Genomic DNA, 53,111 nt, shown 5'->3' with positions numbered 1-53,111 from the left:
GTGAGCGCGGGGTCGGGAACGCCGAGCTCCCGGACGGCGGCGCGGAACGGTTCGACCTGTTCCAGATGGAGTTCCGTCAGCCGCTGCTGGCAGGCCGGGGGAAGGCCGGCGTGCATGAGGGCGGCGGCGGGCCGGTGTGCGCCTTCGGCGCCGAGGCGGAGGCTTTCCCCGAAGAACGCCTCGACGCGTTCCAGCGGGCCGTTCGCGGTGGCCAGGGCACGGGTGAGGGCCTCGTCGGAGCGCCGGAAGGCCTCCTCCGTGATGGTGGCCAGGAGGGCCGCCGAGGAGTCGAAGTACTGGTAGACGCTGGAGCGGGCCAGGCCGGCGCGGGCGCCGACCGCCGCCGGTGTGACGGCGGTGGCGCCCTGGTTCACCAGGAGGTCGATCGCCGCCTCGATCAGCGCCTCGCGTTGCCGGGCGCGGTGTTCGGCGACGGTGGCGGCGTTGATCTTCGGCATGCGGGGCGGACTCCTGGAGGGGCGGACGGGCCGGGAGCGAGGGCCGGTCCGCGGCCGCCGGTCAGGACAGACGGCCGTCGACCATCTCGTACACCCGGTCGGCAGCGTCCAATATCGCCGTGTCGTGGGTGACCATGACCGTGGCCGTGCCGCGTTCGTGGGTCTGCTCGGCGATCAGCCGTACCGCCTCGGCCGAACGCACACGGTCCAGCGCGGAGGTGGGTTCGTCCACCAGCAGGACGGCGGGGGAGGTCATCAGGGCACGGGCCAGCCCCGCGCGGTGGGTGAGCCCGACGGCTTCGATGAGTTCGTCGGCGCGGGCCGGGGCCGCGGCGTCGAGCCGGCCGCCGATGTGCAGGGGCAGCAGGAGCTGCTCCCTGACGGTGAGGGAGGCCAGCAGGTTCGACTGCTGGAAGACGAAGCCGATGTGGCGGCGGCGGGCGGCGGTGCGCTGCTTGTCCGAGAGGGCGGTCAGCTCGGTGCCGGCGATCCGGACGGTGCCCGAGGTGGGCCGCTGGAGGCCGCCGGCGACGGCGAGCAGACTGGACTTGCCGGATCCGGAGGGGCCGACGACGGCGACGAACTCGCCGGGGGGCGACGCTCAGGCCGACGTGGTCGAGGGCGGTGACGGCGGTGTCGCCGTCCCCCAGGGTGAGGGTGACGCCGTCCAGGCGCAGTCCGCCGGGGCACGCGGCGTCCGGGGCGGCCTGGCGGTCGGTGGCAGGTGTGGTCATCGGGTGGCTCCCAGAGCGGTCAGGGGGTCGACGGCGGTGATGCGGCGGACGTTCCGCCGTCGGTGCGCTGCCCAGCACCTTCCGGTCACCACGTCACGCGGCGGGCTGGGGCTGGCGCAGTTCCGCCTGACCGAAGAGGAGTGCGTAGCCGGCGGGGAGCTGCTGGAGGATCCGGGCGAGGAGGTCAGGGCCGGCGAGGCGGGCGACGACGGTGAGTACGGCGCCGGTGTCCCAGCGGGCGATGGCCGGGGTGGTCTCGGCGCGGGTGGCCATGTCCCTGATGAAGCCCCATCCGGTGAGTCGCTCGGTGGCGGGGATCTGGGCGGTCAGGGTGAGGGCGGCCTCGACGGGAAGGCACTGTGCGAGGTCGACTCGCTCGTCTCCGACGAGCTGCCGGCCGAGAGAGGCCAGGACGGTGTGGACGGCCTCCTCGGCGCGTTCGCGGGTGGGGTGGGCGCCTTCGTGGCGCACGCGGTCCAGCATCTGCTCGAACGTCATGGCGGGCTGGACCCGGTGGGGTCGAGGCTGGTCGAACATGGTGCTGTGGGTGCCTTTCTCTTCGATGGGTCGGTTGACGGCCGGTGGCGGTGGGAGGTCAGGTGTGTCCGGGGCGGCCGAAGAGGAGGTCGTAACCGGGCGGAAGCTGGAGCAGGGCCTCACGGGTGAGGGCGTCTCCCGCGACGGCGGCCACGGTGGACAGGACCGCGCCGATGTCCCACAGGGCTGTCTTCTCGGTGGCTCCCTCGATCCAGGCCGCGGTGGCTCGGACGAAGCGCTCGGGGGAGAGCGGTTCGGCGGCCTGCAGCGGGTTCAGGAGGATCAGCGCGTAGGTCTCGGGGAGGCGGGCGGCGAGTTCCGCCCGTACGCGGCCGACCAGGTGCGCACCCAGCAGGGCGAGGACGACGCGGGCCGAGCGTTCGGCTGCTTCCCGGGTCTGGTATCCGCCGTGCTCCTGGATGCGGTCCAGGAAGGCTTCCGGGCGCATCGACATCTCACGTCACCTCCGGAGGGGGGCGAAGGAACGAGGGATGCGGAGGGCGGGTGCGGGAGGGGGATCGGTGCCCCCGCCCTCCGCGGGTGTGCCGGAACGGTCAGCCGGAGATCTGCTTGCGGTCGGACGTGCCGCCGATGACGATCTTCCGCGGCTTGGCGCGCTCGGCGATCGGGATCCGCAGGGTCAGAACGCCCGCGTCGTAGTCGGCCTCGATGCGCTCGGTGTCGAGGGTGTCGGCCAGCACGATCTGTCGGGAGAAGACACCGAGAGGCCGTTCCGAAAGTTCCATCTGCACGCTGTCGGACTTCTCCGCCGGCCGACGTTCGGCCTTCACGGTCAGCATGTTCCGCTCGACGTCGATGTCGATCGCGTCGGTGCTCACACCGGGGAGGTCGAAGGCGATCACGTACGCGTCGCCCTGGCGGTAGGCGTCCATCGGCATCACGGACGGCTTCGACCACGTGCCCGACGTGCCGGAGAGCTGCTGAACGATCCGGTCCATCTCGCGGAACGGGTCAGTGCGCATCAACATCGCGAAACACCTCCAGTTGGTTCGGGCAGTGACTGCCAATGCGCTTCGACGTACTCCCGTTGTAACATGTCATCGGAACGATGACAAACGTCAGGTCATCGAAAGGATGACAGGGCTGGGAGGTCGACATGGACGAGCCCGCAGAGCCGACCGCGCAGGTCCCCTTTCTCGCCGCAGCGGCGGCCCTGGAGATCATCAACGAGGCCGTCAAGGACGCACAGCAGGTCTTCGACCGGGGAGAACCGACCGGCACAGGGGCACCCATGGCGGACGAGGGCCCGCACTCGGCCCTGGCCGCCCTGCTGATGCTGCGCGAGGTCCGCGAACAGCTCGCCGGCTGGGAGACCGGGCTGATCGAGACCGCCCGTGGGCAGGGAGCCAGCTGGGCCGACCTCGCCGCGCCCCTCGGAGTCGCCAGCCGCCAGGCCGCCGAGCGCCGCTACCTCCGCCTGCGCCCCGGCAGGGCCGGAAGCACCGGAGAGGAACGCGTCCAGGCCACCCGCGACACCCGCGCCGCCGACCGCAACGTGAACGCCTGGGCCCGCGACAACGCGGCATACCTGCGCCGACTCGCCGGGCAGATCACCGCTCTCCCCAGCCTCCCGGCCGGCGCCGAAGCAGCCATCGGCGACCTGAACCTCGCCCTCGCCGACAACGACGCCGCCCGCCTCGTGCGCCCGCTGTCCGACACCCGGGCCCACCTGGGGCCCGAAGACGCCGAGCTCGCCGAACGCATCGACGTCCTGACCCGCCACACCGACCGGCTTCGCCGGGCCACCCACGACCGGCGCAGCAGCTGACCGGCCGCACGGAGGGGCACGTATCCGGGCCTGGACGACGCGAGCACCGGTGGCCACTGCCGGAAGCGCGACGGCGATCCGTCCCCAGGTCCGGGCCCGGTCGCCCGACCACTGCGCGGGTCCCGCTCCCCGGGTCTCCGCTCCGCCGCTGCGCAGGGCGGTCGCCACGACCACAGGGCGCGGACGGGCGCTACGGCCTCGTGGGGGCCGGCGGGTCGGATCCGCTCAGTCCTCGGCGGGAGGCTGTTCCCCGGCCGCCGCGCGACGGTACTCGGCGTTGATGCGTCGGGCTTCTTCGAGCTGGTCCTCGAGGATGATGATGCGGCAGGCGGCCTCGATCGGGGTGCCCTGGTCGACGAGTTCCCGGGCGCGGGCCGCGATGCGCAACTGGTAACGGGAGTAGCGGCGGTGACCGCCCTCGGAACGCAGCGGAGTGATCAGACGGGCCTCCCCCAGAGCGCGGAGGAACCCGGGGGTCGCACCGATCATGTCGGCGGCCCGGCCCATGGTGTAGGCGGGGTAGTCGTCATCGTCGAGACGGCCGAGCGAATCGTCTGCTGTCATTCTCACCTCTGTGGAGAACGGTCGGGGAGGTCCGGGACGGGCACCCGGCGGCCGGCACCAGAAGGGCATGCGAGCGGCTGGAGTTCGGCGCGGTGCCGCGAGCCGGGCCTGCTTCGGCGCGCGTGCTCAGGTTCGAGACCGCGTCGTCGAGCTGCCGGCGGGTGGACGCGCCGGAGGGCCGACACATTCACAGAGGGTAATGCTTCCATCGGTATCGTGGACCCGCTCCCCCGTGCCACGGCGGGACCGGCCCGGCCCAGGACGCGGTTCCTCCGGCCACACAGACCCTGCGCGGGCTTCCTCCCCCCGCGCCCGCCCTCACGCGGGGCGCCTGGGTGAAAGGGACCTTCCCGGAGTCGGACACCGCGTGGCGATCGCGGGCGTCAGTGCCTGGGCGGGGGCGGCTGCAGCCATCCCGCCCACGGACACGTCGGCGGCTCCGGCCCTGGAACGGCAAAGGGACGCGGGAAGGGCCCGACCGATGTGTCCGGCCGGGCCCTTCCCTTCATGGGCGTAACGCGCCCCCGCGCCCGCCGTCGTCAGACCGTCGCGGTCTCGCCGAACAGGGCCGGTGCCTGCCGGCCCGAGCCGACCGTGGACTCGGGGCGGGCGCGGCAGGTGAAGCCGAGCCGCGTCATGGCCCTGACGACCTCACGTGCGCTGAAGTCGCGGCGGTCCTGGCCGGTGAGGACCGCGCCGACCTGCTTGGCGGGGTACTCGCGGCGCCCGATGACCACGGACTCGCCGGTGACGGCCTCGGGCCTGACGCCCTGCATGGTTTCCAGGACACCGTTCTTCGTCAGTTCGAACGGGAAGCGGGCGATGACGCAGCGCATGGGACCTCACAGAAGAAGTTGGGGAACGGGATCGACCGGCACGGAAGGTGGCGTTAGCCGGACCAGGGAGCTCCGGAGCCCGCGTAGGGCCGTTGCCGGTCCTGCCCGGGCGCGACCGGCGGCGCGCGTTCCGCCACGGCCCTCGGGATCAGGAGGGCGAGGGCGCGTCCGCGGGCCGCAGATCGCGCAGCTGCACGCGGTCGGTGTAGGCGGAAGTACCGCGGAAACCGACGAGTTGGTCGCGGGTCACCAGGCCGGTACGCCGGCCGTCGCCGTCCCGGACGACGAGGCGCCCCGTGCGGGCGCCGCTCATGACCGCCAGAGCCACCTCGACGGTCATGTCCGCCCAGACGTGTGGTTCCGCCTCGCCGGGCGGGGACATGGGCAGGCTGCCCGTGACGGGGTGCGCGGGGCGAGGGTGGGACTGAACCGGTGTCATCTGTGACTCCTGCTGGGGGAGGAGGGGCTTCCTGCCCCGGGGCGAAGGTTTCAGGGAGGCGTCCTGCCGATCGGGCCCGGAGCTGCGCGCCCCGCGGGACCGGCGAGACGCCTCTAGGCCGGGGCCGCCGGTCGGCGGTCTCCGCGGGTGACGAGGTCCCCGAGCCGTCCGGGAGCGGCGACGACGATCTCGGCGCCCTGCCGGAGGACGCCCGCCCGCCTGCTGATCGCCGTTCCCCCGACCACTGTGGTCAGCCGCGGCCCGACGGCTCGGGCGTACGGCGTGAGCGCTCCGGTCACCTGGGCGGCCGGCTCGCGGGCGGGCACGGGCACCAGGGCGAGCGGCCGGCGGGGCTCGGCCCGCGCGCCGGCCGTACGGGCGGGCCGCCGAGACCGGGGAAGGTCGCGGCTGCCGGCAAGGTCGGGGTGACCGGCCCGGGCCGCGTGAACCCGCCCGGCTCCGAGTCGCCACCGCTGTCGTGAAGGGCCGTGAATCGATCGGTCCCGTGCCTGCTGTTCATGCAGAACCTTCCTCGATGCGGTGTGCGTCAGGGAAATCACCCGGAAGAATCCGGGTGCCGATGATTTCGAGAAGGCGTCGAATGGGGCATGAAAGGTGTGCGGCAGCCGACAGGGCGGCCGATCGGAAGCGCGGAACAGATGCCGGAAAGAGGGGCGGTGTCAGGCATCCGGATGCCGCTTTCCGCGGGGCGGCGGACGGTGGTGGGACGCGGGAAACGCGCACTCCCGGCGCGCCGTGGGGGAAGCACGCGGCTGGGGCCCGCACCCCAAAGGATGCGGGCCCCAGCCACGTCGTACGCGTCAGAATCAGGCGGGAACGATGTTCTCGGCCGTCGGGCCCTTCTGGCCCTGCGCGATGTCGAAGGTGACCTTCTGGCCTTCCTGCAGCTCGCGGAAGCCCTGGGCGGCGATGTTCGAGTAGTGGGCGAACACGTCGGGGCCGCCACCGTCCTGCTCGATGAATCCGAAGCCCTTTTCCGCGTTGAACCACTTCACGGTGCCACTGCTCATGTCATATCTCCTTGGGGCTCATCGGCATCCGCACCGTGCGGATGCCGTGTCGCCGTGATGATTACCCCGCCGGAGAGACCGGAGACGAAAAAGCACTCCAGGTCGGTCTGAGGACTCGACCGGAGACCTTGAAGTTTTGGGAACCACAACTGCAACTGGAATCGACAGTAGCACGTCGATTTCGTTGTTGCCGATCAAATGGGGGCCGCTATTTCCATGGGGTAAAAAACCTGACCGCTCGACCTCTCACACCCTCACCCCGCCGACGCAGATATGCCGACGCAGATATGCCGACGCGGATGATGGAGGCGCACGAGGGTGTTCCGGAGTCGGCCTCACTGCCGCATGTTCTGAGGCAGGGGGATCGTGCGGGCCCCTCGGACACGAGGAGGGCGGCAGTGTGGAGATCGCCGGGGACCGATGCCGTGGCCATCAGCCGTGCGGCGGAGGCGGGTTCGGCGTCGGGCGGGACCATCAGCAGGTCGCAGCGGCCGGAGGCGTATGGCCACCAGGCGCCGTCCGACTGGCCGGTGGGGGTGGTCATGGACGTCAGCGACAGGCGCGCCGAACGCTGGGGAGCGGTGGTCGTCATGCTGCGGCCCCGTCCCTGGGCCGCCCATGGACGGCCCCGTGTCCTGATCGCCGGAAACGACGTCCGCGTGGGAGCAGGCGCACGAGTTGTTCCCGGTGCCTTCAGCGCACTCCGGCCCGGTGGCCGATACAGCGGCTCCGACCGGGCCATGTCTGGCGGTGTGGGACGGCCGGGCCGCGTATGCGCGCACCACCGCAGGGGCGCGGAGTACCGTGAGACCACGGCGGTGTCTCGTCGGTCATGAGGTGCCGGCACCCCGCGCAGGCAGGTGAATCACTATGGCCGGATCCGACACCCCCACCTCCCCGAAGCTCCTTCCTGACGGGATCCACCGAGCGGTGACGCCCGGCACGGCCCTGCTCCGGCCGCAGACGACACGCTCCCGTGAAGGCGTACTCGACGGCGCCTGGTGGCCTCGCTCCCGGGACGTCGTGACCGAACTGCCCGCCCTGATCCAAGCGCTCACCACACACCTCGGAACGATCACGAGGGTCGGGCTGGACACTGCCGCCTGGGAGGAGGTCCCGACCCGTGTCGTCGTCGACGGCCGCGTCGACGCCTTCCCTGTCGGAGACGACCCCGTTCTGGTCACCCGGGGCGACAAGGACCATTTCGCCCTGATGGTGGTGCCACCGGACACGACACCCGGTGCAGCACGGGACGCCATGGCTCGTGCGGTCCATGCCGGCAACGTGGCCCAGGCCGCCGAAATCCTTCTCGCCACGCTTCCCCACCCACCGGCCGAGCGCGAGGAGTCGGGATGATCCAGATGGCGGACATCCGCGAGTGGCGCACCCACGACGTGGTGGACACGCGGGGCCACAGGATCGGAGAGCTGGAAGCGATCTACGCCGACACCAGCACGGACGAGCCGGCCATGGCCACGATCCGGGTCGGCCTGCCCACGCGCCACCGTCTGGTGTTCGTTCCCCTGGACGGTGCGACGGTGGGACCGGGCTACGTGAAGGTCGCCCACGACAAAGCGCTGGTGAAGCAGTGCCCTTCGATCGGCACCGACGACGTCCTACCCGCCCGGGCAGAAGAAGCGGTCTTCGAGCACTACGGCCTCGTCTACAAGCCCGGGGCGAACGGCGAGCGGCAGCTGGCCCGCCGCTGAGCTCCCCGTCCGACCGAGGAGGCGTCCCTCATGTCGCTTTTCCTGGCCCTGATCATCGTCGCGATCGTGCTGGGCATCATCGGCGCCGTCGTCGACGGACTGCTCTACCTGCTCGTCATCGGAATCGTGCTGTTCGTGGCGGACCTCATCTACGCCGCCTTGCGCATGCGCCGCTCCTTCCACCGCCGCCCGGTCCGGTGACGGATCGGGGTCCGTCGGCGTGCCTCGCGTCGAGCAGGAAGGTTTCGATCTCCCCGAAGTCCGGTGCCTGGCAGGGATTCGTGGTGGTAGGGGGCTTCGGTGCGGGCCCATGAACAGATGCGGTGCGCCGTGACGGGCGGCCCTACAACTTGCTCATCTTGGCGTACGGACTCAGGATCCGCTCTCGCGTCGAGCCGAAATCCACGACCGCCGCGATCCCCTCCTCGATGCCGATGACCCGGCCGAGGCCGTGCACGTCGTGTGTGACCTGGTCGCCTACGGCGAACTGCGTCGGAGGCAGCGTGACCGGGGCCTTGAAGGGACTGGTGGGCAAATAGCGCTTCGGTGCACCTGGCTTTGTCATTGCCGCCAGTATGCGCCCGCGCGTATCCGCCCGCTGCGGCCGTTCACGTCCGCAGCGCGAGGGCCGAGATGGGAATCACCCGGTTTACGCCCTGGATGTGGTTTTCGACCCGCGGAAACGACCGTCAGTGGCCCTGGCCCGAGTGCCGCCGGGGATCAGGAGGGACCCGCGGCCCGCCTCCCATCCGGACGCCCCCGGGCGCTCGCCGAAGGCCGGTGGCCGCCGGAGTGGCGAAAGGCTTGGGGTGCGGGGCCGAGAGGACCGGGTAACGTCCTTGTCATGTTCTTCCAGGCGCCGATTCACGGGTGAGAGCGTGACGGGCCCCCGTCGACGCCCTTCGTCGTCGTGCCCGTCCCCCACCGTGAACCCGTAGATCATTTCACCTCATCACCGGGAGAACCCGTGACCGACAGCAAGAACATCAACAACCCCGTGGGCCAGGGCGGCGGCCAGCGCAAGAGGCTGTCCCGCGCCGAACGGCAGAACAACGGTCCGCACCGCAACCTCGACCGCCAGGGTGCCGCCGACCGGAAGGCGGAGCTGGTGCGCAAGATGCGGGAGAAGGCTCGCGCGGCGGAGGGCGCCGGGCAGACGGACGACGACACCGCACAGAACTGACACACCGCCACCGCAGGACCGCCTCTGGACAACGACGAAGCCCCAGGTCGCTGACCTGGGGCTTCGTTCAAGAACGGATGACGGGAATCGAACCCGCCCCATAAGCTGGGGAATCACCGACGTCTTGGCCGCCAATAGGGCCTCTGACCTGCGGACGAGCCTCTTCGCAGGATGTTCCGAGGGGTTCCGCCCGCACCCCTGGTGACCGCTGTTCACCGCCTTGAAGGGCACGGATGGGGCACGTGACGGGTCCCTGTCGAAGTCCACGGTCATCGAAGTCTCCAGCCGGCAGGACGCCCTGGGAGACGCACCCCACACAGCAGCCGGTCCCACTCGGGGCGCGGGCCCGGCGGTCCCGGAGGACAGCGGTCGCGTCGTAGGTGTCCGTCTGCCTCGTTCGGGTGGAATCTTTCCCCCTTGCCGGGGATCGGTGCTGGTCACATGGGGTGAAAGGGTCGCGTGGCTCGTACCCCGGCCCAGGGCAGGAGGCGTTGATGGGGATGTGAGTACTTCAAGCGCCGCCCCGATACTGTCCGCCGCTCTCGCCACCCCTGCTCCTCCTGTCGTGCACGACTCGGGCGCGGACACCGCGCCCGGCGTCATAGTCGTCGACTCCTGCACGACCCTCGGCACCACCCTGGTCGTCCGCCTTGCCGGAGAGATCGACCACTTCAGCGTTGTCCCGCTGCGGGCACTGCTGGCCTCAGCAGCCGACGACGGCTGCACCGGCCTCGTCCTGGACACCTCGCGGGTCACCTTCTGCGACTCCGGCTTCCTGGCCGTCCTCGACTGGTGGCCCCAGCAGGGACGCCGCCTCAGACTCGCGAACCGCTCCCGGGCCGTTCAGCACCTTCTGGACGCCGCTGCACCAGCACGACGACAACGGGCCCATGCCGGCTCCCTGACGGCGGCAGGTCGGTCATGACGTTCGTACTCCTGACCTGCGTCCCGATGCTCGCAGCGGTTCTCCTCGCGCACGGAGAACCGCGCGAACCAAGGCACCGCCGTCCCACCCCGTCTCCGCGACCCGCACCTCGCAGGACCCTGATCCACTGCCGTCTGGCGCCCCCGCTCCTCTGCGCCGCCGTGCAATAGACGACGGAAGGGGTGGGGGCCCGCGGCAACGCGCGGGCCCCCACGGTGGATCTCCGGGCTGGCGCTGACCAGCGTTGCGAGGGACGACGGGCGCCGACGTGCCGGCCGGTGCCACGTCCGAGACATCGGGTGCGCGGGCCTGGCGGCGGTCGTCACAACGGCCCCGGCGCATTCACTCCGTCGGGGCCGCCCTTCCGGATCGTCACACGTGAGAGTGCTCGATCCGTGTTCAATTGTACGGCTGCCCCGCCGGGCAGGCCGGAAGACGAGAGCGGGCCGTCGGGGCAGTCCGGCTCAGCCGCGTTCTTCCTCTTCGGCCTCCATGCGGAGGATCCCCTGGTGGGTGAGGGTGACCATCGCGGGTGTGTTGCCCGGTTCCCAGTCGACGCTGATCAGGCCCTCGCCGGTGAGGTAGGTGCAGGCGGCGGCCAGGTCTTCCTCCGGGATGCGCAGGTCGTTGCGCAGTTTCCGGCCCGGGACGCCGAGGAGGCGGTTGCCTCCGGTGGCTTCGTAGAGGGCGGTCAGGGCCCGTTCACGATGGAGCTGTCGCTCGCGGAGTGTCGCCATGGCCGTTCCTTTCGTCGTGTGAAGGCCCGACGCCGCTCAGACTTCGTCGACGTGTGCGCGGGCGAGGAGGGGACGATCTGCTGGTGGTGAGCCAGGAGAGGGCGGGCCCTGCGGCGGTTCCGGTGTCGACGGTGAGGTGGAGCCGGGTGCCGCCGTCGCGGCCCTCGGTCGGAGGAGTGGTCTCGGGGGCGGTCAGGGCCAGGTGCCCATGGCCCTGCGGCGGGCGCCTTGCTCCGTCGGCGTGCGGGGGCTGTGACCGGGCGGCCGGAAGATGGCCGGAAAGGGGTCGCTGTAGTGGCGGGCGGCGATGCGTGCGTCGTGCTGGGCGTTGAGCCGGTGGACAAGGAGCGTGCCGAGCGTGATCAGCACGACGACGACCGCGAGCGCGATCAGGGTTTCCATGCCGTCACCACCGCGTGTTCTTCGGCAGCGGAATCATCCGCGCGCCGACGACCGGGTGCCGGAGGGGCGGCAGGGTGGACCCGCCGTCGGTCTCCCAGGCGTCCTCGCTGTTGCGGGCGTCGCGGATGCGGCGGCCGGTCGCGGCTTCGCCGGACATCAGGACACCAGCGGCCAGGATGCTGCCGGGGACCGCGGCGGTCGCCATGAGCCGGGCGGCTGCGGCGGGTTCGGCCTCGGGCGGTATCACCAGCAGGTCGCAGCGGCCGGTGGTGTAGGAGAGCAGGATCATCTTGTCGGGATCCTGTTCGGTGAACCAGCCGACGTGCACGGTGTGCCCGGTGGCAGGAACCTTGTGGGGGACGACGGGCCAGCGGGTGGGGTTCACGGTGACGCGTGTGATGCGTCCGTAGCGCTCCTCCAACGCGTCGACCAGGGGAGGGAGTTCGGCGGCGAGGTCACGCGAGCGAGGCCACCAGGCGCCGTCCAGGAGACCGGTGAGTGGGGTCTTCGGCGTCAGCGAAAGGCGCACCGAACGTGAGGGTGCGAGGGTGGTCATGATCGCGGACCCGTCTCCGGGCCGCCCTGCAGGGCGGCCCAGTGTCTTGATCGCCGGAAACGACGTCCGCGTGGGAGCGGGTGTTCGAGTTACTCCCGGTACCTTCAGCCTACTCCGCGCCGGGGGCGGACGAGCGGTCTCCGTCCAGCCGACTTCCCGGACCGGGAACACCCGCCCGGTCGGCGGTCGCGGGCGTGACCACGGGCACCCGCGTACCGTCAGACCACGGCGGTGTCTCGTCGGCCGTGAGGTGTCGGCGGCCCCGGGCGGACAGGCGGACCACCATGGCCGAATCCGACAGCCCCCCTCTGCCGAAGCTCCTTCCGGACGAGATCCACCGAGCGGTCAGGCCCCGGCACGGACCTGCTCCGGCGGCAGGCCGCGCGGTCCCTCGAAGGCGTTCTCGACGGTGCGTGGTGGCCCGGTTCCCAGGACGTCGCGACCGAACTGTCCGCCCTGGTAGAGGTGCTCACCCCCGCACCTCAGTCCCCTCACGGACGTCGGCCTGGACACGCATGCCCGGCAGGACCCTCATCACCCTTGGCTACGAAGACCACTTCGCCCTCTTGGCAGTGCCTCCGGGCACGCCACCCGACTCGGCACGTGACGCCGTGGCTCGTGCGGTCGACGTCGGTAACCTCACCTCGCGTCACGTCCCTCCGTCACCCGCGCCACTCGACCAGGAGGAGCGTGGAGTCGTCCGAAGTGGCTTCGCCGCGTGCCCGTTTGAGGGTGTGGGACAGGTCCCGCGCCACCGCGTGTACCTCCCGGTCCGCCCTGTCCAGCTGATTCACCCAGTCGATCAGCTGGTCCTCGCCGAACTCCTCCTGCCCGCTCTCGTGTTCCTCGATCAGCCCGTCGGTGAAGCAGAGGATCCGGTCCCCGGGTTCGAGCATCACTTCGCTGACCCGTGGCTGGTCTCCGCCGAAGCCGACGGGGAGGGTGGTGGGGCTGTTCAGGCGGCGTACGACGCGGTGGCCGCGGATCAGCATGGGGGCGGGATGGCCGGCGTTGACCCACTGGAGGCGGCCGGTTCCGGTGTCGAGCCGGAGCATCTGCGCGGTGACGAAGTGGTCGGGGGCGAACTGTTCGGCGATGGCCCGGTCCATGAAGAGGTAGATCTCGGACAGCTCGACGCTGGTGCGGCGGGCGTGCCGGTACGCGCCGATGGCGACGGTCGCCATGGTGGCCGCGTCCAGGCCGTGGCCCATGGCATCGATCATGGCGAGGTGGAGGACGTCGCCGTTCAGGGCGTAGTCGAAGCTGTCGCCGGCCACGTCGTAGGCGGGTTCCAGGACTCCGGCGACCGCCACGCGGGACATCGTCATGGCCAGCGGCGGCAGGAGCGACCACTGGATCTCGGCGGCGACGCTCATCGCTTCGCCACGGCGGGTGCGGAAGAAGAGGTCGGTGTAGCCGTTCTTGGTCTGCAGCGTGGCGGCGGCCAGGGCCGCGAGCCTGCGCAGGACGCGGCGGGCGTCGTCGTCGACCGCGTCCAGGGTGACGGCCAGAACACCGGCCTGGTCGCCGCCGTCCAGCAGCGGGACGTGGACCCGCACCCCGTCGGCCGACGGAACCTCGACCGGACGCGCGGTGAGGAAGCACCGGCCGGCCTCCGAACCGTCGATCGGCACGGGATCGCCGTCCTTCAGTCCCTCCCCGGCGAGGGGGACCAGATTCCGCTGCCCGTAGTCCTGGAGCAGGATCCGCACCTCGCGGCCCCCCATCCGGGCCACCGCGTCGGCGAGGGCGGGCCCCACCCGGTCGGGCGGCAGCCCGTGGGCGTGGTCCAGGAGCCCGCCCAGCAGCATCTCTCCGAAGCTCTCCGAGCGATCGGGTTTCCCGCGCCGTCCGAGGGCCATCCCGTTGCCTCCAACCGAGCGGCGATGACCTCGCCCGGTCCTGCCGTACGGGGCGGGGTGCCGCGACCGCGCGGCGACCGGGTTCCGGAGCGGCCCGCACCAGAGATGTGGCCTCCAGGATGCTCCTCGGCGGCAGGTCACGCCACAGGGACGCCGTGCGGGGACGCAGGTTGCCGGTGACCGGAGGCGGACCGGTTCAGCCGCCCTCTTCCTCCTCCGCTTCCATGACGCGGATGCCCTGGTGGGTGAGCGAGACCATCGCGGGTGTGTTTCCCGGCTCCCAGTCGACGGTGACCAGCCCCTCGCCCGCGAGGTAGGAGCAGGCGGCGGCGAGGTCCTGCTCCGGGATGCGCAGGTCGTGGTTGAGCGCGGCTCCGGCGACGCCGAGCAGGCGGTTGCCTTCGGCGGCCGTGTAGAGGGCCTGGAGGATCTGCCGGCGGTACCGCTGCCGCTCGTGGAGTGTCGCCATGGCCGCGTGGTCCTGTCGTCGTGTGGTGTCGTTCGTGGCCGGTCAGGGCTCCTCGGTGTGGGGGCCGGTGCCGGTGGGAGGTCTGCTGGTGGCGAGCCAGGTGCGGGCGGGTCCGGCGGCGGTCTCGGTGTCGACGGTGAGGTGGAGCCGTGTGCCGCCGCCCGGCACGGGGTAGCTGCGCTGCTCCGCGCCCGCGAAGCACCGGCGGATCACTTCGGCGACCGCACGGGCGGCCGCGGGCGTGGCGGAGACGATACGGATCTCGGCGTGTTCGGCCTGCGGCAGTGGTTCGTTCTCGGTGGGGTGCAAGACGGCGTGCTCCGTTCGGGACAAAAAGCGAGAGGCCGGCGGGTGGGTTGTCCCTGGTGTCGGGTGCCCCACCCGCGGCCTTCGGCCGGAGGAGTGGTCTGGGGTCAGGCAGGTCAGGGCCAGGTGCCCGCGGGCCGGCGATCGGCGATCCGTTCGGGCGGCCCGGGGTGGCTGTGGCCGGGGGGACGACTGAGGGAGGGGTAGGGGTCGTCGAAGTGGTGGGCCGCTATGCGTGCGTCGTGCTGGGCGTTCAGCCGGTGGATCAGGCGTGTGCCGAGCGCGATCAGAAGTGCGGCTGCCAGGAGCGTGATCACGGTCTCCACGTCCTCACCTCCCGGTGTGTCCCGGCAGCGGAATCATCCGCGCGCCGACCACGGGGTGCGGCTGGGGAGTCGGGGCGGCCCCGCCGTCGGTCTCCCAGGCGTCTTCGCTGCTCCGTGCCTCCCGCATACGGCGGCCGGTCGCGGCCTCGCCGGACATCAGCGAGCCCGCGGTGAGGACGCTGCCGGGGACGGCGGCGGCGGTCATCAGCCGGGCCGCGGAGGCGGGTTCGGTCTCGGGCGGAATCACGAGCAGGTCGCAGCGGCCGGTCGTGTAGGACAGCAGGATGATCTTGTCCGGGTCCTGCTCGGTGAACCAGCCCACGTGCAGGACGTGGCCGGTGACGGCGACCTTGTGCGGGACGACGGGCCAGTGGCCGGGGTTCACCAGGACGCGGGTGATGCGGCCCCAGCGTCCTTCGAGGGCGTCGGCAAGCGGCGGCAGCTCGGCTGCCAGGTCGCGCGAACGGGGCCACCAGGCGCCGTCGAGCCGACCGGCGAGCGTGGTCTTAGGGGTGAGCGACAACCGGGCCGGAAGTCCTGGGGTGAGGGCGCGGTTCGCTGTCCTGTCGAGGGTGGTGGTCATGGCGGACCTGCCCCCGGGCTGCCCGTCGGCAGCCCGGTTTTTCGTGTTCCCCGGAAATGTCACCTGCGTGGAAGCTGGTGCTCGAAGTACTTCCGGTACTTCCAGGGTACGTCCGAGCAGGCCGTTTTCGGCCTGATAAGGGGAGATACTTCCGTTTTGTGCGAACGAGTGTGCGGCGCCGGGCGGACACGCGGTAGCCGGGGTTACCGTGAGATGACGGCCCAGTCGCCCTGCCGACGGCCTGTCGCCCCTCCCGGGCGCGGCCGTGGCGGGCCGCGGCACCTCACCCGTAGACGGGCGGATCCACCATGGCCAACTCCGACATCCCGCCCCCGTTGCTCCTGCCGGACGAGATCCACCAGGCGGTACGACCCGGTACGGCGCTGCTCCGGCTGGAGACGACGCCCTCCCGGCAGGGCGTCCTCGACGGGGCCTGGTGGCCGCGCACCCGAGACGTGGAGCAGGAGGTCCCCGCACTGGTGTCCGTCCTGACCGGACACCTCGGGCCCATCACCCGGGTCGGCCTGGACGCCAGCGCGTGGGACGCGATTCCGACCCGACTGGTCATCGACGACCGGGTCGTGCACCTCGACTCCTTCCCCGTCGGCGACGACACCGTCCTGATCACCCGGGGCGACAAGGACCACTTCGCGCTGATGGTGGTGCCGCCGGACACGGAACCCGATGCCGCCCGCACGGCCATGGCCCGCGCGGTCCGCGCCGACAACATCACGCAGGCCACCGAGCTCCTCGTCGCCCCGCTTCCCCCACCGACGACCGAGGACGGAGGAGCGGCGTGATCCAGACGGCGGACATCCGCGAGTGGCGCAACCAGGACGTGGTGGACCCCGGCGGCCACAAGATCGGCGAACTGGAATCCGTCTACGTCGACACCAGCACCGACGAACCGGCCATGGCCACGGTCCGCGTCGGCCTGCCCACCCGGCACCGCCTGGTGTTCGTCCCCCTGGAAGGGGCGACGGTGGGCCCGGGGTACGTGCGCGTCGCCCACGACAGGAGAATGGTGAAACGAAGCCCCTCCATCGGCACGGACGGTGTCCTGCCCTTCGAGGACGAGGAAGCCGTCTTCCGTCACTACGGCCTCGCTTACGAACCCGGTGCGAACGGCGAACGCCAACTCGCCCGACGCTGAGCACCCGACGCCCGGGAGGCGGTCCCCATGACACTCTTCCTCGCCCTGATCATCGTCGCCATCATCCTGGGCCTCATCGGCGCCGTCGCCGACGGACTCCTCTTCCTGCTCTTCATCGGCATCGCGGTACTCGTGGCAGACCTCCTCTACATGGCCCTGCGCACCCGCCGCTCCGCCCGCCACCGCCCGCTCCGGTGACTCGGCGACGGTCTCCGCATCATGCTGCGCATCGTCGACACCCGTACCGGCCGCCCCGTGGAGATTCCCTCCGTACGCCGCCATCTGCTGAGCGTCTGCGTCCACCTGCCGGTCAGCGACGCCGGGATCGGTATGACGGACCTGCGGGTGCTCCTGGTCGGTGACGTACTGGCGCGTACGGCGGAGCTGAACGGCCTGCAGTCCAGCACGTTCCTCACCACGCCGGACCTGCCTCCTGAGCAAGCCCAGGTGCTTGATCGCGCCATGTCCGCTCTTGACGTCCACCCGCCGGCCATCGGCGGTGTTCACCATCCGGACGGAACGCTCCGCGCCGCTGCCGACGTACACGTCCACGCGTACGGAACCGCCGCACAGGACGCGGTCGGCGGGGTCCGCGTCGACGTCCCGTCCGGTGCCGAGTTCGAGAGGTTCGCCTTCCTCGACCGCTTCCTCGTACTGGACCTCGCGCGCGAGGTGGGTCACCAGCACCGGGCGGCGACATGACGTAGGGCGACGCGGGCCTCATGGCGGCGGTCGTCACAACGGCCCCAGCGCATTCACTCCGCCGAGGCCGCCCTTCCGGATCGTCACACGTGAGCGTGCTCGATCCATGTCCCATTGTATGACTGCGGGCCGGACAGGTCGGGAGAGAAGGCGGGCCCTCGGACGGTCCGGTTCAGCCGCGTTCTTCTTCGGCCTCCATACGGCGGATTCCCCGGTGGGTGAGGGAGGCCGAGGAGGCGGTTGCCTTTGACGGCTTCCTACAGGACGTGGAGTACCTGTTCTCGACAGGTCTTGCGTTCGCGGTGTGCGACGGTGTCAGCGCCGACCCGACAGCCCGATCCTGAACCCTCAGCGGCCGAGGTGTCGCTCGATGGCCGCGGCGACGGCCTCGGGGGACTCCTCCGGTGCGTGGTGTCCCGTGTCCGGGAGCACCTCCAGCTGAGCATTCGGATACCACTGGATCCAGGTCGCTCGCATGGCCCCGGGCCCCAGCGCGGGGTCGTTCGCGCCGGCGAGGAGGAGGACGGGGACCGGGTTGTCCTTCACCCGCTCGTGGAAGTCGACACGCGCCCAGGAGTCCGGGTACGCGCGAAAGGCCGTCGCCGAGGAACGTCCCACCGAGCGGCTCACCATCCCGTCCAGCCAGGCGTCATCGCGCAGCCCGCCGGTGGTGTTGTCGATGATCGCCCTGCAGTTGCCGGGATTCTTCGCGGCCCCGGCGAACAGCTCCCGCATCTCCCCTTCGAGCGGGAAGCCGGACGCGGGTACCGGCGAGATGCCGATGATCGAGCGGATGCGCGGCGGGGTCTCCAGCAGCATCAGTCAGGCCGCATCGGCGCCCGTGGAGTGGCCGATGACCGAGAAGGACTCCCAGCCAGATGGTCGGCCACGGCCAAGGCATCCCCGGCGACCTCGTCCATCGTGAACGCGCCGTCGGCGTCGATCGCCTCGCCGTAGCCGCGGCAGTCCAGGAACGCGTAGCTGAACGCGTCCCCGTTCGAGTATTCGCGCATCGGGTCGAAGCTCGACCGGTCGCCGAACCAGTTGTGGAGCAGGAGGGCTTGCTCGGAGCCGGTGCCCATGACGTCGTGCGGAATGACCTGTCGTGTCACAACGTCCCCTGCTCATCAGGTGATCGTGTGCTGCCGGCGGTCACCGGCGACCAAGTCTTGCGATCTCCGTGGACGAGTGCTGCTCTGGTCAAAGCGGCTCGTCGTGAAGGTCCTCTTCGCGCAGCAGGTCGTCCTCGCGGCGCGAGGTCTCCTTCTGGCCCTGCTTCTGTCCCCGTTCGCGGGACTGCTTGCCCGGCTGGGGGTGCGCGGGGTCTCCCGGTCGCTGGTGACCTTGTGCCTCGCGGCCCTTGCCCGGCTCCTGATGCTTGTCCTGCTTACCGCCCATGACGGCGACTCCTCCTGATGCGTGGGTACGGACTCCCTCGGATCACGCTCACACGGACAGCGACCGTCTGCATCAGGTCGACCGCGAAGCGAGGCACACGGGTGACGCCCGTCCCGATGTGGCGGCGTCGGAGGCGGCCATCCCTTCAATGCCGAGGACGGGCGCGATCCCCGTCCTCCCGCCTGCTGTCAGGAGCCCGTCTCATGGAGCGCATGCTGCGCAAGGAACGCACGCTGCGCAAGGAAGAGGTCAGCCACCATTCGATGCACCTACGTCGTCCGCGGGCCCTCCGCGGCGAAGGCGGTTGCCCGGAAGGTGTCGCGGACGGCGGCGAGGGGTTCGCGGGCGGTTGAAGCGGAGCTTGTCGGTGAGGAGGACGGCCCACCGGTCTTGGGTGGGGCTGATCCACGTGCCGTGCCAGTGAGGCCGTAGTGGATCAGAATGTCCTGGGGCGGGGTCGGTGCCGGAGGCCAGAAGAGGCCGTGGGCGGTGCCCCCGAGGTGGGTGCCGGCGGCCGACAGGCGGCGCGTGGCCACGGTCGAGGTCCTCGCGTTTGCCGAAGCCATGGGCATCCGCTGGCTGCTGATGGTCCTGCTGGGGGCTTCGCCTCCATGCCAGAGGAACTGGCCGAACTCCGCCGTGCAGACGTCGACCCCGACACCGGTCCGGTTCCGGAGGGGCTGACCCCGAGCTCAACACGGGCCGTCGGGTGGTCGGTGACCCCGAGTCCCGTGCAGGGACCCTGAGAGATCTGGACAACACAAAGGCCCCGGGTCTCCGACCTGGGGCTTTGCCTTGGAGCGGATGACGGGAATCGAACCCGCGCTATAAGCTTGGGAATCACCGAAGCCGGCACCGATCAGAAGGTTTCTGACCTGCGAAAACGCCCCTTCTCGCGGCTCCTTTCGGTGATCCGGCGATACCCGTGTTGACCGCTGTTCACCGTTCCGAAGGGCACGGACGGGGCACGATGCCACGGGGCCTCGGCTGCAGAGCCGAGGTGCTCTCATGGACGCGCCCGGCCGCGGCGTCGAGTCCCGGGCGGCGGCGGTGGAGCCCGTGAACGTCAATGCCGGGCGGCTCAGACGGGCCATGGCGCGGTAGGGGGTGCCGGCCACAGGACATCGGGGGCGCAGTCGAGTCGTCTACGCGGACACCAGCACCGATGGGCTGCACAACGCCAGGCCGACCCACGACCGGGAACAGCCGGTGTGCCACGCTGGAAGGGCTTGGCGGGGTCGCGCCCTCGAAGCCGATGCTCGCCCCGCCGGGGCACCGGCAGCGGCACCGAGTCAGCGCAGAAGGCCCCGATGCAGAACACGGACACAGACGCCGAGGTTGTGGTCGCGCTGATCATCGTCGGCTCGACGCTCGGCGGTGGGCTGTGACTCCTCTCCACCGGCGTACTGGTGCTCATCTCCGCCGTTCTCCACCTCGGCGTGAACTCCGTGGCACCCCGCCGCTTCGCCCACTGAGCAATTTCAGCGTTGACGCTCCAGGGTGAGGACGGCTGCGGCAATGGCTGTCATGCGGTTGGGGCTGCAGCGGGCTTTGCGGAAGATGCGCCAGGACTTCAGCCTTGCGACGCTGCGTTCGACCGGTGCTCGTGCCGCTGACAGGGCCCGGTTGATCGTCTGCTGGGTCGTGGTGAGGTCCCGGTTCGGGAGCCGTCTGATCGGTGTGGTCACCCAGGGGCCGGCGCCGATGTAGGCGCGGTCGGCGAGGACTGGGACGCCCTGGCGTTCGCAGATCCGGATGATGCGGTGGGTGCGGGCCGCGGTCAGGTCGTGGGTGCGGCCGGGCAGCGCGGGTGAGATCCACAGCAGCCTGCCGGTGGGGTCGGCGATGACCTGCACGTTCACGCCGTGACGGCGGTGCTTCTGGGAGAAGTCGGCCCGGCTGTCGCCGACCCGGTCGCACTCGGCGAGCGTCCCGTCGAGCAGAACGTAATCCGGATCGGCCTCGCGCAGGACCCGCAGGAGGCCCGGCGCCCGGCCGGACAGATGCTGGACGACGGCCTGGACGTAAGCGTGGGCGGTGCCGACGGATATGCCGAAACCGGCGGCGATCTGCGCGAGCGTGTCGTGCCGGCGAAGGTAGACCAGGCCGACGAGGGCGCGCTGGTGGGGCGGCAGCTTGCAGCGTCGGTCACCCTCACGGGTGACGATGAGCATGGATACCCACTCGACCAGAGCATGAGGCAGGTCGAGTGCGGCAGGATAGGGAACCAACAGGGCTCCTGTGCCGATGGGTTGAGACTTCGAACACCTCCCTCAACGGCACGGGAGCCCTGTGCGTTGCGGTCCTCATCCTGACTCGGTCTGGGTCACTCGATCAGTGGCCACTCTGAAAGAGCTCACTGATCCGCCCACCGATCCTGGCCGCCGTTCCCTCCCCGCGGCCCGGCTTGCGCGCCGTAGGGCGCCGTGGGCCCCGGAGCGCTGGTCCGTACGGGTGACGCCGGGCAGATTGAATCGTCACAATTCTTTACCGACGCACGACACCGGCGGCACGGCGCGTGATCAACAACCGGTGCTCCATGCCAATCTGCTCGGGCACGTAGTGGCTTGGAGCCGGAGGTACACCGCCCATGGCGGCGAACAACAACCCCACCGTCACAGGACGACGACTGGGGGCGGAGCTGCGCCGGCTCCGTGAGGACCGCGGTATGACCGGCACGCAGGTCGCGGCGGAACTGCTGATCTCCCAGGCCAAGGTCAGTCACATGGAGACGGGTCGCCGTGCGGTCAGCCCCCGCGACGTACGCGATCTCTGCGTGCTCTACGGCGTCACCGACCAGCATCTCGTCGACCACCTGACAGCACTGGCCAGGGAGTCGAGCCGTCAGGGCTGGTGGCACTCCTACGGTGACATCCCCCATAGCGTCTATCTCGACCTGGAGGCGGTCGCCGCCTCCATCCGAGCCTACGAGGCCATGGTGGTCCCCGGCCTGCTGCAGACCCCCGCCTACGCCGCCGCGGTCATTGAGGAAACGATCCCCCTCGTCACGGTCGACCAGGCCGCCGCGCGACTGAAGGTGCGACTCCGCCGTCAGTACCGGATCTATGACCTCGCCCGCCGGTTGCATCTGTGGGTCGTCCTGGACGAATCGGCCCTGCGGCGTGTCGTCGGCAGCCGGGAGATCATGCGCGAGCAACTGGAGCACCTGCACGCGCTCAGCACCGAGCCGCACATCACCGTCGAGGTACTCCCTCACGGCACGGGCGCTCACCCAGGGCTGACGGGACAGTTCTCCATCCTGGAGTTCCCCGACACCCGTGAGGCGGTGGTGTATCTGGAGAGGTTCACCAGCGGCCTCTGCCTGGAGAAGGCGTCCGACGTACAGCAGTACAGCGTGACGCACGCCCGGCTGCGGGCGCTGGCCCTCGCCCCGGAGCAGAGCCGGCACTTCATCACCGACGCCATCAAGCTCTACGCGTCCTGAACCCCGAGGGCGACGCGCCGGGCTGCGACGATGCCCCGGAACCGCTGCTCCTCCACACGCGGCCGGCACCGGGAAGAACCCGCCGCTGCTGCCGCGCCTCCTTGCGCTTTTCGCCCCCGGGCGCGCCACGCCCATGCCGCAGCGGTCCTGATTCGACCCAGTCGGCGTACATCAGTGTTCACATCGGGGTCGGTTTCAGGACAGGTGTGCGGTGCCGCTTCGTGTGAACCGATCGAATTTCACTCATCCGGCGATGTTCCGAATCGTCGGCGGCCCGGAATTACATATTTTCATCACGCGCCGCGGCGTTGAATCTTTTTATATTCACCACCCCTCCTCGGTTTCGCCCGGTACGGGTGCGCAAATTTTCATGCGTAATATGCGGCCACAGCTAGAAGGCACCCCGGGTGATCCGTAGGCCCGGCGTGTGCCATGGCCCCCCCACAGAAAATGGCCTCTTGATGAAGCTGCACATCCCTCGAACGACTCAGCGCCGCATTCTGTCCGGCGGGCTGGCCTCGGCCCTCGCCACAGCAGTTGCCGCCGCCATGGTCGCCGTCACGTCGACGCAGGCACTTGCCATCGCGACGCCCGTACCTCTGGGCACGACCGCCAGCTACTCCGTCCTGGCAGGGCAGGGAGTCACCAACACCGGCAACTCGGTGCTCGATCACGACCTCGGGACGCACCCGAACCCGGCCATCACCGGCTTCCCGCCCGGCCTGGTACTCGGCGCTGTGCACCCCGCGGACGCCGCGGCCGCCCAGGCCAAGAGCGATCTGATCGTGGCGTACAACAACGCGGCCGGCCAACTCACGGGCCAGGCGCCGGACTTCCCGCTCGCCGCAGGAATCGGCGGGGGTCAGGAGCTGCTTCCCGGCGTCCACAGGGCCACATCCGGTGTCGGCCTCACCGGTGACCTGATCCTGAACGCCGGAGGAAACCCCAACGCGGTCTGGGTGTTCCAGATCCCCGAAGCCCTGACGACGGCATCCAACAGCAGGATCCTCCTCACCAACGGTGCTTCGCCGTGCAATGTCTACTGGCAGATCGGGAGTTCGGCGACCCTCGGCACCACCTCCACCTTCGTGGGCACCATCATGGCCCTGACCTCGATCTTCGTGAACCAGGGGGCGAGCGTCGAGGGCCGGGCACTGGCCCGCAACGGTGAGGTGACGCTCAACAACAACAGGATCTTCCTCGGCGGGTGCGCCACCGGCGGTACGACGACCGGCGCGACGGCGGGGACGACGACCGGTACGACGACCGGTACGACGACCGGCGCGACGGCGGGGACGACGACCGGAGGGACCACCGGGGCGACGACGGGTACGACTCTGGGTCTGATCGGCGGCACCCTCATCGGCGGGCCCAGCGTCAACCTGGTGGGCGGCGGCACCTCGGGGAACATCGCGGGCAACACCTCCGGGAACACCGTGGGCAACACCGCCGGGAACACCACTGGCGGTAACACGTCGGGCAACAGCGCTGGGAACACGACCGGCGGCTCCATCACCGGCGGGAACGTCGCCGGCGGGAACGGCGGCCAGCCGGACCACGGTGGGCCGGACCACGGTGGGCCGGACCACGGAGGCAAGCCCGAGCACGGTGGGCCGGAGCAGGGGCACGACGAGGGGCCCGGCAAGCCGGAGCACGGTGACCACGGTGACCACGGCGACCACGGTGACCACGGCGACCACGGCGACCACGGTGACTACGGCGACCACGGTGAGCAGGCCGACGGGAACTACGGCTACGCCGACAAGCCCGCGGTCCACGAGGGCTGAGCAGCAGGCCGCATCAAGACCGTTCATCGGATGACGGCGCGCGGCGGAATCCTCAGCGGTTCCGTCGTGCGCCGCCGGTGAGAGACGCAGAGACTCAGGCGCGAGCAGCGCATACGCGAAGGACAGGGTGGGCGGTGTCGAGCGGAATCGAAACAGCGGCCGTGCAGGAACTCCAGCAGTGCGGTTCCGATCCGGCCCCCCTGCCACCAGAACACGACAGAGCGACCCCGCCGGACAGACGGCCCATGAGGGTCCGGGCGCTGAGAGCGGGGCTGCGCACGGCCGTGGCCCTGTGTCTGGTGACCACGCTGGTCCATGTCGTCATGGTGTTCCTTCACGTGGCCCCCCCCAACCCCGTATCGAAGCGGTACAGCCCACAGGTCAACGGATGGGTGTACCCCCTTTTCGAGCAGAATTGGCGACTTTTCGCACCGGACCCCGATTCCTTCAACCGGAAGGTCCTGGCAAGAACTGCACAAACGGCCTCCGACGGATCGGTACGAGTGAGCCCCTGGTTCGACCTGGCCGCCGTGGACAATGCCGCAGTCGACCACAACGCATTTCCGAGCCACACGGCTCAGAACCTTTTGCGCCGCGCCTGGAGCTCCTATGTCGAGACGCACGGAGGAAGCGACACGGCACGCTCGGAACGGGCGGTGATGATGCAGAAGTACCTGCGCAATATCGCCGCGGACCGCTTCGCCGCCCGCCACGGTGGTGACACGTTCGACTTCGTTCAGCTTCGGGTCGTCACGACGCCCATCGCCGCTCCCGGCACAGCCGCCGGTAACCGCCCGCCGGTACCCACCGAGAACCGGCTCCTGCCCTGGTGGAAGGTGACCCCCCATGGGAATTGAGCAGCCCTCCCGGCCCTCCTCTGCGGCAGCCGCACCACAACGCCCCCAGAGTCCGGGGACTTCGCTGGTCGGTGTCGCCCGTCAGTGGCTCCTCGGCCGGGTCAGCGCTCTGTGGGCCCTCCTCACCGGCCGCCCGGTGTCCTTGTACGCCGCCTCGGTGCTGCGCATCGGCTACGGGCTGCTCTACCTGGTCTTCCTGCTCCGCGAGTTCCCGCACCGTGGAGAGATCTGGGGACCCGAGTCCCCTTGGACGCCTGCGCTGGCGGCGCAGCTCTTCGAGCAGACGGGCTGGAACAGCGTCCTGGTCCTGTCCGACAGCCCTGCCTATTTCGAGTTCTGCTACGCGATGGCCGTCGTCACGTCCGTACTGTTCATCCTGGGCTGGCGGACCCGCGTCATGTCCGTCCTCTTCGCCGTCGTGGTGATCTCGTTCCACGCGAGGTCGATCTTCATGACGGACGGGGGCGACAACCTGGTCCTGCTGATGGCCATGTACCTCGTCCTGACCGCGTGCGGTCGACGCTGGTCCCTGGACGCACGTCGCGACCGGCTCAAGTCGGCTCGTGCGGGCGACGTGCCGGAGCCGGTGCGGGGCTTGTACGCGCAGGAACTCCGCCACGCCCGCGTCACCTTGACCACCGTGGTGCACAACTGCGGCGTCTTCGTCATCGCCGCACAGGTCTGCTTCCTCTACGGATCGGCAGGCCTGTACAAGGTCCAGGGTTCCACTTGGGGCGGCGGCACCGCTCTGCACTACGCGCTGAACCTCGAACTGTTCCAGCCCTGGCCCGCGCTCTCCCACCTCGTGGACGATTTCCCGATGGTGATCGCGATCACCGGCTACGTCACGGTGCTCGTCCAGGTCGCCTTCCCGTTCGTACTCTTCGGCCGGCTCAAGTATCCCGTTCTTGCCGTGCTGCTCGGGATGCACATCGGCATCGCCGTACTGATGGGGCTGCCGCTCTTCTCCGGCGCGATGATCATCGCGGACGCCGTGTTCCTGCCCGACCGCTTCTACGCCTTCCTGCCCCGACTGTGGCGCCGTGCGGCACGGCGCACCGGAATGCGGCAGGCGGCACCCGGCCGGGCCACAGGATCGGGATCCGTACCCGCCCAGGGAAGACCGGAGCTACCCGCCCCGCAGGACCAGGCCGTTCCGAGTGGAGGGTAAAAGCGGTTCAGTCCACGCGATGGGCCCTGTGGCGGACCTCCCGGAGGCTGACCTCGGACGGGAGACGGTCCAGGCCTGCCGAGTCCCGTGCGCGTGCGAGCGTCTCCCGGCCGAGCCGCCCCAGGGTCTGCCGCGGTTGCGCGTCAGGCTCCAGCCAGAGGCGCACCCGCGCGACGCTATGGCGCCGCGTCGGTGGTGCGGGAGTAGGCCCCAAGAGGTCTAGACAACGGCGAAGCCCCAGGTCTCTGACCTGGGGCTTCGTTCAAGAGCGGATGACGGGAATCGAACCCGCGCCATAAGCTTGGGAATCACCGCTGCTTTGGCCGTTCATATGGCCTCTGACCTGCGGACAAGTCTCTTCACGGGTCCTGCCGGGAGGCTCTGCTCGTACCCGTGGTGACCGCTGTTCACCGCCCTGGAGGGCACGGATGGGGCACGTGCCGGCTCCCGCCCGGCGGTCCGGTGCGGCTGGACGGGTGTAGTTCGGTACCCGACTCCGGCGCCGTTCGCCGGGAGCGCCGCTCGGCCGGATTACATGGGCCTGCGCCTCGGCGCGGGGCGTGCCGGTGATCTTCACGGTCCCGGACCCGACGACTGGAAGAGCACCATGGCAGAGCGCCACCCTCGCAACCGCACCGGCCGCACCCCGCTACGTCGCGGGCTCGCCGCCGCCGTGCTCGCGGTCGGCATGCTGACGGCTTCGACGGCACCCGGATACGGCACCGGCGCGGCCACGCCGGTGCCCGGCCCCCAGTTCACGCCGTTGACGGCGGCGGTGATGACCGAACCGGCGCCGTTCGACGCCACGGACGGCAAGACGCACCTCTCGTACGAACTGCTCACCACGAACGCGCTGCCCAGCAGCGCACGGGTGCGGCTGGACCGTGTCGAGGTCCGGGACGCCCGCACGCACCGGGTGGTGGGCTCGCTGAGCGGGCAGGCGCTGGCCGATGCCGCCAACCCGGTGGGCGACCCCCTGCCGGGTGCGGACGGGTACACGCCGGCGCCCCCGGGGCCGACGCCGACCGTCATCCCGGGCTCCCAGGAGTGGGTCGTCTGGCTCGACCTGGTCCTCGACCGCGGTCAGCGGGTGCCCAAGGTCCTCGAGCACCACCTCTCGGGTGCCGTCCTCACCGCCTCCGGTGCCTCCCCGTTCGAGGAGACGGTCCAGATCACCCCGACCGACCGCACCGCGCCGCTGAACCTGAACGCGCCGGTCCGCCCCGGCACCTGGTACTCCAGCGAGTCGTGCTGCGGCAACACCCACCACCGGCGCGGCCTCGGTCCGATCAACGGCCGCTTCTACGTGCCGCAGCGCTTCGCGATCGACTGGTACCGGGTCGGCGAGCAGGGGCAGACCTGGGAGGGCGACCCCGCGCGGCTCACCAGCTACCTGAGCTACCGGCAGCCCGTCGTGGCGGCGGCCGGCGGCAGGGTGGTGGAGGTCCAGGACGGGATCCCGGACAACACGCCGCCCGTCACCCCGCCGGTCCCGCCGATCGACGAGACCGTCGGCAACCACGTCACCGTGGAGGTCGCGCCGGGCCGCTACCTGCTCTACGCCCACCTGAAGCCCGGCTCGCTCAGGGTCCGGGAGGGCGACCACGTCGAACCCGGCCGGGTCCTGGGCCTGATCGGCAACAGCGGGAACTCGACCACGCCGCACCTGCACTTCCAGGTGATGACCACGCCCGAGTTCTTCCCGACCGACAGCCCGCCGTTCACCTTCCGGAAGTTCCGCGTCGTCGGCCACGTCGAACCCCGGATCTGGGACGACAACCTGGGCCTCCAGCCGACCGGAGTCCTGCCGATCACACCCTCGCCGTACGACGGCCCCCACCGCGCCCGGTACCCGCTCGACCGCGAGGTGCTGGAGTTCTGACCGCTCCCGGCCGACCTCGGCGCGTGACGCCCGGAGAGTCCTGGACGACGACGAAGGCCCTGGTCTCCGACCAGGGCCTTCGTTCACGAGCGGATGACGGGAATCGAACCCGCGCTATAAGCTTGGGAAGCTCATGTTCTACCATTAAACTACATCCGCACAGCGGACGGATGATCCGTTCCGCATCGTTGCACACTGTACCCCATGCGCCACTTGAGGCGAAGCTCCCGCCGTGGCGTGTGCTGGGGGCGCCCCCTTCATCCCCTAATGTGGCTGATCGTCCACCAGACGTGTAGGGGAAGGGACTTGATGGCTTCGATGGAGCGCACCGTCGTCCGTTGTGCCGAAGGGCATGTGTTCAGTACCGCCTCGTTCCCGCTTCAGCAGCTCGGTGCCGGGCGGATCGGGCCCGGGCGGCTCATCCGGTGTCCACGGTGTGCGCGGTTGCGGCATGCGGTGCCGGTGGAGGCAGGGCGGCGCTGAGCCGTGAGGTGCCGGGCGCGGGTGCCTGCCGATCGGGGCAGGTCCGCGCCCTCTGCGTATCGTGCGTATCGTGGGGGGGTGCTTCTCTCAGACAAGGACATCCGGGCCGAGATCGATGCCGGACGGGTGCGCATCGACCCGTACGACGAATCCATGGTGCAGCCCTCGAGCATCGACGTGAGGCTTGACCGCTTCTTCCGGGTGTTCGAGAACCACCGCTACCCGCACATCGACCCCGCCGTCGAGCAGCTCGACCTGACGCGTGAGGTCGAGCCGGAGGGCGACGAGGCGTTCATCCTGCACCCGGGCGAGTTCGTCCTGGCCTCGACGTACGAGGTCATCACCCTGCCGGACGACATCGCCTCGCGGCTGGAGGGGAAGAGCTCCCTCGGGCGGCTCGGGCTGGTCACGCACTCGACCGCCGGGTTCATCGACCCCGGTTTCTCGGGGCACGTGACCCTGGAGCTGTCGAACCTCGCCACCCTGCCGATCAAGCTCTGGCCGGGGATGAAGATCGGCCAGCTGTGCATGTTCCGGCTGAGCTCGCCCGCCGAGTTCCCGTACGGGAGCGAGCGGTACGGCTCGCGGTACCAGGGCCAGCGGGGACCGACGGCCTCCCGCTCCTACATGAACTTCCATCGGACCCAGGTGTGAGGCGGTCGCAGGCATGAGTGAGGTACGCGAGAACCTGACGTACGAGGGCTTCGGCACCGCCGTCCGCGAGCTGGCGCAGACCATCGCCGACGACGGCTACGAGCCCGACATCGTGCTCTCCATCGCCCGCGGCGGCGTCTTCGTCGCCGGCGGTCTGGCGTACGCGCTGGACTGCAAGAACATCCACCTCGTGAACGTCGAGTTCTACACCGGGGTGGGCACCACCCTGGAGATGCCGGTCATGCTGGCGCCCGTCCCGGACGCGATCGACTTCTCCGACAAGAAGGTCCTGATCACGGACGACGTCGCCGACACCGGCAAGACGCTCAAGCTCGTCCACGACTTCTGCGTCGACCACGTCGCCGAGGTCCGCTCCGCGGTCATCTACGAGAAGTCCCACTCCCTCGTGAAGTGCGAGTACGTGTGGAAGAAGACCGACGAGTGGATCAACTTCCCCTGGTCGGTCGAGCCGCCCGTCGTGAAGCGCGAGGGCCAGGTTCTCGACGCCTGAGCCACCCCGTGAGCACGAGAAAGGCCCCCGCCGGGTTCGGCGGGGGCCTTTCTCATGCGTCAAGTGCGTCAGTGCGTCAGTACGGCGTTCACAGCGTGCCCAGCTTGATCAGGCTCAGCAGGGCCACCAGCTGGATCGCCGAGGCGCCCAGGGCCTTCGGCCAGGGGAGGTCGTGGGAGCGGCTCACCATGACGGTGAGGAGCGCGCCTGCCGCCAGCCAGGTCGCCCAGCCGAGGATCTGGACCAGGCCGTTCTCGCCGCCCAGGAAGAGCGCGAAGACCAGGCGCGGCGCGTCCGTGATCGACATGATCAGCATCGAGAGGCCGACGGTGGGCTGCCAGGCCCCGTCGCCGCCGAGCTGGCGCGCCAGGGTGTGCGTGACCGCGCCCAGGATCAGGCCGCCGAGCACGAAGCCGAGGGCGGTCATCAGGACGTACGGGATCGTCGTCGAGATCGTCGCGTTGAGCGCCTCTTCGCGGGCCTGGTCGAAGCCGAAGATCGCGAGGAGTCCGTAGAGGAACGTGACGATCAGCGCCGGGCCCCAGACCGCGTGGTCCCGCATCTGCAGGAACGTGTCCGCCGGGCGGAACACGATGCCGCTCAGGAGCTGCTTCCAGGGCAGCCGGGGGCCCGTGGGGACGGGGGGTGCCTGGTAGCCGCCGGCCTGGGCGTACGGGTCGTCGACGCTGAACATCTGGGTGTGGCCCGGGTTGTTCGCCGCCGCGTGCTGCTGCTGGTGCTGGTGCGGGTCGCCGAAGTACTCCGGCTCTCCGTACGTCGGCTGCTGCCGCCCCTGCGGGGGCTGCTGCCACTGCTGCTGCGGGTACGGCGGCGGGGCCGCGTTGTACCCGTACGGCGCCTGCTGCGGTTGTTGTTGCGGGGGGCGGTTGTCCCGGCCGCGTCCGTTCCTGAATCCAGCCACGCCTTGAACGTACCCGGTTCCGCCGTGTGGTCGCTCCCCAGGCCGGACCTTGCCACTGAGCTGTGACATCCCCTAGGGGTTCCCCATGCGTACGAGAGGGGCCGCCCCGCGCTTCCTCAAGCGCGGGGCGGCCCCTCTCGTCGTGTCCGGGATCAGACCGCCGGCTCCGGCTCCTCGGTCGCCGGCTGCTCCTCCGGCTCGACCGGGGTCTTCACCGAGTCGAGGAGGAGCTGGGCGACGTCGACGACCGTGACCGACTCCTTGGCCTTGCCCTCGTTCTTCTTGCCGTTCACGGAGTCCGTGAGCATGACGAGGCAGAACGGGCAGGCCGTCGAGACGATGTCCGGGTTGAGGGACAGGGCCTCGTCGACGCGCTCGTTGTTGATGCGCTTGCCGATCCGCTCCTCCATCCACATCCGCGCGCCGCCGGCGCCGCAGCAGAAGCCGCGCTCCTTGTGGCGGTGCATCTCCTGCTGGCGCAGGCCCGGGACGGCGGACATGATCTCGCGCGGCGGCGTGTAGACCTTGTTGTGACGGCCCAGGTAGCACGGGTCGTGGTACGTGATGAGGCCCTCGACCGGGGTCACCGGGATCAGCTTGCCCTCGTCGATGAGGTGCTGGAGCAGCTGGGTGTGGTGGATGACCTCGTACTCGCCGCCGAGCTGCGGGTACTCGTTGGCGATGGTGTTGAAGCAGTGCGGGCAGGTCGAGACGATCTTCTTCGCCGACTTCGGCTTCTTCGTCGACTCGTCCTCGTCGTCCTCGCCGAACGCCATGTTCAGCATCGCGACGTTCTCGGCGCCCAGCTGCTGGAACAGCGGCTCGTTGCCCAGACGGCGCGGGGAGTCACCGGTGCACTTCTCCTCGCCGCCCATGATCGCGAACTTGACGCCCGCGATGTGGAGGAGTTCGGCGAAGGCCTTGGTGGTCTTCTTGGCGCGGTCTTCCAGCGCACCCGCGCAGCCGACCCAGTAGAGGTAGTCGACCTCGGTGAGGTCCTCGACGTCCTTGCCGACGATCGGGACCTCGAAGTCGACCTCCTTGGTCCACTCGACGCGCTGCTTCTTCGCCAGGCCCCAGGGGTTGCCCTTCTTCTCCAGGTTCTTGAGCATCGTGCCCGCCTCGGACGGGAACGCGGACTCGATCATCACCTGGTAGCGGCGCATGTCGACGATGTGGTCGATGTGCTCGATGTCGACCGGGCACTGCTCGACGCAGGCGCCGCAGGTGGTGCAGGACCACAGGACGTCGGGGTCGATGACGCCGTTCTCCTCGGCGGTGCCGATGAGGGGGCGCTCGGCCTCGGCCAGGGCGGAGGCGGGGACGTCCTTCAGCTGCTCCTCGGACGCCTTCTCGTTGCCCTCCATGTCCTTGCCGCCGCCCGCGAGCAGGTACGGCGCCTTGGCGTGGGCGTGGTCCCGGAGGGACATGATCAGGAGCTTGGGGGAGAGCGGCTTGCCCGTGTTCCAGGCGGGGCACTGCGACTGGCAGCGGCCGCACTCGGTGCAGGTGGAGAAGTCGAGGATGCCCTTCCAGGAGAACTGCTCGACCTGGGAGACGCCGAAGACGGCGTCCTCGGCCGGGTCCTCCCAGTCGATCTCCTTGCCGGCCGTCGTCATCGGCTGGAGCGCGCCCAGGGCGGTGGAGCCGTCGGCGTTGCGCTTGAACCAGATGTTCGGGAAGCCGAGGAAGCGGTGCCAGGCGACGCCCATGTTGGTGTTGAGCGAGACCGTGATCATCCAGGTGAAGGACGTGACGATCTTGAGGCAGGCGAAGAAGTAGGTGAGGTACTGGATCGTGCTCAGGTCCAGGCCGTCGAGCAGCGCGATCAGCGGGTACGAGGCGAAGAAGCCCGGCTCCCAGCTGGTCACGTGGTGCTGGACGCCCTCCAGGGCGCGGAGCGTCATGATGCAGACGCCGACGATCAGGATGACGGCCTCGACGAAGTACGCCTGGCCGGTCTTGGAGCCGGCGAAGCGGGACTTGCGGCCGGCCTTGGTCGGCTTGCTGAGCTGGCGGATGACGATGAGCGTCACGATGCCGAGGACCGTCATGAGCCCGAGGAACTCGGTGAAGATCTCGTACGGCAGCCAGTCGCCGATGATCGGGATCAGCCAGTCGGCCTGGAAGAGCTGGCCGAAGGCGTTCACGATGGTGAGGAGCAGCGAGAAGAAGCCCACCGCGACGAACCAGTGCGCGAAGCCGACGATGCCCCAGCGGTTCATGCGCGTGTGGCCGAGGAATTCCTTGACCAGCGTGATGGTGCGCTGCTTGGGGTCACCGGTGCGTGTGCCGGCGGGGACCGGCTGACCGAGCCGCACGAAGCGGTAGATCTGCACGGTGGCGCGGCCGAACAGCGCGACGGCCACCACCGTGATGGCGATCGACACGATGATCGCGGCGAGTTGCATGACGGGCTCCTCGGGCGGGCCTACTAAGCGGTAACTTATTGAGTTCCTGCTGAGATTACCCGGTCACGGCGCCGCGCTGTAGCGGCGCTCGCGGTGATATGTGTCGCTCAGGCAAACCTTGCCGCGCGACGCCTGCGTACAGCTGGAAGCGTACGCGCCAGGATCAGCAGATCCATCCCCAGCCAGTGGTGGTCCACATAGTGGAGATCGAGCAGCTCGCGCTCCTCCCACGGAAGGTCCGAGCGGCCGCTGATCTGCCACGGTCCGGTCAGTCCCGGGCGCACGGAGAGCCGGCGGCGGCCCTCGCCCGCGCACTCGCGGTGGGTCGGGGTCAGCGGGCACGGGCCGACGAGCGACATCCGGCCCGCCACGACGTGCAGCAGCAGCGGCAGCGCGGCCAGCGGGCTCTTCGTGCGGAAGGTCAGCATCGTGAAGGGCCGCCCGCCGAGGCCCGCCACCGTCCGGCGGCGCAGCACGGCGCCACCGCCGCCGAGGGTGACGGAGAGGGCGGTGCCGGCGATCAGGGGTGCGAGGGCGAGCAGCAGGAGCGTCCCGCCCGCCACGTCGAACGCGCGCTTCGCCGTCAGCGCGCGCTCTGCCGTCATCACGCGCTTCGCCGTCGACACGCGCTGCGCCGTCATGCGGTCACACCCTCCGGCGGGAATCCTGGCATATGTCCGGACCCTTTCATGTGAACCCGGGCAAACCGGGGAACGACGCGGGGTGACGCGCCCGTTGAGCGTCCTGTCGAGTGAAGAGTTGAGTCGACTCGACTCAGGTCTGTTGACGAAGGCGACCTCCTCGTGCATCCTTGAGTCAGTTCCACTCAAGTCAGTCAGCTGGAGGAATCGAAATGGCACGTGCGGTCGGCATCGACCTGGGCACGACTAACTCCGTCGTCAGCGTTCTGGAAGGCGGCGAGCCCACCGTCATCACCAACGCCGAGGGCGCCAGGACCACGCCGTCCGTCGTCGCCTTCGCGAAGAACGGCGAGGTGCTCGTCGGCGAGGTGGCCAAGCGTCAGGCCGTCACCAACGTCGACAGGACCATCCGGTCGGTCAAGCGCCACATGGGCACCGACTGGAAGATCGACATCGACGGCAAGAGCTTCAACCCGCAGCAGATGAGCGCCTTCATCCTGCAGAAGCTCAAGCGCGACGCCGAGGCGTACCTGGGCGAGAAGGTCGTCGACGCGGTCATCACCGTCCCGGCGTACTTCAACGACTCCGAGCGTCAGGCCACCAAGGAGGCCGGTGAGATCGCGGGCCTCAACGTCCTGCGCATCGTCAACGAGCCGACCGCGGCCGCCCTGGCCTACGGCCTCGACAAGGACGACCAGACGATCCTCGTCTTCGACCTCGGTGGCGGCACCTTCGACGTGTCCCTCCTGGAGATCGGCGACGGCGTCGTCGAGGTGAAGGCCACCAACGGTGACAACCACCTCGGTGGTGACGACTGGGACCAGCGCGTCGTCGACTACCTGGTGACGCAGTTCCAGAACGGCCACGGTGTGGACCTGGCCAAGGACAAGATGGCTCTCCAGCGTCTCCGCGAGGCCGCGGAGAAGGCGAAGATCGAGCTCTCGTCCTCGACCGAGACCACGATCAACCTGCCCTACATCACGGCCTCCGCCGAGGGCCCGCTGCACCTGGACGAGAAGCTCACGCGCGCCCAGTTCCAGCAGCTCACCTCGGACCTGCTCGAGCGCTGCAAGGTGCCGTTCCACAACGTCATCAAGGACGCGGGCATCGCCCTGGGCGAGATCGACCACGTCGTCCTCGTCGGTGGCTCGACCCGTATGCCGGCCGTCGCCGAGCTCGTCAAGGAGCTGACCGGTGGCCGCGAGGCCAACAAGGGCGTCAACCCGGACGAGGTCGTCGCCATCGGCGCCGCGCTCCAGGCCGGTGTCCTCAAGGGTGAGGTCAAGGACGTCCTGCTCCTCGACGTGACCCCGCTGTCCCTCGGCATCGAGACCAAGGGCGGCATCATGACCAAGCTCATCGAGCGCAACACCACGATCCCGACCAAGCGGTCCGAGATCTTCACGACGGCCGAGGACAACCAGCCGTCCGTGCAGATCCAGGTCTACCAGGGCGAGCGCGAGATCGCGGCGTACAACAAGAAGCTCGGCATGTTCGAGCTGACCGGCCTCCCGCCGGCCCCGCGTGGCGTCCCGCAGATCGAGGTCGCCTTCGACATCGACGCCAACGGCATCATGCACGTGACCGCGAAGGACCTGGGCACGGGCAAGGAGCAGAAGATGACCGTCACCGGCGGCTCCTCGCTGCCGAAGGACGAGGTCAACCGGATGCGCGAGGAGGCCGAGCAGTACGCGGAGGAGGACCACCGCCGCCGCGAGGCCGCCGAGTCCCGCAACCAGGGCGAGCAGCTCGTCTACCAGACGGAGAAGTTCCTCGCGGAGAACGCGGACAAGGTCCCGGGTGAGGTCAAGACCGAGGTCGAGACCGCGATCGCCGAGCTGAAGGAGAAGCTCAAGGGCGAGGACACCGCGGAGATCCGCACCGCCACGGAGAAGGTCGCGGCCGTCTCCCAGAAGCTCGGCCAGGCGATGTACGCCGACGCCCAGGCCGCCCAGGCCGCCGGCGGCGATGCCGGTCAGGCCCAGGCGCAGGACGACGACGTCGTCGACGCCGAGATCGTCGACGAGGACAAGCCGAAGGGCGGCCAGGCGTGACCGAGGAGACCCCGGACTTCGAGGAGAAGTCCGACGTCCCCTCCGGCGCCACCGCTGACGACGCCGCCGAGGCCGTCGAGACCTCCGAGGGGGAATCGACGGCCCCGGCCGGGGACGCTACGGACGTAGCCCTCCTGGCGCAGCTGGACCAGGCCCGTACGGCGCTCACCGAGCGCACCGGCGACCTCCAGCGGCTCCAGGCCGAGTACCAGAACTACCGCCGCCGCGTGGAGCGGGACCGGATCACGGTCAAGGAGATCGCCGTCGCGAGCCTCCTGTCCGAGCTCCTTCCCGTGCTCGACGACGTCGGCCGGGCCCGGGACCACGGCGAGCTCGTGGGCGGGTTCAAGTCGGTGGCCGAATCGCTGGAGACCGTCGTCGCCAAGATGGGTCTGCAGCAGTTCGGCAAGGAGGGCGAGCCCTTCGACCCGACGATCCACGAGGCCCTGATGCACTCGTACGCGCCGGACGTCACCGAGACGACCTGCGTGGCGATCCTGCAGCCGGGGTACCGGATCGGCGAGCGGACCATCCGGCCCGCCCGCGTGGCCGTCGCCGAGCCCCAGCCGGGGGCGCAGGCGAAGGCGGAGGAGTCGGGAGACCCCGACGACTCCGAGAAGGACAGCGAGTAACAGCCGTACCCGGAAGCGGGAGGAGGGACGTCGATGAGTACGAAGGACTTCGTCGAGAAGGACTACTACAAGGTTCTCGGCGTCCCCAAGGACGCCACCGAGGCCGAGATCAAGAAGGCGTACCGGAAGCTCGCCCGCGAGAACCATCCGGACGCCAACAAGAATGACGCGAGCGCCGAGGCGCGCTTCAAGGAGATCTCCGAGGCGAACGACGTCCTCGGCGACCCCAAGAAGCGCAAGGAGTACGACGACGCCCGCGCCCTGTTCGGGAACGGCGGTTTCAGAGCCGGCGGGCCGGGCGCCGGCGGTTCGTTCAACTTCGACCTGGGCGACCTCTTCGGAGGCGCCCAGGGCGGGGCGGGCGGCGGCGGCTTCGGCGGCGGTGGCATCGGGGACGTCTTCGGCGGCCTGTTCAACCGCGGCGGGGGTGCCACCCGCACCCAGCCGCGGCGCGGCCAGGACATCGAGTCCGAGGTGACGCTCAGCTTCACCGAGGCCATCGAGGGCGCGACCGTGCCCCTGCGGATGTCCAGCCAGCAGCCGTGCACGGCGTGCTCGGGCACCGGCGACAAGAACGGCACGCCCCGGGTGTGCCCGACCTGCGTCGGCACCGGTCAGGTCTCGCGCGGCAGCGGCGGCGGCTTCTCGCTCACCGACCCCTGCGTGGACTGCAAGGGCCGCGGCCTCATCGCCGAGCACCCCTGCGAGGTCTGCAAGGGCAGCGGGCGGGCCAAGTCCTCCCGCACCATGCAGGTCCGCATCCCGGCGGGCGTGAGCGACAACCAGAAGATCCGGCTGCGCGGCAAGGGCGCGCCGGGCGAGCGCGGCGGGCCGAACGGCGACCTGTACGTCGTCGTGCACGTCGACGCCCACCCGGTCTTCGGCCGCAAGGACGACAACCTCACCGTCACGGTGCCGGTCTCCTTCTCGGAGGCGGCGCTCGGCGGCGAGATCAAGGTCCCGACCCTCGGCGGCCCCGCGGTCACCCTCAAGCTGCCCGCGGGCACCCCGAACGGCCGGACCATGCGCGCCCGGGGCAAGGGCGCGGTCCGCAAGGACGGCACGCGCGGCGACCTCCTCGTGACGGTCGAGGTTGCGGTGCCGAAGGAACTGGACGACAAGGCACGCGAGGCCCTGGAGACCTTCCGCGAGGCGACCGCCTCGGAGGACCCGCGGGCCGAGCTGTTCCAGGCCGCGAAGGGAGCGTGACCCGTGGAAGGACGCAGACGCAATCCATTCGAACTGACCGACGAGTCGCCGGTGTACGTCATCTCGGTGGCGGCCCAGCTCTCCGGTCTGCATCCGCAGACCCTGCGCCAGTACGACCGCCTCGGGCTCGTCTCTCCGGACCGCACGGCCGGACGGGGCCGCCGCTACTCGGCCCGTGACATCGAGCTGCTCCGTCAGGTGCAGGCGCTGTCGCAGGACGAGGGCATCAACCTGGCCGGAATCAAGCGGATCATCGAACTGGAGAACCAGGTCGCGGCGCTCCAGGCCCGGGTGGCCGAGCTGTCGGCGGCGGTCGAGGGCGCGGCGGCGACGATGCGCCAGCGCGAGGCCCAGGTGCACGCCTCGTACCGCCGGGACCTGGTGCCGTACACCGACGTGCAGCAGGCGAGCGCCCTCGTGGTGTGGCGCCCGAAGCGCGGCGAGTAGTCCTTCCTCCCCTGTCACGCCAGAGGCTCCTTCACCACCGGTGAAGGGGCCTCTGCCGTTCAGCTGTCCCGTTCGAGGATGCCGGACTGGGCGATCAGATAGCCGAGCTGCGCGCGGCTCCCGCTGCCGAGGGCGGCGGCGAGCTTGGCGATGTGCGCCCGGCAGGTCCGCACGTTCATCCCGAGCCGGCGGGCGATGGCCTCGTCGACGTGCCCCTCGACGAGGAGCTTGGCGATGGAGCGCTGGACGCCGCCGATGCCGTCCACGGACGGGCTGTACGGGATCTCGTCCTCCCAGGGCACGCCGTGGAGCCAGAACTGGTCGAAGACGCCGACGAGGTACTGGACGAGGCCTTCGTGGCGGAGTTCGAGGGCGACCTGGCGGTCGCTGCGCGCCGGCACGAAAGCGACCTTGCGGTCGACGATGATCAGTCGGTCGATGATCTCTTCGAGGGTGCGCAGTTCGAGCCCGTAGGGGGCGACCCGCTCGACGTAGGCGAGGGTGGCGGGGTGGTGCCGGGCCGTGTGCTGGTAGAGCGTGCGCATCCGGACGCCTCGGTCGAGCAGCGGCTCCATGCGGCGCAAGGCGGCTTCGAGCGTCTCGGGGCGCCGCCCGCTGCCGGGCTGGATGGTGAGGAGTTCTTCGGTGCACTCGTTGATGACGCGGTCCAGCGCGGCATTGATGGCGCTGAGGCCTTCGAGGACCGTGATCGCCTGGGCGCCGGACGGGTCCTGTGTGTGGATGGCCATGAACGGCTCGAAAGCATCGGCCAGGGCGATGGCGTGCTGCCTGCGGACCTGTATCTCCTGCTCGATGGGGTGGACGAGCTGGTTGAGGGCGATCGACGGCGGCACCGGGTGCAGCCACTGGCTGTCGTCCGGGTCTGGGTGCAGGAGGGCCAGTTCCCTCAGACAGGGGGCGGCGTCGGCGTCGGCGCGGGCTATTCGACCGGTGCGAAGCGCACTCGCGTAGAGCTCCTTACCCACGTCGCATAGTTCACCGTGACTGTGCTTATGACCGGATTGATCGCATTCTCGCCTCATTTGCACCCCCCTCAGGGTCATGAATTACAGGAACATGATGCCCGGGTTGGCTGGTGAAAGGGGGCGTGTGTGAGCCATCGTCTTACTCGCGGGGGGGAGGTAGTGATCAAAAGAGGTGGAGATCGGCCATGACCAGGATGGTTCGTGCACTCAGCGCCATAGCCGTTGCGGCGGCTGCTCTCGGCGTAGTCGCCGCGAACGGTGAACCCTCATGGGAGACACCCCCGCCGCACAGCGTGGCGGGACCGGGTGAACCCTCGTGGGAGGGCACTCCTGCGGACGTCGTACTCGCGAATCCGTACGAGCCCTCCTGGGAGATCGCTCCCAAGGGCACGGGCGCGTGAGCGTCCCACCGGACGACCCCAGGTTCCGCCGGGAGATGGCTTCGGCCTACCGCTCCGGCTGGCACTTCGTCGATCTCGCCACGGCAATCCCCCACCGTGGCGACTCGCTGAAGGTCACCCTCTTCGGAGAGCCGATCGTCGTCGCCCGCGAACAGGACGAAGACGTCCGTGCGTACCGCTGTCTGCGCCGTCCCCGAGGCGCTCCGCAGCCCATCCGCTGTGCCATCCGGTACGGCATGATCTTCGTCAACCTCGATCAGCGCGACCACCAGCTGATCGAAGCAGAGGCCATCACCGCCACCCCCCGCAGTGCCTGAGCGATTCCCCCGTCGTTGTAGATCGCTCCGGCACTTCCCCCACACAGCGGCGCCATCGCGGACCTGAAACGCGATGGCGCCGCTGTGCTTTTCGTTTCTCCCGTGCGGGTCAGGCGCGGCCCATCGCCCGGGTGAGGGCGATCTCGATGACGACCCGGTCCGGGTTCGGCGACGGCGTGCGGCCGTAGCGCTCGGCGTAGCGGTCGACGGCGTCCGCGACCGTCTCGGCCTCCGTGCGGATGTGGGCGACGCCCTCCAGGGTGGCCCAGCGCCCCTTGTCGACCTGGCAGACCGCGACCCGCGCGCCGTCCGCGCCCGCCGCCAGGACGTTGGCGACCTTCCGGCTGTTCTTGTTGGTGATCACGCGCGCGTACCCGCCCTCGGGGTCGTACGTGACGCCGACCGCGACGACGTGCGGCGTGCCGTCCGGGCGCGGGGTGGTCAGGGTGCACATGTGGTACTCGCGCCAGAAGCTCAGGTACGAGTCGGAGGGGTTCCTGGGGTCTGTGGCCATGCCCGGAAACTACCCGGGGTCGAGCTCCCTCCGAAACGTTGAGCCGCTTCGACTCAACTTTGTGTACCCTGGAGAAGTCATAGAAGGAGAGGACCCACGAGAACCCAGGAGGAGCACCGCACGTGGACGCCGAACTGACCAACCGGAGCCGGGACGCGATCAATGCGGCGAGCAGCCGCGCCGTGTCCGACGGACACGCGGACCTGACCCCCGCCCATCTGCTGCTCGCGCTGCTGACCGGTCAGGACAACGAGAACATCACCGACCTGCTCGCCGCCGCCGGCGCCGACCAGGCGGTCGTGCGCGCCGGCGCGGAGCGCCTCCTCGCCGGTCTGGCGAGCATCACGGGGTCCACGGTCGCGCCCCCGCAGCCCAACCGCGACTTCCTCGCCGTCCTCGCCGACGCCGACAAGCGCGCCAAGGAGCTCGGCGACGACTTCCTCTCGACCGAGCACCTGCTCATCGGCATCGCGGCCAAGGGCGGCCGGGCCGGTGAGATCCTCGACGACCAGGGCGCGAGCGCGAAGAAGCTGCTCGACGCCTTCGAGACGAGCAGGGGAGGACGCCGGGTGACCACACCCGACCCGGAGGGGCAGTACAAGGCGCTGGAGAAGTTCGGCACGGACTTCACCGCCGCCGCGCGCGAGGGCAAGCTGGACCCGGTCATCGGCCGCGACCACGAGATCCGCCGCGTCGTCCAGGTGCTCTCCCGCCGCACCAAGAACAACCCGGTCCTCATCGGCGAGCCCGGTGTCGGCAAGACCGCCGTCGTCGAGGGCCTCGCCCAGCGGATCGTGAAGGGCGACGTCCCCGAGTCCCTGAAGAACAAGCGGCTCGTCTCGCTCGACCTCGGCGCGATGGTCGCCGGCGCGAAGTACCGCGGCGAGTTCGAGGAGCGCCTGAAGACCGTCCTCTCCGAGATCAAGGAGAGCGACGGCCAGATCATCACCTTCATCGACGAGCTGCACACGGTCGTCGGCGCGGGCGCCGGCGGCGACTCCGCCATGGACGCGGGCAACATGCTCAAGCCGATGCTGGCCCGCGGCGAGCTCCGCATGGTCGGCGCGACCACCCTCGACGAGTACCGCGAGCGGATCGAGAAGGACCCCGCCCTGGAGCGCCGCTTCCAGCAGGTCCTGGTCGCCGAGCCGACCGTCGAGGACACCATCGCGATCCTCCGCGGCCTCAAGGGCCGGTACGAGGCCCACCACAAGGTGCAGATCAACGACTCCGCCCTGGTGGCCGCCGCGACGCTCTCCGACCGGTACATCACCTCCCGCTTCCTCCCCGACAAGGCCATCGACCTCGTCGACGAGGCCGCCTCCCGGCTCCGCATGGAGATCGACTCCTCGCCCGTCGAGATCGACGAGCTCCAGCGCTCCGTGGACCGGCTCCGCATGGAGGAGCTGGCCCTCAAGAACGAGACGGACGCGGCGAGCAAGCAGCGCCTGGAGAAGCTGCGGCGCGACCTCGCCGACCGCGAGGAGGAGCTCCGCGGCCTCACCGCCCGCTGGGAGAAGGAGAAGCAGTCCCTCAACCGGGTCGGCGAGCTGAAGGAACGCCTCGACGAGACCCGTGGCCGCGCCGAGCGCGCCCAGCGCGACGGCGACTTCGACACCGCCTCCAAGCTGCTGTACGGGGAGATCCCGGGCCTGGAGCGCGAGCTGGAGGCCGCCACCGAGGCGGAGGCCCAGCAGGAGGCCGCGAAGGACGCCATGGTCAAGGACGAGGTCGGTCCCGACGACATCGCGGACGTCGTCGGCTCCTGGACCGGCATCCCCGCCGGCCGCCTCCTGGAGGGCGAGACGCAGAAGCTGCTCCGCATGGAGGAGGAGCTCGGCAAGCGGCTGATCGGCCAGTCCGAGGCCGTGCAGGCCGTCTCCGACGCGGTGCGCCGCACCCGCGCCGGGATCGCCGACCCCGACCGGCCCACCGGCTCCTTCCTCTTCCTCGGCCCGACCGGCGTCGGCAAGACCGAGCTGGCGAAGGCGCTCGCGGACTTCCTCTTCGACGACGAGCGGGCCATGATCCGCATCGACATGTCGGAGTACGGCGAGAAGCACTCCGTCGCCCGCCTGGTCGGCGCGCCCCCCGGCTACGTCGGCTACGAGGAGGGCGGCCAGCTCACGGAGGCGGTCCGCCGCCGCCCGTACAGCGTGGTCCTGCTCGACGAGGTGGAGAAGGCGCACCCGGAGGTCTTCGACGTCCTGCTCCAGGTCCTGGACGACGGACGCCTGACCGACGGACAGGGCCGGACGGTGGACTTCCGCAACACCATCCTGATCCTCACCTCCAACCTGGGCAGCCAGTTCCTGGTCGAGCCTCTGACCTCGGAGGACGTGAAGAAGCAGCAGGTCCTGGAGGTCGTGCGGGCGAGCTTCAAGCCCGAGTTCCTCAACCGGCTCGACGACCTGGTCGTCTTCTCGGCGCTCGACCGGACCGAGCTGGGCCGGATCGCGCAGCTCCAGATCGGCCGCCTCGCGCGGCGCCTCGCCGAGCGGCGCCTCACCCTGGACGTCACCCCGGAGGCCCTGGAGTGGCTCGCCGAGGAGGGCAACGACCCCGCGTACGGCGCACGGCCGCTGCGCCGCCTGATCCAGACGGCGATCGGCGACCGGCTCGCCAAGGAGATCCTGGCGGGCGAGGTCGTCGACGGCGACACGGTCCGCGTGGACCGCTTCGAGGACGGGCTGATCGTGGGCGCGGCTACACGTTGAAGGAGCTGAGGTGGACGAGGGCGGTGCCGCCGTCCTCGTACACCACCTTCACGTTCACGTAGAGCGCCTGGTCGTAGTCCGCGTCCAGGCACAGGTCCCCGTCGCAGGACACCGGCCGCCTGCCGGTCGGGTAGGTGGTTCTCAGCCAGTCGGCGACGCCGGCGCGCGGCATCCGGAAGTCCACCGTGACGTACGAGTCCTGCCAGTGCGCCTCGGTGCACCGGGCGTCCTCGGCGCCCGCCGGAAGCCTGCCGTGGGCGAACGTCATCGCCTCGGCGCAGTCCACCGGCTGCGGCTTCCCGGCCTCGCTGAACGAGTAGGCGCCCCAGACCAGCACCGCGACGGGCAGGCCGCAGAGCGCCACGAGCCCCACGGCGAGCCAGATCCACCACCGGGATTTCTTCTTCGTGTCCCCCATGGGCCAGAGATCATGTCAGCTGGCAGCGGATCTTGCCGCTTCCGGCCCGGCGGGGTTGCCACGTACCGCCCGGCATGGGGGAGGATGGCGAGCATCCGTACGAAGGGAAATACACGGTGAGCATCGACCCGTCCTCGATTCCGAATTTCGGGGGCCAGCCCCAGCCTCAGGCCGCAGGACCGGCGGGCCCCGTCGTCCCCGACCAGGACCTCGTCAAGCAGCTCCTCGAGCAGATGGAACTCAAGTACGTCGTCGACGACGAGGGTGACCTCGCGGCGCCGTGGGAGGAGTTCCGCACGTACTTCATGTTCCGCGGCGAGGGCGAGCAGCAGGTCTTCTCGGTGCGGACGTTCTACGACCGCCCGCACTCGGCCGACGACCGCGCGAAGGTTCTCGACGCGATCGACGACTGGAACCGCCGCACCCTGTGGCCCAAGGTGTACACGCACCTGCACGAGGAGGAGGACGGCTCCGCCACCCTCCGCCTCATCGGCGAGGCGCAGATGCTGATCGGCACCGGCGTCGCCCTGGAGCACTTCGTGTCCTCCACGGTCAGCTGGGTCCGCGCCTCCATCGAGTTCGACAAGTGGATCGTCGAGCAGTTCGGCCTGGAGGCCCCCGAGGAGAAGGCCTCCGGCGACGACGACGAGGCCTGAGCCCCTCCGGGATCAGATCGCCATGCGCGCGAGCGTCAGGGCGTAGGCCCCGTAGCAGTACGAGAGCCCGGCCAGGGCCGCGACCACCAGGACCGCGGCCCTCGGCCGGGCTTTCGTCAGCGCCGCCGCGAGCGGCAGCAGCAGCGGGAAGGCCGGCAGCAGGAAACGCGGCTTCGACTCGAAGAAGCCCGAGCCGCCGACGGCGATGAGCACGAGCACCGCCGTGTACACGAGCACGGGCGGCGGCAGCCGCTCCGTCCACACCGCGAGCGCGAAGAGCAGCACGCCCGCGCCGGTGATGAGCAGCGCCATCACGAAGCCGAACTGGGTGGGGCCGCCCAGCATGTCCCGTACGAAGACGAGCGCGCCCTTCCCGAAGTCGAACCGGGACGTCCAGCCGGCCTGCACGGCGAAGTAGCCGCCGAGCGGGTCGCCGCGCCGGACGCCCACCCAGAGCACGTACGAGCCCCAGCCCGCCGGTGCGAGCAGGCCCGCCGCCCACACCCGCGGCCCGGACCGGCCGCGGGTCCGCCACAGCTCGCAGACCGCGGCGGCCACGACGGCGGCGGCGACCGCGACCCCGTTCGGCCGGGTCAGCCCGGCGAGGCCCGCGAGGGCGGCCGCCGAGAGCCAGCGGCGGGTGAGCAGCGCGTACAGCGCGAAGGCGGCGAACGCGGTCATCACCGGTTCGGTGTACGCCATGGTCAGCACGATCGAGTGCGGCAGCAGGCCCCAGAGGAGGACGAGCACGGTGGCGGTCCGGCGGCCGCGCAGCCGCTCCGCGACGAGGTAGACGCCCCAGGCGGCGGCCCCGGCGGCGAGCCAGGAGAGCAGCAGCCCGGCGGTGCCCCCGGCGACGGGCAGCACGGTGGTGACGGCCCGGACGAGCGCCGGGTAGAGCGGGAAGAAGGCCAGGTCGTTCAGGACCATGCCGTGGGCGCCGTGGAGGACGCGCCCGTACCCGTGCGCGGCGATCCCGGCGTACCACCGGGAGTCCCAGGAGCTCGCGAGGAGCGCCCGGGGCGAGCGGCCGGTGTGCAGGGCCCACAGGGCGAGGACGAGCAGACCGGTGAGCCGGGCGGCGGCGAAGAGACCGAGCGCGGGCGCCGCCCGGCGCAGCGGGCCCCGGAACCGCGGGCGGTCACGGGGCCCGCTGCGGACCGCGGCCGGGGGTGCCGTGCGGTCGAGGGTCTCGGCGGACAGGGTGCACCTCCGGGCGCGGGAAACCGATCATTACCCGGTAAATCGGTCTACCCGACGATCGTCCCGGCTCCCGGAGGGCGCGCGCGGGCGGGGGCGCCCACCCCCCACCCGGCCGAACGGCCGCCCGCGTCTCAGGCCAGCCGCTTCAGGCGCGAGACGGCCTCCTCCAGGACCTCGGTCTTCTTGCAGAAGGCGAAGCGGACGAAGGGCGCGCCGGCCTCGCGGTGGTCGTAGAAGACGGCGTTGGGGATGGCGACGACGCCGGCGCGCTCCGGCAGGGAGCGGCAGAAGTCGAAGCCGTCGGTGGCGCCGAGGGGGCGGATGTCGGTGGTGACGAAGTAGGTGCCGGCCGGGCGGTAGACCTCGAAGCCGGCCTGCGCGAGGCCCTCGCTCAGCAGGTCCCGCTTGGCGCTCAGGTCGGCGCGGAGGCCGTCGAAGTAGGCGGCCGGGAGGCGCAGGGCCTCGGCGATCGCGTACTGGAAGGGCCCCGAGGAGACGTACGTGAGGAACTGCTTGGCCGAGCGGACGGCGGAGGTCAGCTCGGGGCTCGCGGTGATCCAGCCGACCTTCCAGCCGGTGAACGAGAACGTCTTCCCGCTCGAACCGATGGTGACCGTGCGCTCCCGCATGCCGGGGAGGCTCGCGATCGGCAGGTGCTCGGCCCCGTCGAAGACCAGGTGCTCGTACACCTCGTCGGTGACGACGAGGAGGTCCCGCTCGGCCGCCAGTTCGGCGACGGCGGTCAGTTCGGCCCGGGTGAGGACCGTGCCGGTGGGGTTGTGCGGGGTGTTGAGCAGGATCAGCCGGGTCCGGTCGGTGACGGCGGCCCGCAGCTCGTCGAGGTCGAGGACGTAGGCGCCCTCGTGGGGGCGGAGGGTGACGGGGACGCGGGTGCCGCCGGCCATCGCGATGCACGCCGCGTACGAGTCGTAGTACGGCTCCAGGGCGATCACCTCGTCGCCCGGCTCGACGAGGGCGAGGAGGGCCGCCGCGATCGCCTCGGTGGCGCCGGCCGTGACGAGGACCTCGGTGTCGGGGTCGTACGCGAGGCCGTAGCGCTCCCGCTGGTGGTCGGCGATCGCCGACCGCAGCTCGGGGACGCCGGGGCCGGGCGGGTACTGGTTGCCGCGGCCGTCCCGCAGCGCGCGGACCGCGGCCTCCCGGATCTCCTCCGGGCCGTCGGTGTCGGGGAAGCCCTGACCGAGGTTGATCGACCCGGTCCTGGCGGCGAGCGCGGACATCTCGGCGAAGATCGTCGTCCCGAACTCGGCGAGGCGGCGATTGAGCAGCGGTCGTGTCATGACGGCCATCCTGGGGCCAAGCTCTGGACTTGCTCAAGTGCGCTTTGACGGGTCGCCGGAGCGGGGATCGCCCTGGCATGGACATCGCATTCTTCATCCTCGGGATCGCGGCCGTGCTCGCGCTCGGGGTGTGGCTCGTCGTGAGCGGGATGAGGGGGACGGGCGGGGCGAAGCACGTGAGCCGTGGTGGTGACAGCTGGTGGGCCGGGTCGTCGTCCCCGTCCTCTTCCTCGTCGTCCTCCTCGTGCTCCTCGTCCCCGTCGTTCTCCTGTTCCGCCTCGTCGTGTTCGAGCTCGTCCTGTTCGAGCTCCTCCTGCTCCTCGTCCTCGTGCTCCGGCTCCTCGTGCAGCTGAAGCTCTGGACTCGCTCAATTCGGCTTTGACGGGGTGTCGGACCGGGCATCCCCCTCGCACAGAAGAACGGGGGCAGTACTCATGGAATTCGTGATCTTCATCGTCTTCGCGCTGGTCGTGATAGGCCTGTTCTCCGGCAGCCGGAAGGCCGCCGGCGGCAAGAAGCGGCGGGGCGGGCGCAGGGGTGGCGGCAGGGGCGGCAGCTGGGCCGACGGGGGCGGTGGTGGCGGCTGCGGCGGCGGAAGCTCCTGCGGGTCGGGCGGCGGCTGCGGGTCCGGCTGCGGTGGTGGCTGTGGTGGCGGCAGCTGATTGAACAAGTGAACTGCTGGGTCCCCGAAGGGGTTGGAAAACACGGCAAGTTGGGTAAAAACGCTGCGAGTCGCCCGGGGTCCGTGGTTCTCTCGCTCCTGACAGAGACAGCCCTCGGACCGTGTGTGGACCCGAGCCGGCGATTCCCCACTCCCGTGGAAATCCTTCTCCGGGGCGCCCCCGGCCCACCCGTCAAACCGTGTTTGCGGAGCCGACCCATGCTCACCACCCTGAAGACCTCCTACACCGATACGCGTGCGGCAGACCTGGCCTGGGCCCTCGGGCGCGAGCCGCTGCCCGCGCTCGCCGTGCTCGATCTCGAACTCTCCGGCGCCAAGCTCCAGTTGAGGCTGCTCGGCGCCTCCCACCAGGTCCTCCTGGACGAGGAGGGGCGCCACTGCTCGGAGACCGTGGCCTGCATGCCGGGCAGCAGCACCCCGCTCCCGCTCGGCGTCTCCAAGCGCGTCGGCGCATGGGAGTACGAGTTCGGGGCGCGCGTCGAGACGCTCACGCCGGGCGCCTTCGCGGGCCGCGCGCAGGAGTTGCTCGCGCTCGTCGCCGACCACCCCAACGGACTCGCGGGGACCTTTCCCGGCTCCCCGCACGCCTTCACGGCGATGCTGGCCCAGCGCCACGAGGGCCAGGTGCGCTGGCGCACCTGGCACGCCTACCCGCAGGAAGGGCAGTTGGTGGTGACCAGGACCCGTATCGGCGCACGTATGCCCGCAACGCTCTGATGCGCCCTCCCGGAGCCCCATGTGCACTCGTGTGGGTGACATGGGGTGCGACAGTCGTGACGTAGCGTTACGGGCATGATCGAGCCGACCGTGACCATGCCACCCACGAGGGTGCGCCGGCCGCCCCCGCGGCGGTCCGTGCGGCCGCCGCGCGAGGCGGTGCGGTTCCCGGTCCTCGTGGTCGTGTTCGTCTGCGCCGCCTGCGGCCTGGTCTACGAGCTCGAACTGGTCGCCCTCGCCTCGTACTTGATCGGCGACTCGGTCACCCAGGCCTCCGTCGTGCTCTCCGTGATGGTCTTCGCGATGGGCGTCGGCTCGCTCCTCGCCAAGGGGCTGCGCTGCCGCGCCGCGGTCGGCTTCGGCCTGCTCGAGGCCGGGCTCGCGCTGATCGGCGGCTGCTCGGCGATGGTGCTGTACGCGGCCTTCGCCTGGCTCGGCGAATCGCGGTACGTGCTCGTGGCGTTCTCGCTCGCCATCGGCGTGCTCATCGGCGCCGAGATCCCCCTCCTGATGTCGCTCATACAGGGCGCGGGGCGAACTCCCGGGCGCGCTTCCCCGGGAGAGGCGTGCTCCGGGACGCGCCGGGCCGGACGGCAGGCCTCGCTCGGCGAGCAGGACGACGCCGCCGGGACGGTGGCCGACCTCTTCGCCGCCGACTACGTCGGCGCGCTCGTCGGCGGCCTCGCCTTCCCCTTCCTGCTGCTGCCCTGGCTCGGCCAGCTCACCGGCGCGCTCGTCACCGGCGCGGTCAACGCGGTCGCGGGCGGCGGCCTCGTCCTCTGGGTCTTCCGCCGCGACCTCACCCGCCGCTCCCGGGCCCTGCTCGTCGCCGTGAACCTGTGCGTCCTGACCGTCCTCGCCACCGCGACCGTCCTCGTCGACGACTTCGAACAGGCCGCGCGCCGCGCCGTGTACGGGGAGCGGGTGCGGGTCGCCGTCCGCACCGACCTCCAGGAGGTCGTGGTGACCGGGGGCCTCGCGGAGCCGCCCGACCTGTTCCTCGACGGACGCCTGCGGGTCGCCGGCCGCGACGAGTACCGCTACCACGAGGCGCTCGTCCACCCCGCGATGGACGGCGCGCACGCCCGCGTCCTGATCGTCGGCGGCGGCGACGGGATGGCCGCCCGCGAGGCCCTGCGCTACGCCGGGGTCCGCTCCGTCACCGTCGTCGAACTCGACCCGGGGGTCGTCCGCCTCGCCCGTACGGACCCGGCGCTCGCCGCGCTCAACGCACAGGCCTTCCGCGACCCGCGCGTCCACGTGGTCTACGCGGACGCCTTCAACTGGCTGAGGGGCGCCGCCGATCGTCTGCAGGAACGGTACGACGTGGTGATCTCCGATCTGCCCGACCCCGGGATCACCCCCAGCACCAAGCTCTACTCGGAGGAGTTCTACGGCCTCGTGGCCCGCGTGCTGACCGCCACCGGACGGTTCGCCGTGCACGCCGGATCGGCCACCGACCGGCCCCGCACCTACTGGACCGTCGACGCCACCCTGCGCGCCGCTGGCTTCGCGACCCGCCCGTACAGCGCGTCCGGCCGCACCCCCGGCTTCGCCGCCGGACCCGACCGCGCCGACCGCGCCAGCGGTACGGGGCGGGGCCCGGGGGACTGGGGCTTCCTCCTCGCCGTACGGGGCGGCCGGCCGCCCGCCCTCGGCCTCGCCCCCGACGCGCCCCGGCTGCGCTCGCTCACCACCGGGACCCTGGAGGCCGCGGCGCGCCGCGCCGAACGGACCCGCGGCGCCGACGACCCCCCGCCCTCGACCCTGGTGCACCCCCGGTACGGCGCCTGACCCGTCTGCCGGGCGCAAACAGGCGACGCCGCGCCCCCGCCTGAGTAGGCTCGGCTTCCATGGAGCATGAGGTGTTCGTTCCCGTCCCGGCCGAGTCCCTGCGCGCGACGCTCACGGACCCGGCCCGCGTGGTGCGCTGCGTGCCCGGCCTCCAGCGCGACGCCGACGCGGAGGCGGGCCCCCTCACGGGCCGCCTCAAGGTGCGGGTCGGCGGCAACACCATCACCTACCGGGGCTCCCTCAGGGTCGTCGAGCGGGACGGCGCCATCACCTATGAGGGGGAGGGCACCGAGGCCCGGGGCAAGGGCTCCGCCGAGCTGTCCCTGACCGTCGTCCTCACTCCGGTGGCCGAGGGGACCAGCCTCAGCTTCACCGGCGCCCTCACGGCCGCCGGCCGGCTCGCCGACGCGACGGACGAGGCGCGCTCCACGGCCGGCGCCAAGCTCCTCGACAAGTTCGTGCAGGCCCTGACCGCGCTCTCGGAGGAGCCGGACGCGGCTCCGGAGGAGGCCTCCGAGGAGGCCACCGACGACGACGGCGTCGACGACGGGGTGGAGGAGCCGTCCGCCCGGAGCGCCGCCTTCGACGCGCCCCTGCCGCCCTCCTCCCTCGACCCGCTCCTCGACGAGGGCTTCGCCGACACCCCCATCGACTTCCCCGCCCCGCAGCCCGCCGCCGAGGCCGCCCACGCCCGCCGGACCATGATCGGGCGGAGCGCCGAGGAGGTCGACCACGCCCCGCCGCGCGGCCGGTACGCCCCCGTCCCCGCACCCGAGACGACGAGCGCCGGCGCCACCCTGCGCTGGATCGCGCCCGCCGCGGCCCTCGCGCTCGCCTCGGCCGTCGTCGTCAGCCGGGCCCTGCGCCGCCGCCGCTGAAACGATCTCATCGGGGCTAGGGTCAGGACGTGAGCATGCAGACGCGACTGACGGCGGGCGACGCCGAGTTGACCATCAACCCCGACCACGGCTGCCGGATCGAGAGCCTGCGCATCGGCGGCACCGAGCTGCTGCGCCAGGGCGAGCGCTTCGGAAGCTTCCCGATGGTGCCCTGGTGCGGGCGGACCGAGAACGGCCGCTTCCGCAACGGCGCCACCACGCACCAGCTGCCGGTCAACGCCGCCCCGCACGCCATCCACGGCACCGTCCGCGACCGCGCCTGGAAGACCGCCAGGACCTCGGAGACCGAGGCCGTCTTCACCTGCGAGCTCGGCGACCCCTGGCCGTACCCGGGCAGGGTCACGCAGATCTTCGAGCTGGCCGAGGACTCCCTCACCCTCCGCTTCGGCGTCGAGGCCTACGACGACTCCTTCCCGGCACAGGCCGGATGGCACCCCTGGTTCCTGCGCAACCTGGGCCGGGACGGTCAGGACGTACGGATCGACTTCACGCCCGCCTGGCAGGAGGAGCGCGGGGAGGACCACCTCCCCACCGGCCGCCGCATCGATCCCCTCCCCGGCCCCTGGGACGACTGCTTCGGCATGCCCGACGGCGTCGACGTCACCCTCACCTGGCCGGAGGAGCTGGAGCTGAAGGTCGCGAGCCGCGCCGAGTGGGTCGTGATCTACGACGAGCAGGAGGAGGCCGTCTGCGTCGAGCCGCAGTCCGGCCCGCCGAACGGCCTCAACACCCTCCCGCGCCTGGTCACCCCGATCGACCCCCTGGAGGTCGAGAGCGTCTGGACCTGGCGGCGGCTTTAAGCTCAGGGGCATGACTGACGTACGCGCTGAGCTGCTCCAGCAGATCAAGGACAAGGCCGTGGTGCACGGCAAGGTGACCCTCTCCTCGGGTCTGGAAGCCGACTACTACATCGACCTGCGTCGCATCACGCTGGACGGCGAGGCCGCGCCGATGGTCGGTCAGGTCATGCTCGACCTCACGGCCGACCTGGACTTCGACTGCGTCGGCGGCCTCACCCTGGGCGCCGACCCGGTCGCGACCTCGATGCTGCACGCCTCCGCCGCGCGCGGACAGCGCCTCGACGCCTTCGTCGTGCGCAAGGCGCAGAAGGCGCACGGCATGCAGCGCCGTATCGAGGGCACGGACGTGAAGGGCCGTCGCTGCCTCGTCGTCGAGGACACCTCGACCACCGGCGGCTCGCCGCTGACCGCGGTCGAGGCCGTCCGCGAGGCGGGCGGCGAGGTCGTCGCCGTGGCGACGATCGTGGACCGCGGTGCCGCCGGCGCCATCGCCGAGGCGGGCCTGCAGTACCTCACCGGTTACCAGCTGGCCGACCTCGACCTGGCGTGACCGCCGGAGGTCCGGCGTAACCGCCGCGAAGTCGTGACTTAGGTCCTGGACCCCGTACAGAACGGTCCTGACCTGGTGTTTTATCGAGGGGCGGGGTGTTTCACGTGAAACACCCCGCCCCTCGGCATGTCACGCCCGTGGGAGCCCGCACAAGAGTCTGGAAAGATGGGCCGCGACGATGACGTCGCCCCTAGGTCAGGGACAGCAACGCACACACCCCGCACATCACAAGGAGCGGACGAATGCCCATCGCAACCCCCGAGGTCTACAACGAGATGCTCGACCGGGCGAAGGCAGGCAAGTTCGCCTACCCGGCCATCAACGTGACCTCGTCCCAGACCCTGCACGCGGCGCTGCGCGGCTTCGCGGAGGCCGAGAGCGACGGCATCATCCAGATCTCGACCGGCGGTGCCGAGTTCCTGGGCGGTCAGTACAACAAGGACATGGTCACGGGCGCCGTTGCCCTGGCCGAGTTCGCGCACATCGTCGCCGCGAAGTACGACATCACGGTCGCCCTCCACACCGACCACTGCCCGAAGGACAAGCTGGACGGCTACGTCCGTCCGCTGCTCGACGTCTCCGCCGAGCGCGTCGCCCGTGGTGAGAACCCGCTGTTCCAGTCGCACATGTGGGACGGCTCCGCCGAGACCCTCGCCGACAACCTGGCCATCGGCCAGGAGCTGCTCGCGAAGGCCGCCGCCGCCAAGATCATCCTTGAGGTCGAGATCACCCCGACCGGCGGCGAGGAGGACGGCGTCACCCACGAGATCAACGACGAGCTGTACACCACCGTCGACGACGCCATCCGCACCGCCGAGGCCCTCGGCCTGGGCGAGAAGGGCCGCTACCTGCTCGCCGCGTCCTTCGGCAACGTGCACGGCGTCTACAAGCCGGGCAACGTCGTGCTCCGCCCCGAGCTCCTCAAGGACCTCCAGGCGGGTGTCGCCGCGAAGTTCGGCAAGGCCGACCCGTTCGACTTCGTCTTCCACGGCGGCTCGGGCTCGACGGCCGAGGAGATCGCCACCGCGCTGGAGAACGGCGTCGTGAAGATGAACCTCGACACCGACACCCAGTACGCCTTCACCCGCCCGGTCGCGGACCACATGTTCCGCAACTACGACGGTGTCCTGAAGGTCGACGGCGAGGTCGGCAAGAAGTCCACCTACGACCCGCGCACCTGGGGCAAGCTGGCCGAGGCCGGCATGGCCGTCCGCGTGACCGAGGCGTGCGCCGCGCTGCGCTCGACCGGCACGAAGCTGAAGTAAGCGTGTGGGCGACGGGCCCGGTACCTCCTGAGGTACCGGGCCCGTCGTGCGCCCGTCGACGGGAGGGCCTGATGTACGACTTCGAC

Annotated in this window: 62 protein-coding genes, 1 tRNA gene and 4 pseudogenes (2 of these 67 only partly in view); 34 read left to right on the top strand and 33 right to left on the bottom strand. The window is 70.4% G+C overall.

The genetic code is table 11. The features are described 5' to 3' along the window. The 5 genes and pseudogenes from GGE06_RS15385 to GGE06_RS15365 all read right to left on the bottom strand — a co-directional run. Nucleotides 1-458, bottom strand: the 5' portion of a protein-coding gene (locus GGE06_RS15385) for a TetR/AcrR family transcriptional regulator (protein ID WP_184931069.1). Its footprint begins 154 nt before the window's first position; only the first 458 of its 612 coding nucleotides appear in the window; its start codon is at nt 456-458; its stop codon lies beyond the left edge, outside the window. 61 nt (nt 459-519) lie between these two features. Further along, a pseudogene (locus tag GGE06_RS15380) lies at nt 520-1,192 on the bottom strand (ABC transporter ATP-binding protein). A gap of 93 nt (nt 1,193-1,285) precedes the next feature. Beyond that, complete coding sequence (locus GGE06_RS15375) at nt 1,286-1,729, bottom strand: DUF2267 domain-containing protein (protein WP_116160138.1); 444 nt, start codon at nt 1,727-1,729, stop codon at nt 1,286-1,288. Between the two features lie 58 nt (nt 1,730-1,787). Then, entirely contained in the window at nt 1,788-2,183 is a 396-nt protein-coding gene (locus GGE06_RS15370; protein WP_116160139.1) for a DUF2267 domain-containing protein, read from the bottom strand. Between the two features lie 100 nt (nt 2,184-2,283). Further along, entirely contained in the window at nt 2,284-2,718 is a 435-nt protein-coding gene (locus GGE06_RS15365) for an Hsp20/alpha crystallin family protein (RefSeq protein ID WP_116160140.1), read from the bottom strand. Nucleotides 2,719-2,846: 128 nt separating this feature from the next. On the opposite strand from GGE06_RS15365, the gene GGE06_RS15360 reads away from it, so the two are divergent. Next, nucleotides 2,847-3,518, top strand: coding sequence for an HSP18 transcriptional regulator (locus tag GGE06_RS15360; protein WP_184931068.1), 672 nt, complete (start codon nt 2,847-2,849; stop codon nt 3,516-3,518). 225 nt (nt 3,519-3,743) lie between these two features. Here GGE06_RS15360 and GGE06_RS15355 read toward each other — a convergent pair whose 3' ends face one another. The 5 genes and pseudogenes from GGE06_RS15355 to GGE06_RS15335 all read right to left on the bottom strand — a co-directional run bounded on the left by GGE06_RS15355 (nt 3,744) and on the right by GGE06_RS15335 (nt 6,388). Next, entirely contained in the window at nt 3,744-4,082 is a 339-nt protein-coding gene (locus GGE06_RS15355; RefSeq protein WP_116160142.1) for a MerR family transcriptional regulator, read from the bottom strand. Between the two features lie 539 nt (nt 4,083-4,621). Then, nucleotides 4,622-4,918 carry an SCO5918 family protein gene (locus GGE06_RS15350; protein WP_116160143.1) on the bottom strand — a complete coding sequence of 99 codons (297 nt, stop codon included), beginning with the start codon at nt 4,916-4,918 and terminating at the stop codon, nt 4,622-4,624. Nucleotides 4,919-5,066: 148 nt separating this feature from the next. Beyond that, nucleotides 5,067-5,357 carry a CBS domain-containing protein gene (locus tag GGE06_RS15345; RefSeq protein WP_181924580.1) on the bottom strand — a complete coding sequence of 97 codons (291 nt, stop codon included), beginning with the start codon at nt 5,355-5,357 and terminating at the stop codon, nt 5,067-5,069. Nucleotides 5,358-5,488: 131 nt separating this feature from the next. Next, a pseudogene (locus tag GGE06_RS42595) lies at nt 5,489-5,737 on the bottom strand (DEAD/DEAH box helicase); the annotation flags it as partial. 447 nt (nt 5,738-6,184) lie between these two features. After that, nucleotides 6,185-6,388 carry a cold-shock protein gene (locus GGE06_RS15335; RefSeq protein ID WP_017240241.1) on the bottom strand — a complete coding sequence of 68 codons (204 nt, stop codon included), beginning with the start codon at nt 6,386-6,388 and terminating at the stop codon, nt 6,185-6,187. 870 nt (nt 6,389-7,258) lie between these two features. Between GGE06_RS15335 and GGE06_RS15330 the strand changes: the two genes are divergently transcribed. The 3 genes from GGE06_RS15330 to GGE06_RS15320 are packed head-to-tail and all read left to right on the top strand — an operon-like array spanning nt 7,259 to nt 8,298. Further along, nucleotides 7,259-7,744, top strand: coding sequence for a DUF5994 family protein (locus GGE06_RS15330; protein WP_116160145.1), 486 nt, complete (start codon nt 7,259-7,261; stop codon nt 7,742-7,744). Further along, nucleotides 7,741-8,097, top strand: a complete 357-nt coding sequence (locus GGE06_RS15325; protein WP_116160146.1) for a PRC-barrel domain-containing protein — start codon at nt 7,741-7,743, stop codon at nt 8,095-8,097. The genes GGE06_RS15330 and GGE06_RS15325 overlap by 4 nt, the downstream gene beginning before the upstream one ends. A 30-nt stretch (nt 8,098-8,127) precedes the next feature. Beyond that, a complete protein-coding gene (locus GGE06_RS15320; RefSeq protein WP_181924581.1) occupies nt 8,128-8,298 on the top strand; it encodes a hypothetical protein in 171 nt (56 codons plus the stop codon). Between the two features lie 142 nt (nt 8,299-8,440). Here GGE06_RS15320 and GGE06_RS15315 read toward each other — a convergent pair whose 3' ends face one another. Beyond that, nucleotides 8,441-8,662, bottom strand: coding sequence for a hypothetical protein (locus GGE06_RS15315; protein ID WP_116160147.1), 222 nt, complete (start codon nt 8,660-8,662; stop codon nt 8,441-8,443). A 402-nt stretch (nt 8,663-9,064) separates the two neighbouring features. Between GGE06_RS15315 and GGE06_RS15310 the strand changes: the two genes are divergently transcribed. Beyond that, nucleotides 9,065-9,280 carry a DUF6243 family protein gene (locus GGE06_RS15310; protein WP_116160148.1) on the top strand — a complete coding sequence of 72 codons (216 nt, stop codon included), beginning with the start codon at nt 9,065-9,067 and terminating at the stop codon, nt 9,278-9,280. Between the two features lie 502 nt (nt 9,281-9,782). Further along, nucleotides 9,783-10,205 (top strand): STAS domain-containing protein, encoded by a 423-nt coding sequence (locus GGE06_RS43730; protein WP_181924582.1) that lies wholly within the window; start codon nt 9,783-9,785, stop codon nt 10,203-10,205. A 464-nt stretch (nt 10,206-10,669) separates the two neighbouring features. Here the strand turns inward: GGE06_RS43730 and GGE06_RS15300 are convergent, their stop codons facing one another. The 3 genes from GGE06_RS15300 to GGE06_RS15290 all read right to left on the bottom strand — a co-directional run bounded on the left by GGE06_RS15300 (nt 10,670) and on the right by GGE06_RS15290 (nt 11,900). Then, nucleotides 10,670-10,942, bottom strand: coding sequence for a hypothetical protein (locus tag GGE06_RS15300; RefSeq protein WP_116160150.1), 273 nt, complete (start codon nt 10,940-10,942; stop codon nt 10,670-10,672). 192 nt (nt 10,943-11,134) lie between these two features. After that, entirely contained in the window at nt 11,135-11,344 is a 210-nt protein-coding gene (locus GGE06_RS15295; protein WP_181924583.1) for a hypothetical protein, read from the bottom strand. Nucleotides 11,345-11,348: 4 nt separating this feature from the next. Further along, entirely contained in the window at nt 11,349-11,900 is a 552-nt protein-coding gene (locus GGE06_RS15290; RefSeq protein WP_116160151.1) for a DUF5994 family protein, read from the bottom strand. Nucleotides 11,901-12,263: 363 nt separating this feature from the next. Here GGE06_RS15290 and GGE06_RS43725 point away from each other — a divergent pair. Further along, nucleotides 12,264-12,326: pseudogene (locus GGE06_RS43725) on the top strand (DUF5994 family protein); the annotation flags it as partial. A gap of 236 nt (nt 12,327-12,562) precedes the next feature. Here the strand turns inward: GGE06_RS43725 and GGE06_RS15285 are convergent. The 5 genes from GGE06_RS15285 to GGE06_RS15265 all read right to left on the bottom strand — a co-directional run bounded on the left by GGE06_RS15285 (nt 12,563) and on the right by GGE06_RS15265 (nt 15,446). After that, nucleotides 12,563-13,762, bottom strand: coding sequence for a PP2C family protein-serine/threonine phosphatase (locus tag GGE06_RS15285; RefSeq protein WP_184931067.1), 1,200 nt, complete (start codon nt 13,760-13,762; stop codon nt 12,563-12,565). A 196-nt stretch (nt 13,763-13,958) separates the two neighbouring features. Beyond that, nucleotides 13,959-14,231, bottom strand: a complete 273-nt coding sequence (locus GGE06_RS15280; RefSeq protein WP_116160153.1) for a hypothetical protein — start codon at nt 14,229-14,231, stop codon at nt 13,959-13,961. A gap of 42 nt (nt 14,232-14,273) precedes the next feature. After that, a complete protein-coding gene (locus GGE06_RS15275) occupies nt 14,274-14,540 on the bottom strand; it encodes a hypothetical protein (protein WP_116160154.1) in 267 nt (88 codons plus the stop codon). Nucleotides 14,541-14,653: 113 nt separating this feature from the next. Continuing rightward, nucleotides 14,654-14,863, bottom strand: coding sequence for a hypothetical protein (locus tag GGE06_RS15270; protein WP_184931066.1), 210 nt, complete (start codon nt 14,861-14,863; stop codon nt 14,654-14,656). Between the two features lie 4 nt (nt 14,864-14,867). Continuing rightward, nucleotides 14,868-15,446, bottom strand: a complete 579-nt coding sequence (locus GGE06_RS15265; protein ID WP_116160156.1) for a DUF5994 family protein — start codon at nt 15,444-15,446, stop codon at nt 14,868-14,870. A 308-nt stretch (nt 15,447-15,754) separates the two neighbouring features. Here GGE06_RS15265 and GGE06_RS42585 point away from each other — a divergent pair, with 308 nt between their 5' ends. The 4 genes from GGE06_RS42585 to GGE06_RS15245 are packed head-to-tail and all read left to right on the top strand — an operon-like array spanning nt 15,755 to nt 17,301. After that, nucleotides 15,755-16,246: a DUF5994 family protein gene (locus tag GGE06_RS42585; protein ID WP_116160157.1), complete on the top strand. Its 492-nt coding sequence runs from the start codon at nt 15,755-15,757 to the stop codon at nt 16,244-16,246. Continuing rightward, complete coding sequence (locus tag GGE06_RS42580; RefSeq protein WP_184931065.1) at nt 16,243-16,599, top strand: PRC-barrel domain-containing protein; 357 nt, start codon at nt 16,243-16,245, stop codon at nt 16,597-16,599. The genes GGE06_RS42585 and GGE06_RS42580 overlap by 4 nt, the downstream gene beginning before the upstream one ends. A gap of 27 nt (nt 16,600-16,626) precedes the next feature. Further along, complete coding sequence (locus tag GGE06_RS15250; RefSeq protein WP_181924584.1) at nt 16,627-16,797, top strand: hypothetical protein; 171 nt, start codon at nt 16,627-16,629, stop codon at nt 16,795-16,797. A gap of 21 nt (nt 16,798-16,818) precedes the next feature. Then, a complete protein-coding gene (locus tag GGE06_RS15245; RefSeq protein ID WP_184931064.1) occupies nt 16,819-17,301 on the top strand; it encodes a hypothetical protein in 483 nt (160 codons plus the stop codon). Between the two features lie 348 nt (nt 17,302-17,649). On the opposite strand, the gene GGE06_RS42575 is transcribed toward GGE06_RS15245, so the two are convergent. The 5 genes and pseudogenes from GGE06_RS42575 to GGE06_RS15225 form a co-directional block, all read right to left on the bottom strand. Beyond that, entirely contained in the window at nt 17,650-18,120 is a 471-nt protein-coding gene (locus GGE06_RS42575) for an alpha/beta fold hydrolase (RefSeq protein ID WP_246532576.1), read from the bottom strand. Then, nucleotides 18,120-18,413: an alpha/beta fold hydrolase gene (locus tag GGE06_RS42570; protein ID WP_246532575.1), complete on the bottom strand. Its 294-nt coding sequence runs from the start codon at nt 18,411-18,413 to the stop codon at nt 18,120-18,122. The genes GGE06_RS42575 and GGE06_RS42570 overlap by 1 nt, the downstream gene beginning before the upstream one ends. An 88-nt stretch (nt 18,414-18,501) precedes the next feature. Then, nucleotides 18,502-18,699 (bottom strand): hypothetical protein, encoded by a 198-nt coding sequence (locus GGE06_RS15235; protein WP_116160160.1) that lies wholly within the window; start codon nt 18,697-18,699, stop codon nt 18,502-18,504. 269 nt (nt 18,700-18,968) lie between these two features. Further along, nucleotides 18,969-19,181: pseudogene (locus tag GGE06_RS42565) on the bottom strand (serine hydrolase domain-containing protein); the annotation flags it as partial. 999 nt (nt 19,182-20,180) lie between these two features. Beyond that, nucleotides 20,181-20,930, bottom strand: coding sequence for a transposase family protein (locus GGE06_RS15225; protein WP_184931062.1), 750 nt, complete (start codon nt 20,928-20,930; stop codon nt 20,181-20,183). A 359-nt stretch (nt 20,931-21,289) separates the two neighbouring features. Here GGE06_RS15225 and GGE06_RS15220 point away from each other — a divergent pair, with 359 nt between their 5' ends. The 5 genes from GGE06_RS15220 to GGE06_RS15200 all read left to right on the top strand — a co-directional run bounded on the left by GGE06_RS15220 (nt 21,290) and on the right by GGE06_RS15200 (nt 27,841). Next, nucleotides 21,290-22,144, top strand: coding sequence for a helix-turn-helix domain-containing protein (locus GGE06_RS15220; RefSeq protein WP_184931061.1), 855 nt, complete (start codon nt 21,290-21,292; stop codon nt 22,142-22,144). Between the two features lie 461 nt (nt 22,145-22,605). Continuing rightward, complete coding sequence (locus GGE06_RS15215) at nt 22,606-23,931, top strand: ice-binding family protein (protein WP_116160169.1); 1,326 nt, start codon at nt 22,606-22,608, stop codon at nt 23,929-23,931. Nucleotides 23,932-24,176: 245 nt separating this feature from the next. Continuing rightward, entirely contained in the window at nt 24,177-24,788 is a 612-nt protein-coding gene (locus tag GGE06_RS15210) for a DUF5819 family protein (protein ID WP_116160170.1), read from the top strand. Next, complete coding sequence (locus tag GGE06_RS15205; protein WP_116160171.1) at nt 24,778-25,959, top strand: HTTM domain-containing protein; 1,182 nt, start codon at nt 24,778-24,780, stop codon at nt 25,957-25,959. The genes GGE06_RS15210 and GGE06_RS15205 overlap by 11 nt, the downstream gene beginning before the upstream one ends. 607 nt (nt 25,960-26,566) lie before the next feature. After that, complete coding sequence (locus GGE06_RS15200) at nt 26,567-27,841, top strand: M23 family metallopeptidase (protein WP_184931060.1); 1,275 nt, start codon at nt 26,567-26,569, stop codon at nt 27,839-27,841. 88 nt (nt 27,842-27,929) lie between these two features. Here the strand turns inward: GGE06_RS15200 and GGE06_RS15195 are convergent. Further along, nucleotides 27,930-28,000, bottom strand: a tRNA-Gly gene (locus tag GGE06_RS15195). A gap of 402 nt (nt 28,001-28,402) precedes the next feature. Between GGE06_RS15195 and dcd the strand changes: the two genes are divergently transcribed. Then, a complete protein-coding gene (gene dcd / locus GGE06_RS15190) occupies nt 28,403-28,978 on the top strand; it encodes a dCTP deaminase (protein ID WP_030690788.1) in 576 nt (191 codons plus the stop codon). 13 nt (nt 28,979-28,991) lie between these two features. Further along, a complete protein-coding gene (locus tag GGE06_RS15185) occupies nt 28,992-29,489 on the top strand; it encodes a phosphoribosyltransferase (RefSeq protein WP_024755952.1) in 498 nt (165 codons plus the stop codon). A gap of 88 nt (nt 29,490-29,577) precedes the next feature. Here the strand turns inward: GGE06_RS15185 and GGE06_RS15180 are convergent, their stop codons facing one another. The 3 genes from GGE06_RS15180 to GGE06_RS15170 all read right to left on the bottom strand — a co-directional run bounded on the left by GGE06_RS15180 (nt 29,578) and on the right by GGE06_RS15170 (nt 33,463). Continuing rightward, entirely contained in the window at nt 29,578-30,411 is an 834-nt protein-coding gene (locus tag GGE06_RS15180; RefSeq protein WP_116160173.1) for a Yip1 family protein, read from the bottom strand. 152 nt (nt 30,412-30,563) lie between these two features. Then, nucleotides 30,564-32,822, bottom strand: coding sequence for a (Fe-S)-binding protein (locus GGE06_RS15175; protein WP_116160174.1), 2,259 nt, complete (start codon nt 32,820-32,822; stop codon nt 30,564-30,566). Between the two features lie 107 nt (nt 32,823-32,929). Then, entirely contained in the window at nt 32,930-33,463 is a 534-nt protein-coding gene (locus tag GGE06_RS15170) for a sugar transferase (RefSeq protein ID WP_246532574.1), read from the bottom strand. A gap of 212 nt (nt 33,464-33,675) precedes the next feature. On the opposite strand from GGE06_RS15170, the gene dnaK reads away from it, so the two are divergent. The 4 genes from dnaK to GGE06_RS15150 are packed head-to-tail and all read left to right on the top strand — an operon-like array spanning nt 33,676 to nt 37,805. Then, nucleotides 33,676-35,517 (top strand): molecular chaperone DnaK, encoded by a 1,842-nt coding sequence (gene dnaK, locus GGE06_RS15165; RefSeq protein WP_116160175.1) that lies wholly within the window; start codon nt 33,676-33,678, stop codon nt 35,515-35,517. Continuing rightward, nucleotides 35,514-36,149 (top strand): nucleotide exchange factor GrpE, encoded by a 636-nt coding sequence (gene grpE / locus GGE06_RS15160; RefSeq protein WP_116160176.1) that lies wholly within the window; start codon nt 35,514-35,516, stop codon nt 36,147-36,149. The genes dnaK and grpE overlap by 4 nt, the downstream gene beginning before the upstream one ends. Before the next feature lie 33 nt (nt 36,150-36,182). Further along, nucleotides 36,183-37,358 carry a molecular chaperone DnaJ gene (gene dnaJ, locus GGE06_RS15155; protein ID WP_116160177.1) on the top strand — a complete coding sequence of 392 codons (1,176 nt, stop codon included), beginning with the start codon at nt 36,183-36,185 and terminating at the stop codon, nt 37,356-37,358. Between the two features lie 3 nt (nt 37,359-37,361). Further along, nucleotides 37,362-37,805: a heat shock protein transcriptional repressor HspR gene (locus GGE06_RS15150; protein WP_116160178.1), complete on the top strand. Its 444-nt coding sequence runs from the start codon at nt 37,362-37,364 to the stop codon at nt 37,803-37,805. A 59-nt stretch (nt 37,806-37,864) separates the two neighbouring features. Here the strand turns inward: GGE06_RS15150 and GGE06_RS15145 are convergent, their stop codons facing one another. Further along, nucleotides 37,865-38,869, bottom strand: coding sequence for a helix-turn-helix transcriptional regulator (locus GGE06_RS15145; protein WP_181924590.1), 1,005 nt, complete (start codon nt 38,867-38,869; stop codon nt 37,865-37,867). A 319-nt stretch (nt 38,870-39,188) separates the two neighbouring features. On the opposite strand from GGE06_RS15145, the gene GGE06_RS15140 reads away from it, so the two are divergent. Next, entirely contained in the window at nt 39,189-39,509 is a 321-nt protein-coding gene (locus GGE06_RS15140) for a Rieske (2Fe-2S) protein (protein ID WP_116160179.1), read from the top strand. Between the two features lie 109 nt (nt 39,510-39,618). Here the strand turns inward: GGE06_RS15140 and GGE06_RS15135 are convergent, their stop codons facing one another. After that, nucleotides 39,619-40,023, bottom strand: coding sequence for a pyridoxamine 5'-phosphate oxidase family protein (locus tag GGE06_RS15135; protein WP_116160180.1), 405 nt, complete (start codon nt 40,021-40,023; stop codon nt 39,619-39,621). Between the two features lie 122 nt (nt 40,024-40,145). Between GGE06_RS15135 and clpB the strand changes: the two genes are divergently transcribed. Next, on the top strand, nt 40,146-42,740 hold the full coding sequence (clpB, locus tag GGE06_RS15130) for an ATP-dependent chaperone ClpB (RefSeq protein ID WP_184931059.1): 2,595 nt from the start codon (nt 40,146-40,148) through the stop codon (nt 42,738-42,740). Here the strand turns inward: clpB and GGE06_RS15125 are convergent. Next, complete coding sequence (locus GGE06_RS15125) at nt 42,730-43,158, bottom strand: hypothetical protein (protein ID WP_116160182.1); 429 nt, start codon at nt 43,156-43,158, stop codon at nt 42,730-42,732. The genes clpB and GGE06_RS15125 overlap by 11 nt on opposite strands. Before the next feature lie 116 nt (nt 43,159-43,274). Between GGE06_RS15125 and GGE06_RS15120 the strand changes: the two genes are divergently transcribed. Beyond that, the gene (locus GGE06_RS15120; protein WP_181924591.1) at nt 43,275-43,814 is read left to right on the top strand and encodes a type III secretion system chaperone family protein; all 540 of its coding nucleotides are present in this window, start codon (nt 43,275-43,277) and stop codon (nt 43,812-43,814) included. A 12-nt stretch (nt 43,815-43,826) separates the two neighbouring features. Here the strand turns inward: GGE06_RS15120 and GGE06_RS15115 are convergent, their stop codons facing one another. Then, the gene (locus GGE06_RS15115; protein WP_246532603.1) at nt 43,827-44,933 is read right to left on the bottom strand and encodes a glycosyltransferase family 39 protein; all 1,107 of its coding nucleotides are present in this window, start codon (nt 44,931-44,933) and stop codon (nt 43,827-43,829) included. A gap of 215 nt (nt 44,934-45,148) precedes the next feature. Then, nucleotides 45,149-46,327, bottom strand: coding sequence for a pyridoxal phosphate-dependent aminotransferase (locus GGE06_RS15110; RefSeq protein ID WP_116160185.1), 1,179 nt, complete (start codon nt 46,325-46,327; stop codon nt 45,149-45,151). A gap of 190 nt (nt 46,328-46,517) precedes the next feature. Between GGE06_RS15110 and GGE06_RS15105 the strand changes: the two genes are divergently transcribed. The 9 genes from GGE06_RS15105 to GGE06_RS15065 form a co-directional block, all read left to right on the top strand. Further along, entirely contained in the window at nt 46,518-46,700 is a 183-nt protein-coding gene (locus GGE06_RS15105) for a hypothetical protein (RefSeq protein ID WP_184931058.1), read from the top strand. A gap of 52 nt (nt 46,701-46,752) precedes the next feature. Further along, nucleotides 46,753-46,980 (top strand): hypothetical protein, encoded by a 228-nt coding sequence (locus GGE06_RS15100; protein WP_147321086.1) that lies wholly within the window; start codon nt 46,753-46,755, stop codon nt 46,978-46,980. Between the two features lie 218 nt (nt 46,981-47,198). Beyond that, entirely contained in the window at nt 47,199-47,717 is a 519-nt protein-coding gene (locus tag GGE06_RS15095) for a DUF2617 family protein (protein ID WP_116160188.1), read from the top strand. Between the two features lie 75 nt (nt 47,718-47,792). Beyond that, the gene (locus GGE06_RS15090; RefSeq protein WP_246532572.1) at nt 47,793-49,511 is read left to right on the top strand and encodes a spermidine synthase; all 1,719 of its coding nucleotides are present in this window, start codon (nt 47,793-47,795) and stop codon (nt 49,509-49,511) included. A 59-nt stretch (nt 49,512-49,570) separates the two neighbouring features. Next, on the top strand, nt 49,571-50,389 hold the full coding sequence (locus tag GGE06_RS15085) for an SRPBCC family protein (protein WP_116160189.1): 819 nt from the start codon (nt 49,571-49,573) through the stop codon (nt 50,387-50,389). Nucleotides 50,390-50,424: 35 nt separating this feature from the next. Then, nucleotides 50,425-51,210, top strand: a complete 786-nt coding sequence (locus GGE06_RS15080; RefSeq protein ID WP_184931229.1) for an aldose epimerase family protein — start codon at nt 50,425-50,427, stop codon at nt 51,208-51,210. A 10-nt stretch (nt 51,211-51,220) separates the two neighbouring features. After that, a complete protein-coding gene (gene pyrE / locus GGE06_RS15075) occupies nt 51,221-51,760 on the top strand; it encodes an orotate phosphoribosyltransferase (RefSeq protein ID WP_116160191.1) in 540 nt (179 codons plus the stop codon). 242 nt (nt 51,761-52,002) lie between these two features. Continuing rightward, nucleotides 52,003-53,025, top strand: coding sequence for a class II fructose-bisphosphate aldolase (gene fbaA / locus GGE06_RS15070; RefSeq protein ID WP_116160192.1), 1,023 nt, complete (start codon nt 52,003-52,005; stop codon nt 53,023-53,025). A 71-nt stretch (nt 53,026-53,096) separates the two neighbouring features. After that, nucleotides 53,097-53,111, top strand: the 5' end (the start) of a protein-coding gene (locus tag GGE06_RS15065) for a MalY/PatB family protein (RefSeq protein ID WP_116160193.1). It continues 1,146 nt past the right edge of the window; 15 of the gene's 1,161 nt are visible here — the first part of the coding sequence; the start codon lies at nt 53,097-53,099; its stop codon lies off the right edge, out of view.

The sequence above is a fragment of the Streptomyces nymphaeiformis genome, assembly GCF_014203895.1.
Classification (GTDB): domain Bacteria; phylum Actinomycetota; class Actinomycetes; order Streptomycetales; family Streptomycetaceae; genus Streptomyces; species Streptomyces nymphaeiformis.
This window is presented reverse-complemented; position numbering and strand designations above follow the sequence as displayed.

Coding starts and splice junctions, on each gene's coding strand:
- GGE06_RS15135 (WP_116160180.1), bottom strand. CDS start 40,023: ATGGCCACAGACCCCAGGAACCCCTCCGACTCGTACCTGAGCTTCTGG.
- GGE06_RS15085 (WP_116160189.1), top strand. CDS start 49,571: ATGGAGCATGAGGTGTTCGTTCCCGTCCCGGCCGAGTCCCTGCGCGCG.
- GGE06_RS15350 (WP_116160143.1), bottom strand. CDS start 4,918: ATGCGCTGCGTCATCGCCCGCTTCCCGTTCGAACTGACGAAGAACGGT.
- GGE06_RS15170 (WP_246532574.1), bottom strand. CDS start 33,463: ATGACGGCGCAGCGCGTGTCGACGGCGAAGCGCGTGATGACGGCAGAG.
- GGE06_RS15210 (WP_116160170.1), top strand. CDS start 24,177: ATGAGGGTCCGGGCGCTGAGAGCGGGGCTGCGCACGGCCGTGGCCCTG.
- GGE06_RS15375 (WP_116160138.1), bottom strand. CDS start 1,729: ATGTTCGACCAGCCTCGACCCCACCGGGTCCAGCCCGCCATGACGTTC.
- GGE06_RS15300 (WP_116160150.1), bottom strand. CDS start 10,942: ATGGCGACACTCCGCGAGCGACAGCTCCATCGTGAACGGGCCCTGACC.
- dnaK (WP_116160175.1), top strand. CDS start 33,676: ATGGCACGTGCGGTCGGCATCGACCTGGGCACGACTAACTCCGTCGTC.
- GGE06_RS15100 (WP_147321086.1), top strand. CDS start 46,753: ATGGAATTCGTGATCTTCATCGTCTTCGCGCTGGTCGTGATAGGCCTG.
- GGE06_RS15250 (WP_181924584.1), top strand. CDS start 16,627: ATGACACTCTTCCTCGCCCTGATCATCGTCGCCATCATCCTGGGCCTC.
- GGE06_RS15245 (WP_184931064.1), top strand. CDS start 16,819: ATGCTGCGCATCGTCGACACCCGTACCGGCCGCCCCGTGGAGATTCCC.
- pyrE (WP_116160191.1), top strand. CDS start 51,221: ATGACTGACGTACGCGCTGAGCTGCTCCAGCAGATCAAGGACAAGGCC.
- GGE06_RS15335 (WP_017240241.1), bottom strand. CDS start 6,388: ATGAGCAGTGGCACCGTGAAGTGGTTCAACGCGGAAAAGGGCTTCGGA.
- GGE06_RS15095 (WP_116160188.1), top strand. CDS start 47,199: ATGCTCACCACCCTGAAGACCTCCTACACCGATACGCGTGCGGCAGAC.
- GGE06_RS15220 (WP_184931061.1), top strand. CDS start 21,290: ATGGCGGCGAACAACAACCCCACCGTCACAGGACGACGACTGGGGGCG.
- GGE06_RS15235 (WP_116160160.1), bottom strand. CDS start 18,699: ATGGGCGGTAAGCAGGACAAGCATCAGGAGCCGGGCAAGGGCCGCGAG.
- GGE06_RS15345 (WP_181924580.1), bottom strand. CDS start 5,357: ATGACACCGGTTCAGTCCCACCCTCGCCCCGCGCACCCCGTCACGGGC.
- GGE06_RS42575 (WP_246532576.1), bottom strand. CDS start 18,120: ATGCTGCTGGAGACCCCGCCGCGCATCCGCTCGATCATCGGCATCTCG.
- GGE06_RS15145 (WP_181924590.1), bottom strand. CDS start 38,869: ATGACCCTGAGGGGGGTGCAAATGAGGCGAGAATGCGATCAATCCGGT.
- GGE06_RS15125 (WP_116160182.1), bottom strand. CDS start 43,158: ATGGGGGACACGAAGAAGAAATCCCGGTGGTGGATCTGGCTCGCCGTG.
- GGE06_RS15285 (WP_184931067.1), bottom strand. CDS start 13,762: ATGGCCCTCGGACGGCGCGGGAAACCCGATCGCTCGGAGAGCTTCGGA.
- GGE06_RS15205 (WP_116160171.1), top strand. CDS start 24,778: ATGGGAATTGAGCAGCCCTCCCGGCCCTCCTCTGCGGCAGCCGCACCA.
- GGE06_RS15200 (WP_184931060.1), top strand. CDS start 26,567: ATGGCAGAGCGCCACCCTCGCAACCGCACCGGCCGCACCCCGCTACGT.
- GGE06_RS15320 (WP_181924581.1), top strand. CDS start 8,128: ATGTCGCTTTTCCTGGCCCTGATCATCGTCGCGATCGTGCTGGGCATC.
- GGE06_RS15280 (WP_116160153.1), bottom strand. CDS start 14,231: ATGGCGACACTCCACGAGCGGCAGCGGTACCGCCGGCAGATCCTCCAG.
- GGE06_RS15215 (WP_116160169.1), top strand. CDS start 22,606: ATGAAGCTGCACATCCCTCGAACGACTCAGCGCCGCATTCTGTCCGGC.
- GGE06_RS42585 (WP_116160157.1), top strand. CDS start 15,755: ATGGCCAACTCCGACATCCCGCCCCCGTTGCTCCTGCCGGACGAGATC.
- GGE06_RS15315 (WP_116160147.1), bottom strand. CDS start 8,662: ATGACAAAGCCAGGTGCACCGAAGCGCTATTTGCCCACCAGTCCCTTC.
- GGE06_RS15295 (WP_181924583.1), bottom strand. CDS start 11,344: ATGGAAACCCTGATCGCGCTCGCGGTCGTCGTCGTGCTGATCACGCTC.
- GGE06_RS15090 (WP_246532572.1), top strand. CDS start 47,793: ATGATCGAGCCGACCGTGACCATGCCACCCACGAGGGTGCGCCGGCCG.
- GGE06_RS15325 (WP_116160146.1), top strand. CDS start 7,741: ATGATCCAGATGGCGGACATCCGCGAGTGGCGCACCCACGACGTGGTG.
- fbaA (WP_116160192.1), top strand. CDS start 52,003: ATGCCCATCGCAACCCCCGAGGTCTACAACGAGATGCTCGACCGGGCG.
- GGE06_RS15290 (WP_116160151.1), bottom strand. CDS start 11,900: ATGACCACCCTCGCACCCTCACGTTCGGTGCGCCTTTCGCTGACGCCG.
- GGE06_RS15185 (WP_024755952.1), top strand. CDS start 28,992: ATGAGTGAGGTACGCGAGAACCTGACGTACGAGGGCTTCGGCACCGCC.
- GGE06_RS15265 (WP_116160156.1), bottom strand. CDS start 15,446: ATGACCACCACCCTCGACAGGACAGCGAACCGCGCCCTCACCCCAGGA.
- dnaJ (WP_116160177.1), top strand. CDS start 36,183: ATGAGTACGAAGGACTTCGTCGAGAAGGACTACTACAAGGTTCTCGGC.
- GGE06_RS15175 (WP_116160174.1), bottom strand. CDS start 32,822: ATGCAACTCGCCGCGATCATCGTGTCGATCGCCATCACGGTGGTGGCC.
- GGE06_RS15360 (WP_184931068.1), top strand. CDS start 2,847: ATGGACGAGCCCGCAGAGCCGACCGCGCAGGTCCCCTTTCTCGCCGCA.
- GGE06_RS15355 (WP_116160142.1), bottom strand. CDS start 4,082: ATGACAGCAGACGATTCGCTCGGCCGTCTCGACGATGACGACTACCCC.
- GGE06_RS15330 (WP_116160145.1), top strand. CDS start 7,259: ATGGCCGGATCCGACACCCCCACCTCCCCGAAGCTCCTTCCTGACGGG.
- GGE06_RS15110 (WP_116160185.1), bottom strand. CDS start 46,327: ATGGCCGTCATGACACGACCGCTGCTCAATCGCCGCCTCGCCGAGTTC.
- GGE06_RS15365 (WP_116160140.1), bottom strand. CDS start 2,718: ATGTTGATGCGCACTGACCCGTTCCGCGAGATGGACCGGATCGTTCAG.
- GGE06_RS15080 (WP_184931229.1), top strand. CDS start 50,425: ATGCAGACGCGACTGACGGCGGGCGACGCCGAGTTGACCATCAACCCC.
- GGE06_RS15370 (WP_116160139.1), bottom strand. CDS start 2,183: ATGTCGATGCGCCCGGAAGCCTTCCTGGACCGCATCCAGGAGCACGGC.